Source organism: Serratia sp. HNCC26DJ206, assembly GCF_057180605.1.
Window position 1 is genome coordinate 1 of sequence record NZ_JBXUGP010000031.1, and the last position, 57,174, is coordinate 57,174.

A 57,174-nucleotide genomic window follows, 5' to 3' on the forward strand; every position below is an offset into this window, starting at 1 on the left:
GGGAAATTACCAGGATACGGTTATTGTAACACTATCATTTTAAAGTGGATGCAGCGCGCAGGTCACGAACAGAGAGGTTACCGCACAATCGTTGTGCTTAGCCCTTTTTCTTATAATAATCCCGTTGGCCTGCTGCTTTGTGTTCCCTGTACCACAAAGGTTACCCTTTTGAGGTGGAATTATCGGGCAACCGTGAAAACGTAGCCCTTGCCGACCAAGTGACCGGTGTTGACTGGAGAGCGAGAAAGATAACCAAAAAAGGTGTGGTGACACCTGCTGAACTGGCAGAGATTAGAGCGAAAGCTAAGACGCTAATCGGCTAAGAGATACTCGTTGAGGGTAAGTTGTCTGAACGCCAGAATGGGTATCCCTGTAAAATCATGTCGATAAATGCTTTGCACGGCATTTTTCTGGAGTTCGGAGAAACCCTGAGTAAAGTAAGAAACGCACTGGGTAAAACATTGCCGTTGGCAATTGAGCGTCTTACCTGTTATACATCAATACGCTGACGGTTGGAAAACCACCCAACCATCAGCAGCGCCAAATGCAGCTCAGTTAAACGTCACCAGCATTTCCGTTGAAGCCGTGACCGCACCGGTTGGCACGCTGTTGCCTCCCGAACACAGTCGCCAGGTGAGCTGGTTGGTCAAGGTTTTGCTGCTTTCCGCACTGGTGATACTGCCCAGTTTTATGGGGGAATTATCAAAGCGTAAGCCGGTTGTGGCCTTGCAGTCGCCACTGCCGGTCACCCCGTTATTAATTTCCCCGGTGATATAGCCTCCCCCCAGGTTTAATGCCAGCCTTGTAGCGGCATTGCCGTACAGACCACTGATGGCACGGAACTGCAGATTGATATTGGCATTTATCTGGTCGGTAGGCTGCCCGCAGGTGACAGCCAGTTGCACGGGCTTCAACGCCAGTTCCGCATTGGCCTGGGTATTACGATTGACCGATCCGAAGTCAATGGCTGTCGGGGTATTCACGCTACATTCCAGCGTGGAGATGCGCAGGGAAATATTGGAGGGCAGTATAGAGGTAATTCTATCACCCTGGATATCTTGCGAAAAGCTGCCCAAATACATGGGTGGAACATTAACCTCTCCAGCTCGCTGGGTACCGTCAGCCACCAGCACCCAGGTACCTGATATATTCGCCGTACGAGCTCCTAATGCCGAGTAAAATGTAGTATTCGAAGACGACATAGGGGACAAGCACCAAGGCCGACCTGATGGTGAGTTAATACTCCCTTGTGACGTTGAGGAGCCTCTGGTTTGCGGCAGCCCAATGGTGGCGGTCAATTGCCCCGGTGAATCGTCATATCGGGTATAGGTGACAATACCCGAGGCCCGAGGTATCAATCCAACTCCAGGAACCCCGGGCAGCGGGTAGACAAGATAACCACCAATGTTTTTCAAATCCCTTGAGAACATACATTCGTAAGTAGACTTAGAGATTGACAAGAGTCCGTATATGGGATTAAGTGCCGAATTATTAAGAGGACCACTCAATGTCTCGTTAAACGGCAGCCCCTCCCAGAGGATCCCCGTCCCCTTGCCGATGGTGATGGTTTCCGCCAAAACGGGAGTCGCAAGGGTCACCATTAATGCCATGCTGGTGATACCGCATGATGCTGTCTTTATTAAACGTTGTTTAATCACTGTCCTTCCTCACATTGCACATTCAGCATGCGCACCGGATTGTTTGCTGATACTGCTGCCTTGTTCAGGTTTAAGTGGGCCAGGCACTGCTGTGCAGCCCCACGGCCCCACACCGCGCGCAATTTTCCCTGTTCCGGCAACCCGCTCAGATACACCTGGCCTGCATCACCCACGATGCCGCTGTTGATCTCCGCGCCTTCATCGGTCAGTGTCACCAGCGTACCGAAGGGTACTGGTATGCCAGCCTGGGTCAGGGTTATCAGCGCCTGATAGCCAGTACGTGGAGTAAACGTGGCCGCTACCACAGCCCCTTTGGTGGGGTAGACATTGGTGCTGCTCTGAGGCAGATCGACATCTTCAGGCAGCGTCGACGGGTTCAGGCTCACTGTGTTGTTCTGGTAAGGCGACAGGTACGGCACCACCGCATACCCGCGGCTGTCTGTGCGGATCCCGCCGTTCATCACGCTCACCCCAGCAGCGCCCGGTGCGCGGACCACTGCCACCGAGTTGCCCAGTTGCTGGCTTAGCGTCACCCCGTTAGGGTGGACTACCAGCCCCCCGTTACCACTCACATTCAGTGAATTATAGCGGCTGCTGTGGCTGTACCCGGCGCTGACCATGCCCTGGCTCCCCTGCCACCCCAGATTCAGGTTGCCGGTGCTGCCCCCGTTACCACTTTGGTTGTTGTTACTCCACCCCTGCATCAGGCTGTAGGACAGGCGATCTTCCGCCGCCGAGCCGCTCACTCCCACTTGTTGCCGCATGCGGCCTTCACTGTCGTGCGTCATCTGGTAGCTGGCGTAGCTGCGGTTGAGGGCGGGCTGCGCGCTGAACAGGCTGAACGGTACCTGCATATTGAACGCCAACTGGCGGTTCTGCGGCCAATCTCCGCCGGATTTTATCCGGTCAACGCTGTAGGCCAGGCCATAGCTCACACCGTGCCAACTGCCGTTGTAACCCGCCGATAGGGTATTGTTCACCAGCTCATCGCCCCAGTAATCACTGCGTGCACCCGACAGGTACAGCGATCCAAAATCCCCCAGTTGCTGGGTTATCCGCACCTGGAAATCCGAACGTTGTCGGGCCAGTGCCCAGGGCACCTGGCCTTCACTGAGTTGATAACCGCTGTTATTGAAGTCGGCAAAGTTGTAATAGTGTCGGGTGGAGTAACGATAAGCGGTCAGATCCACCGAGGTGCCCGTGCTGAGCAGGCTTTTGGCATAACGTACCCGGTATGACTGGCCGCTCTGTCTTTCGTCATACATGCGGGCCGATGAGAGAGTCATGTCCGCCGATATGGCGCCAAAATCCCCCAGCGAAATCCCGCTGCCCGCCACCGCCGAGGCGTATTTCTCCGCTATCAACCCGCCGCCGTACAGCGTGATGTCATGGGGCAGCCCGTAAATTAGGGTGCCCAATGCAAAATGGGCCTCTCTGGAGCCGGTGGTGATGCCGCCATTATAGCGCCCAGCGGTCAGTTCGTACTTCCCCCCCCCCGGACGTTGCATCACCGGCAGCGCCGAGAAAGCCTGGGTCCAGGTACGTACGTTGCCATCCGCTTCGGTCACAGTGACCGTCAAGTCTCCCCCTTGTCCGGTCTGGTACAAGTCATTAATCCGAAACGGTCCCGGAGCAACATACGCCTGGTACACCACGTTACCGTTCTGGCTGACGGTAACCCGTGCGTTGCTCTGCGCAATGCCGCTGATCACCGGAGCAAATCCACGCAGGCTGAGCGGCAGCATGTCTTCGCTGGAGCTCAATTGGACCCCGCGAAACGGAATACTGTCGAAAACGTCATTGCCGGTGTTGTTCTCTCCAACTAGCACATCCGAACGCCAGGCCTGGATATCGCGTTGCAGATAGGTATTTGAGAAACGGGTTTGCTGATTGTGTTGCGTGTCGCCATAGCCACTGCGGCTGTTATTGTATGTGTAGGTCATGTCACTGCGCAGGCGCCACGCCTGCCAGTTCAATCCGTTGTGCAGCCCCAGAAACAGGTTGGTCTGCTCGCTGGTGGCTTGGCCCCTCTGCCCGTCCTGGCGGCTGTGTCCGCCATTGAGGCTGTAGTTGAAAAGGAGGGCCGGTACACCGTAGTCCCACAGTGCTGGATCCACTGTGCTGCCGGCATCCGGCTTCATCGCCACCTGGGGAATGCTGAGTTCCAGACGCTGTTGCTGAAAATCAAAGTGCACCCGTGCATCAGGGATCAGCGTGGCCAGGTCACTGACAGGCTTGTCGACCGGCAACCCGCCAAAAGCGGGCAATGCGGGGGTATTGATCCCCATCTCCGCCAGGAAGGCCGGGGTCAATTCCGGGCTGACCAGGCCCTTGTCACCCGGCGTGAACACGACGCGGTATTGACCACGCTCGCTGCGGTTGACCAGCACCGTCACCAGATAAGTCCCCGGTGGGGTCTGTCCGGCGCTTTCAAACGCACTCAGGTCGGTGACGGCTTCCAAGCCACCACCCAGCGACAACAGCGCCGGGTCAAAGTAGTCGCGGCCCCAGGCTGGAGACGTGCCTGCAATCAATGCGCTGCCCACCAGGAGTGGGGAAAGAGCAAGGGCAAGAGGGTGAATTTTCATGGTTATCCTATCCGTCTGAAAGAACGTGGCTCCCCGTAGCGAGCGAGCCAGGAAGGGAGAAATCGTCAATCCTGTTGGGCAACCGGGGTATCCCAGCCATCTTCATCAATCAACTGCCAGTTGACTTTCCCGCTCGCGGTGGCGGGCAGGGTGTAAGACTGCTTGCCGAAAGGCGGTACCATCAGGCGCAGAGCTGGTTTGTCCAACGCCACATTCCCCACCGCAAGGCGGGAGAAGGTGAGCCAGTAGGGGGTCGGGTTGGTCGCTGTCAATTGATTGCCTGCCCGACTGAAGGTCAGCTTCGGGGCCATATCTGCCACGGCGCGTTTCACCAATCCAGCCGGGCGGTAAAACAGTTTGATATTGCTCACGACCGTCATCACCATTTGCTCACCGGCGGGCTGCTGGGTGGGCAGCGCCTTCATGGAGATGAAAAACACCGACTCGCGGTCATTAGGCAGCGGCATATCGTTGCGCCGGATACGCAGCGCCAGTTCACCTTTCGCTTCTAGGCGAGCCAGCGGCGGCGTGACAATAAACGGCATCACTGGGGTGCCATGCCAGCTCAGGTCTACGTCCCCAGTGGCCGGATCGACGGGGCGGATCCATGATTGCATCAGGTACGGTGCCGGACTTTTGTTGTAAGCGGTCAACGTTACGCCCTGCTTTTCGCCCTCCGGGTAAATCACCCGCAGCACGTAAAAAGAAATCCCCTGTGACACGTTGTCCTGAGCCTGTGCCAGGGCCATTTTGTTGACCAACAGGCATAGGGCCATCAGAAGATAAATCAGGTATTTCATGGTGTGGTCTCCGTGGTGGCTGAGCTTGTCTGCTGGCAGGACTTGGAGAGCCCGCCATAGTCGGTGAGCGTCTGCCAAGCCACCTTATTCACCGCCCCATCAACGGCCAGGGTGATAGTGCTGTGCGGAGGCACCATAGCTGGTTGTTGGTCTAGCGCCACGGTATGCCCGTCAACGGCCAGCATCCCCAGGGTCTGAAAATAGCCGGTGGGATTGATGACCCGCATGCCGTGCGCTTCACGCTTGAACGTCAACAGGCAAGGGGTGTTGTCACCGGGCAACGCCAACCCTTGCGGGCGATAAAACAGCTTGATCACGAAACGTACCCCTACCGACAGCCGATCGGCCGCCGTTACGGGTTCAGCCTGTGCAGGAATGGCCGAGATAGAGAGATAAAACAGCGATTCCTGATCGGAGGGCAGCGTGGCACCCTGCGGCAACAGCCGTAGCAGTTGGCGGCTATCACCTTGTAGCGAGAACAGCGGGGGTGTAACGATAAACGGCGCGGGAGTCGTATCATCCGGGCCGCTTTGGACTCGGGCCTGGACCAGATAAGCCTGTTGCCCGCTATTGCTGACGGTGAGCATTTGCGCTTTATCCGCTGAAGAAAAAATAACGCGTGTCTGTCCCAGGCTGATACCGCCGCTTCCGGCCTGTGCAGACAGGCTGAACGTGAGCAGCATGCTTGATAGCACCTGATGAAATCGCTGTGTCATCGGGTCCTCACTGATAGGCAAACGTAAACATCAGCGTGGCCGTCACGTCACCGGTCGTGACCGTGGCACACCCGGTGCTGCCGCCACAACTGGCACCGGCATAAAAGGTAAACGTCTGGTTGACCGGTATCTGTCCGGGGTTCGCCAGTGAAATCACGCTGTTGTTTTTGACTTCGGGCTGGCTGTAATCCGGCAAGGTGGCACTCTGGATCACCAAGATCCCAGTATTCGCCGCCGATCCGGCATTGCGAAACAGCCATTTACTGTCTTGGGTTGTGCCGGTGCCGGCGATAGTCACGACAGGCTTAAGGCTGCCGACCGCAGAACCGGTACAGTCCTGCACGGACAGGGTAAAGGGCTGTGGAGCAACCAACTGGTACGGGCGCAACCGGGATTTAGCGATTGCACCCAAAGGCAGTGTGCTTTTATCCAGGCTAAGCGTGCAGGTGCCATTGGTCAGCACGGCGGTGAAATCCAACGTCACGGCCTGCACCGGGGCGGATACGACTACACCACCTGCCACCACTACAGCAAGCACGGTCTCAAGGTAACGTTGCGCTGAACGCATCGGTGCCCCCGGTATCATTAATGGTCTGCCACTGTACCCGCTTGCCGGTTGCCAACTGGGTTTTAACCGGCCAGATATGGTTGCCGAAAGGGGGGAGCATGAGTGCAGCAGGTGTGTCCAGAGCCAGTTGTTGCCCATTCACCGTCAAGTCGGCCAGGCTGACAAAATAGGGAGAGGGATTGCTCACCTTCAGCCCCCCAGCTACACGGGAGAACTGCAACCCTTTTTGTGCAGCGGCAGAGGATCCACTCAGGCTCGCAGGCCGATAGAACAGCTTGATGATGCTGCCCACGCCGAAACGCAGTTGGGCCTGAATGTCATTGCGCTGCTGAGCCGGGTCCCTTTGCGTACTGGTCGGAATAGCGGTGGCATGCAAATAAAACACCGACTCCCGATCGCCAGGCAGCGGCTGGCCGGTAAAAGCGATACGTAACTGATTGGTGCTTTGAGGCTCCAGACGGAACAGCGGCGGTGTCACGGTGAACGGGGCAGGGGTCTCTGCATCCTGTTGACCGCTGACAGCCGTTTTTACCAGGTACGGTTCGTGGTTAAGGGTGTTACGTACCGCGACATTGATACTGCTGGCCCCTTCAGGGTAAATCAGGCGAGTGGCATTAATGCCAAACCCGGCGGACGAGCCTGTCAGCGGCGCACCCAGCAGGACTACTAGCAGAGAAAACAGGGAGATAAAGCGCGTCATATTGCGGATCCTGAAAAGGCGGGCCATCGGCCCGCTTGAACACATCAGTTGTAGGCGAAGCTGAACAGGATCGGCGCGCTAACCATACCGATATTGGGTGTGGTTGACGTGGAGGCAAGACCTGCCTGCAGAGTCAAAGTTTTCGCGTCGAAATCGCCTGCAGCGGGGGTTGCAGCTGCGGTCGCCACCTCCAATTTCTGGCCATTGGTGATGTAGTTTGTTGGCGTGGCTGCTTCACTGAGCATGACGCCAGTATTGGTGCCTGTGCTGTTAAAGATGTTCGGGTTGCCCGCGAGTGTCTGACCAGTGACGATCAAGTTTGCCTTGTCGCCCGCGGCCAATGGCGCTTCACAGTTGCTCAGGCCCACAGTGAAGGTTTTTACACTGCCGGCAACCGGGGTAGCCACAGCGCTGAAAGCAGACTTGGAATAGTTACCCAGGTCCAGGTTGCTATTGGAGAGAGAAACGTCACAGGTCGCCGCTACAACGTTGGCGGTAATGGTCATCTGAGAGTTAGATGCGGCCTGAGCTACGCCAGCTCCTGCTAACAGAGCAGCAACAACCGGAGCCAGAGTAAAAATAGACTTACGCATAATCAATTCCTTGGTTATATATTAAAGTTAATAAAATCATTTCGTAGCTGATTATTAGCCACGAGTATTTGAACAGATGAAGCACCTTCTTAAATCCTGACTTCTTATGGTTCATTCTTTCGTTGCGTGTTAACGCAATTCTAATGGACTACAAAACAAGACAAAAAAAAGACAACCTCACTTACGACTTATTTTTTACAAGTCGTATATTAGGCTGGGCACATACATCTTGGGTTCGAGAAATATAGTAAGACAAACATCCCACACTAGATACATATATCGAAAAGCAAGCTTAAATTAGATTTAAATTCTAAAAAATAATAAATTATTAGATTTAAATTACAAAAAAATGATTGAAATGGGGTTTTACACCAAAATAAAAGCCAGCAGAAAATTAAAACAGCTTTGCATATTACCGTTCAACTTTAGCCAACCCGTGTTGGTTAGGCGAGGCTGCATTCATAAACTGTTTTACCTGCTCCAGTAACTGCCACATGTATTGCACTGATGGTTCCGCGTTATGGTTTTGTGTAGCGATAGCCACAACAACTCTATTCGATTCAGCCATGGCGAGTAGGTTAGTAAGAACAACAACCGGAACTTCTTGTTTTTCTCCAACCAGTATTCCGCTTTACGGCTTTTGCGGATGATGTGGTTATCAACGATGAGTGTGACAGTTTTCGCTCGCCGATATGGGCAACGTAATATAGCTAAATGGCACTGGTGCTCGACCTTTACTCCCGTCGGATAGTGGGCAGTGCAATATCGTCACCCCCGGATGCAGATCTGGTGTGTCGAGCCATGCGTAATGCACTGGAGACGCGACAAAGGAAAAGGCGGTTGCTGTTTCATTCGGATCAGGGAGGGCAGTACAGGAGTAAAAAATACAGGCAGTTACTGTGGAGGAACGGAGTGATGCAGAGCATGAGCCGCAGGGGAAATTGTCTGGATAATTCACCAATGGAAAGAGTGTTCCGAAGCCTGAAAAGTGAATGACTCTCCGTAGGATCCATCATGCGGTACGAGATGTCAGTGAATGGATACAAGGTTATTAGTAAGCGTAAAACCAGCGCCGTATGTAGCCATTAAGCCAATACTGGTAACTTAGACGTCCACCTGTACAGACGGACATCTCAGTATGGAACCCCAATCCTGGCGAAAAGAACCCCGTAAAAATTATCCCAATGACTTCAAGCTTCATATGGTCGAACTGGCTTCCCGTCCCGGTGCCTGCGTTGCTCAGATCGCTCGTGAAAACGGCGTCAACGACAACATTATCTTCAAATGGTTACGACTTTGCCAGGATGAAGGCCGTATATCACGACGCCTTCCGGCAACAGTCGAATCTTCATCATCACCGACTATGCTGCCTCTCGAGGTGATACCTGATCCAGCACCAATAGGTGAGACGGACACTGATCTGGGTCAGTTCTCAGCGTTGAAGGCTACCTCCTGTTGTGTTGAGTTCCGCCATGTCAAAATGACACTTGAGAACCCGTCACCAGAGTTGCTGGCCGTGCTGCTCCGCGAACTGACCGGGAGAAGCCAATGATATCCCTCCCGTCAGGCACCCGTATCTGGCTGGTTGCTGGCGTCACCGATATGCGTAAATCGTTCAATGGTCTGGGCGAACGGGTACAGCATGCATTTGATGAAAATCCGTTCTCCGGCCACCTGTTTATCTTCCGTGGCCGCAAAGGTGACACCGTGAAATCCTCTGGGCTGATGCTGACGGCCTGTGCCTGTTTACCAAGCGGCTGGAAGAAGGCCTGTTCATCTGGCCTGCTGTACGCGATGGTAAAATCGCTATCACCCGCTCACAACTCGCCATGCTCATCGATAAGCTGGACTGGCGCCAACCCAAAACAGCTCGCCTTAACTCACTGACAATGTTCTAAAAAGAGCATGGCCGCATTATAAATGGGGTCATGAATCAGGACTATCTTGCCCGTATCGCCGCGCTGGAAGACGCACTTCGCCAGAAAGACAGCCAACTTAGCCTCGTTGCAGAGACTGAGTCGTTCCTGCGCTCGGCGCTGGCCCGCGCTGAAGAGAAAATAGAGAACGAAGAGCGCGAAATAGAGCATCTGCGGGCACAGATAGAAAAACTGCGTCGGATGCTGTTCGGTACCCGTTCAGAAAAGCTGCGCCGACAGGTTGAAGACGCAGAAGCCCTACTGAAACAGCAGGAGCAGCAAAGCGATCGTTACAACGGTCGGGATAACGATCCGCAGGTTCCGCGCCAGCTTCGCCAGTCCCGCCACCGCCGTCCTCTCCCGGAACATCTTCCCCGCGAAATAAACAGACTGGAGCCAGTCGAAACCTGCTGTCCTGGTTGCGGTAGTGATATGGCCTACCTCAGTGAAGTCAGCGCTCTGAAAGTGATCCGCACGGTCAGGGTGAAAAAGGCCTGCACCCGATGCGACTGCATCGTTGAAGCGCCTGCGCCATCACGCCCCATCGATCGGGGTATCGCCGGGCCGGGTCTGCTGGCCCGCGTGTTAACGGCCAAATACTGCGAACACTTGCCGCTCTATCAGCAATGCGAAATCTTTGCCCGCCAGGGCGTGGATCTGAGCCGGGCTCTGCTCTCCAACTGGGTGAATGCCTGTTGTCGGTTAATGGCCCCGCTGCATGAAGCCATTTACCACTACGTGATGGACTGCCACAAACTGCATACGGATGACACCCCGGTGCCAGTACTGGCACCGGGCAGGAAGAAGACGAAAACCGGACGCATCTGGACATATGTACGTGATGACAGAAGCGCAGGTTCATCAGATCCGCCAGCGGCATGGTTCGCCTTCTCGCCAGACCGGCAGGGGAAACATCCTCAGCAACATCTTCGGCACTATAATGGTGTGCTGCAGGCGGATGCCTTCGCAGGCTACGATCGGTTGTTCAGCGCAGAACGTAAAGGTAGTCCGTTAATCGAAGCTGCTTGCTGGGCCCATGCGCGCAGAAAAATCCACGACGTCTATATAAGTACTCAAACGGCGACAGCAGAGGAAGCCCTGAAACGTATCGGTGAGCTGTACGCAATCGAAGAAGCCATACGCGGCGTCCCTGCAACTGAGCGGCTGGTAGCCAGGCAGTCCCAGAGTAAGCCGCTGCTGATATCCTTGCATGACTGGTTGGTGGAGAAAAGCGCCACGCTGTCGAAAAGGCGTTCGCTCATGTCCTGAACCATTGGGATGCCCTATGCTACTACTGCGATGACGGTCTTGCAGAAGCTGATAACAATGCTGCAGAACGCGCGGTGCACTGCTGTACGGTCTGATCGGTACGTGCAGGCTTAATAGCATCGATCCGGAGGCTTACCTTCGCCATATCCTAAGCATACTGCTGGAGTGGCTTTCCAATAAAGTGGCTGAGCTACTGCCCTGGAATGTTGACCTCACCAATAAATAGCCGTCAATACGGCACTCACTGATCCCTTACGGTTATTACAACACATTACACCCCCATCGGCACAATGGTGGGTTACCGCCCTGTGAATACGAAGAGCAGTGGAAAAAGGCTACGAGGATGTCCTGATTTTGTGATCCACTACACTTTGCCGGATCGATTCCGATAATTTGTTCCATTGGACACCTCTTTCATTTTGCTGTTGGCACACACTGATAGCATGGCTCATTGAAGCCGATTATGGAGAGGTGTCCATTTCATTAGTGTCTATACCCTTCATACTTCAAGTTGCTTGGGTGTTGGCTGCGTCCGTTCGCACCAGTCACATAGTTATCTATGCTCCTGGCGACTCTCGGACTGGACTGGCCGCCTACAAGCAACTCGAATTATTTTGGGTATAGTGCCGTCCCGCCAGGCTTGAGGTCGTGTTAAAACACACATTCAAGGATACAAAAAGGTCACACCCACCACAGCCTTGACGTTACCCGCCACTACCTGACCGGTCGTGCGTGCATAGTTGGCGGTCAAACCTAAACTGACTGCAGAACTGCCGACGGTACCCAGCGCGACGTTCCTGTTGGTGGCAATAACACCATTGCGGTTGGCAACCTGAATACCAATTCCCTGAGCCACCGGCGCTGAGGCGGTGTTGGCAAAAATCGTGGATGCGGCATCCATGGTTGGCCCGGTCAGGTAATAGGCCAGGTTTTGGCTCTGGGCACAGCGTACCGTCAACGGAATCGACACCGTTCCCGGGTATTCTGGTAGATTCACGGTGACATCGCGGGAAGAGACATCACAGCCACCAGTTGGGATCACCACGCTATTGCTGGCATAGATATTCCAAATATACGAATGCGACTCCCCCACGTTATTGGTTTGATGCATATTTAATACCGCAATCAAAGAACCACTGGTTATCGCCACTCCACCTGCGGTACTGATAGGCGTGAGATAAAGCACGGCGGGCCATGGCGTCATCCTCGTAGTGTCTTCATAGGTAACGGTCTTGGTTTCAGAAGTCGTCGGGAATGGGTAAGAGGTACCGTCATACACAAAGCTACCGGTGAAACTTGCCAGTACGCCACCATAGGCCGAACCTCTTTGCAGAGAAACGTAGTCTATTCGAGTATCTGGATAATCATTTCGGCAGGATATCTGACGGGACAAATCAACGATCAGGTTTTGGCCAACCCCGATCTGCGGAGTCAAATCAACAAACGCGTTGGCGCTGCCGCCACCGATAGGGATAAACCCACCGGCCGGAGTTTGGCAAGCGAAGGCATAGGCACTGGATGAATAGCCAATCAAGAGCGCAGCTGCACCCAGATATTTCAGAAATACGCAGATTAAGTCTTTCATATGTTTTTCATCATCAGGAATAGGTGTAAGTCACGTTGATCAGGGATTGAATCGAACCCTGCGTCACATTGCCGCTGGGCGTGATGGCCCTTACCTGCAAAACCAGGCTGGCGGCCAGCGATGCGTCATTCACCGCCACGACTTTGGTACTGCCGTTGGGCAGATTTACCCCGCCGCTATCGGCCAGCTGCAACGCAATACTGCGGGCCGCGCCCTGATTGGCGTAATAGTTCCGGGTGCTATCGGCCGTACCGGAAAAGGTCGCGGTCACCTTTGAGGTCCCTACTGGGCAGTTGGTGAGGTTCAATGTCACCGAGTGCCATGGCGAAGTGTCGCCTGCCGCCAGCAGGTTGAAGGTATACAAATCACCCAGCTCTACCGTGGTAGACACGGTGGATACCGTGCAGGGCTTTGCCACCACCTTGCCATTGATGGTGATGTTGACATCTGCCGCATGCGCCAGAGGGAGTACCACCATCAGTAACCACCCTGCGATCGGAACCAGCTTGCTCATGTTCATAGCTCTTTTCTCCGGTTACTGAAATTCCAGGGTGAAGTTTGCCGTCGCTCTAACCTGCCCGGCAGTCACCGGGGCACGGGTCGCCATCAGGCGCGCATAGAAATACAGCGTATTGGATTGCCCGGCGGTAATGTTTGACCAGTTCAACCCACTCGAGATCTCATTGAGAGCAATGGCATTGCCGTTGTTATCGAGGATCTGTATGCCCATGCCGGCTGCAGCACCGGCCCCACCGTCGATTTTCAGCAACGTCAGATTGTCGCTGTCTGCCCCGCCAGTGAAACCCGTTTTCACCGCGATGGCTGAACCACCGCATTTATCGAGCACGATGCTGAACGGCACCATTGGCGTCGTCGCTCCTACCCGATGCAGCTGCTTAGCCGCATTACTCATCAGATCCACCACAAAACTTTGTGACCCCGGAGCTATTGAGCAGGCATTGTCCTTAACGTAACCGTTAATGGCGATGGTGCTGTCCGCGGCCTGCGTTACCCTGGTGCTAAACAGCGCCAGCAGACACAGGCTATAAAGTTGTATTCTCATTGCTCGCCTCTCCCGCCCGGCATCATCGGCATACTGCCGTTAGATAGCTAAGTGCCCGTTGCTGACTTTCCGGCGGCAGTTGGTAACTCGTCACGCATTGCTCGCCTGCACCCTCGCCCCATTTGGCTTTCACCTCGCCACTTGGTGGCAGCCCGGTCAGATAGACCTGCCCACCGTCGGCAACAATGCTGCCAGAGCGACCATTATCGAAGGACACCACTGACCCGAATGGCAACGGTTGTCCGTTATAGGTCAGCGTCATCAGTACCTTCAGCCCGACATGGGTTTTAAAATCGGCCAGCACCACCGCACCGTGATTCGGCACTACGCTGACCACCGCGTCATCCAGCTCGACGTTGTTTGCTAACGTATTAGGGTTCAACGCCACGCGGTTTTCCCGGTAATCCATGGCAAACGGCAGTACGGCATACCCCCGCGAGTCGGTACGTATCCCGCTCTGGTTTTCCACCGACACGTTACCCGCCCCCGGTGCTTTGACCAGGATTAGGGTGTCGTTCAGCGGTTGACTCAGGGTGATGCCATTTTCATGCGCCAACACGCCGCCGCTCAGCCCGTAATACAGTTGGCTGGTACCGCTGCTGCGGCTGTAACCCACGTTGGCGTTGCCAGAAGCCCCTCGATAATTCAGCGAGGTGTTACCCGTCCCGCCTGAAGTGCCCGTTCCGCCTCCGGCGTAACCGGCCTGCACGTTGTAACTCAGGTTGTTATCCTCCAGTAACGTGCCGTACACCCCAGCCTGATTGATCATCCTGCCGCTCAGATCGTCAGAGATGCTGTAGCTGACGCTGGAGCGGTTGAAAGCAGACTGGCTGTCAGAACGCAGCCAATGGCTGAACGGGATGCTGATGTTGAAGGCCAGCATATTGTCGCGTCCGTCCTGCCAGGCATTTTTGGTCAGGCTATAGCTGAGGGTATAAGTGATATCCTCCAGCGTACCGCTGTAACCAGCCTGCAGTTGTTCATCCGCCTTACCAACCCCCCAATAAGTCTGGTGGCTACCGGTCAGATAAAAGGTGCCGTTGTCTCCAACCTGCTGAGTCACCGTCATCTGCAACCGCCCACGCTTGTTGTAGGCCAGATTGTAGTAATCGGTAAGTTTCGGCATAAGTTCGACAATCCCTTCATCGGTTGCCGCCTTGTAACCGCTCATCTGGCGCCAGGTCGTGTCACCCAGCGCGTAATAGCCGCTGGTGGAATAGCGATAACCGAGCAGTTGCAGGTTGGTGCCCCACTCGTTTAATGCCTTGTTATAAAGGAAACGCAGCGACTGTCCCTGATGAGTACTGTCATCCGGCAAGGTGGCGCGAGCCTGGGTGATGTCAAACGACACGGCGCCGAAAATGCCCAGGTTTTTAGCCACCCCAAGGTTGAACGCACGATAGCGATCGGCAAGCTGAGTACCGCCAGACAGCGTCCAGCCGTCGGCCAGTCCCCACATCAGGGTACCCTGGCCAAAGGTAGGTTTTTCTTGCTGATCGTTGCCACTGCGATACTGCCCTACCATCACCGTATATCTCACCTGCCCTTGGCGCAGCAGCCCGGGAACCGACGTATAGGGCACGGTAAAGACCTGAGCCGTGCCGTCGGCTTCCTGAATGCTGACCTGCAAGTCACCCCCGCTGCCCGATCCAGACAGATCGTCGATGGTAAATGGGCCTGGTGGCACCGTGGTTTGGTACACCTCGAATCCATTCTGCTTGACCGTGACCCTGGCGGTGCCACGGGCAATTCCACGGATCACGGGAGCATACCCTCGCTGGCTGTCTGGCAACATATTGTCATCCGTCGCCACCTGTACACCGCGGAAGTTCGCACCGTCGAAAACGTCCCCTGAGGTATAACCGTCACCCAGCGTCAGGCGACTGCGCAGCAGCGCAATGTCCCGCTGCAAATAGGTATTGACGTGCTGCCAGCGGTTTTGATTAGAACTTGAACCACCGCCGCTGGTGTAGCTCCAGGTCGTATTATCCCGCAGCCGCCAGGCTCCCAGATTCACGCCGCTTTGTAGGTTAAGGAAGGCGTAATTGCTGTTGCTCGACTGGCTGTTACGGACATTACTGCCGGTGAAGCTGTAATTGAGCAACCCGGCAGTGATGCCGTTTTGCCACTGGTCAGGCGGGATATAACCACGGGCAGAGTTGCCCATGTAAGCCTGGGGAACACTGATAGACAGGCGCTGCCGCCCGACGTCAAAATCAGTGGAGGCTTCCTTGATCAGCGAGGTTAAGGGTACGCAGGCTTCCGATGCCAAGATGACCATTCCCGGGACCGCCAGGGTATTAACCCCCATGGTGGCCAATTGGCTGCGAGTCAGGCAAGGCACCAAGGCCTTGTTGTCGGCATCGGGCCGGAAAGAGACGTCCCGGGTCGACATAAACCCGTCATTCATATAAATGTCGACACGGTAGATACCCGGAGGCGCCTCAAGTCCCTTTTCGAACCCAGACAAATCGGCCACCTTCGCCGGATCGTCAGCCAGAAAACGAGGGTTGAAGTAATTTTCCGCTCGAGCCGATGCATCGCTACATAGCGCCCACAGCATCAAGGCTAAAGGCGTTAAAGTCAGCTTTAAGATGGGGGCACCCTGGTGGTTATCGTTTATCAATCTGCGACTTTCCGTGCCGTTTTTCAGGTATAGCATGATCCCTCCGGTTCGATACAGGTCGCCCGGCTGCCTGATTTATCTGGTTATAGCTTGATGAAGTAGATGACGGCTCCAGGCCTTACTGCATCACACCCTTGAATACCGGCGTTTGGGCACCGTAATCGTTGATCGTCCGATAGGAAATCGTGCCGCCTGCATCGGCGGGGAGCGCCACATTGGTCGATCCCATCGGCGACACCATGGTGTTTGCCAACTGCCGCGTGCCGTTGTTCAACTCGCTCAGCGTGATGAAATAGGGAGTAGGATTGACGATCGTCAACTCTTTGCCGCTACGTTTAAAACGCAGTTGCTCCGGAGCCTTGTCTGGCGCAATACTCAGCCCATTGGGGCGATAAAACAGTTTGATACGGCTGGTAATAGCCAATTGCAGGGTGTTCTCATCCTGGCGTGATTTATCCAGTGAGGGGATCGCTTTGACGTTAACCCAGAACAGGCTCTCCCGATCCTTCGGCAAGCTTTGATTGGTCGCGTCAATAATGCGCAGCGTGTTCTCTTTTTTTCCCTGCATCAAATATAGCGGTGGCGTAATAATCAGCCGACCGTCTTTTTGGCCATCGGCGTTTTCTACCCAGGATTGGATCAGATAGGTACTTTTCTCATCGTTATTGCTGACTCCCAAAGTCACCTGCTTCTGATCGGCAGGATAGATCACCCGAGTCGCACCCAGGCCGACTCCGGCGTTTGCCATACCCACATGCCCCGCCGCCAACAACAGCACGGACATTGCCTTTCCAACCTTAGAAATTGTTCTCACATTTACCTCGTCCATCAGGATCTGACTTCCATAACACTGCCCGGCCAAGGGCCAACCATTCGCAGCGCTATTACTTTTCATCTTGCGGCCAAGGTCTACTGATAAGTCAGTGCGAACCAGGCCTGAGCGTTAGCCAAACCATTTTTCACCGGCTGTCCGGTGGCGCGGTATTTCGCTACGAAATGCAGGATCACCGGCCCTTCTTGCAACGGCACCCAGTACCGCGGCGCAGTATTGAGTGGAATAAATCGGCCTCTGTCGTCGAACAACGCCACAGCCACACCAGAGGCGACACCTGGCCCGTCACCAACAGAAAGCACCTGCGGATTATTGCTGTCTGCCATGCCATGGAACATCACTCCCACGTTACGGCTAACCGCGGTAGTACAGTTCTGCAGATGTAAATCAAAGGGGACTGGATCGGCCTCATCGCCAGGCATACGAAACCGATCGGTGGTGATATTCCCCATCAATACCGTCAAGTTGCGATCTCCGGTTTCCACCGAACAGGTCTCAGCGATCACTTCACCCTGAAAACGCATCAGGCCACCAAGAGGTTGTTCCTCCCAACGATCGTCAGCAACGCACTTCCCCACCAACAGCAGGGTTAGCAGGAGTCCCGCTCCCATTCTCCACATTGCACGCTCCTTGCCTCCGGTAGCTGAAAATCAGGCCTCCCTGGCCTGTCATCATCATCCTTGATAAGCTAATTCAGCTTACTGATACTGCACCTTGAAGGTCGCATCAGCATTGGCAATACCGGCAGTGGCTAAGCCGGTCGCGATGTAACGAGCCTGGAATGGAACAATAACGGTGCCGTCAGAGAGCGTAGTAGCCGCACTGAAGGTAGCGCCATCAACCGCTAACGCAGTACCGGTGCGATCAAGGATCTGAACGCCGACGTTGGTTGCGTTACCCGCCGAAGAGCTTTGCAGGGCCAACGCGGTAGGATAGGCAGCGTTAACCGCTGTGCCGGTGAATGCTACAGATGCCTTGCTAGAAACGGTAGAATCACAATCATTCAGTTGGATGTTGAACCCGGTAGCGGAGCTAACATCACCAGCGGTAGCCAGTGAAGTTGTTTTAACCTGCCCCAATTGCACTGTCTGGCCAATAGAACCTGCATCGATTGCACAGGCTGCGTTGACGACTTCCCCTTTAAAATGGATAGGGCCTCCGTTGACGATAGTAGTAGCGGCATTAGCCATACCAGACACAGAAACAACAGCAAAGATCCCTGCTACCAATGACTTGATTTCCATAATCTTTATCCTTTCAAATTCCAGAATTAACTTTATGTACTTTAACGCAATGTTTAGTTGAGCTAAAAAATCACAAAAGAATGACACAACCTAGAATGTAGCTTTAAAGAAGCCATACACAGGTTACAGGCATATCCCTTGCGTAATACATACAATAAGACGAGTCTCGCGATAGTGTATTCATATATCGTTCGGGTAATGATAAATGAATTTTACCCCCTAAAAATTTGACACGTTAGATTTAAAATCTTTTTAATTTAATTAATTAGAATTATATCTCAGTTGATACCCCCAGCGTGATTTACCTGAACGCTATAGGTCATGGAAAACCGTCTATAGGGGCTGCCGATAAGCTTTTGCTTGAGCGGTAGGCAAGCTCATGAGAGTCAATATACTAAAACCTTGCTAAACCGAGTTGGGATTATCAGAAAAAGTGGACACCTCAAGTCCCGTCCTAACGCCGTGCTAGCCGATAAGGGCTATTCGAACCAGAATCTTCGTAATTATTTGAAAATAAAAGGTATAAAAGCAGTTATACATTTTAAATCGAATGAAAAAGCCAGTCGAGATGGACGCAGAAAACTGGATACCCAGCAGTATAAAAAAACGCAATGTCGTTGAGCAGTGCTTTGGGATGTTAAAAGAACATCGTCGCATTGCCACACACTCGGAGAAAACAGCCAGAAATTACCTTTGCATACTTAAATTAGGCTATGTTCGGTTGTTTTTAAAGCGACTATTGGGTTAAGGGACATCCCCTAAGGCGTTGTTGAATAAATCACTTTTGTTTGTATGTGTGGTCAAAAAAAGCAATCGCAAACTATAAATCAATCAGTTACAAGAGAATGATTGCTTCCCAAGTGCCTCAAAATCGCGGAAATTCGATTTATTCATAGATGGTTACCTCCTGTTTGCAAAGCTAAATATGTTGTGGTGGCTTTACTGGTCATCGATTGCAGCCATAGATCCGGACTTTACCGAGGTGATGTGAAACACCTCTGTCCCTGATGGAGGCCTCTATCAACAAAGCGCTCTTTCAGGAGCCTTGAATAAACCGGGTTTTCCCCATCGCGGTCTGACCTGTTTTGCCATCACTTCATGCTTGCCTGAGCAATCGGTGGTGTTGTTTCTGTCATACTGACTAAGACGCTTAAGCGCTTATTATTGGTGCACAATACTCCCGCTGCTTTGCCAAGAGCACCCACACCGTCCGCGCATTCTTGTTAGCCAATGCTACCGAGGCAATTTTGTTATTCAAGCGCGCCATTAGCCGGTTAGCCCAGTTCGATAAGGCATCCTGTTTACGTTTGGCCGACTGCAACACCACCCTGGCACCATGGATAAACAAGGTCCTCAAATAGGTATCGCCCCGCTTGCTTATCCCGAGTAGGACTTGCTTACCCCCACTGGAGTGCTGACGTGGAACCAATCCAAGCCATGCAGCCAGTTGTCGGCCATTCTCGAAATTGTTGGCTTTACCAATGGTCGCAATCAGCGCGCTGGCAGTAACAGGGCCAATACCAGGGATCTTGCCGATACGCTGGCAGAAAGCATTTTGCCAATAGCACTGCTCAATCTGCTTGTCGAGTGTAGCGATGACATCGAACAGGTACGCCATGTGGTGCTGTAGTAGACTCAACTGTGTACGAAATACGGCGGGTAATGAGTTATCCACATCTTCCATAAGCTCAGGTACCCCATCTGCCTTGGCGATACGTACCTTAAGTCGTTTCAAACCAGCCTCAATGTGTGACCAGTTTGCCTGTTCCCACATCCATGCCGGGTACGGGGTGCACCAGTTGTGTACGTTTGCACGTCGCTCGCCGTCATCTGCTTTCCCCATTTAACGATTAGTCAAGATTCTCTCGCCATAAATGACCTTGCGGAAGTCTGCCCACTTTCGTGTCAAGCCATGTTGCAGCCCGTATCCCGGCCATTACAGCTGGGCGTTCGCTTTCTCATTCCTTTACCCACCACGCCAACAGGGAACGGTTCATGGAACAACCGGTTTCATCAGGCTGTACGCTCTCCTGTGAAACAGAAATTCAGACGACCTGCAGGTCGCACGAAAACTTCTTTTGCCAAATCGATGCCAATAGTTTTAAAGTTCATGATGGCCGATCCGTTCAATTAGTGACGATTTATCGTCCCACTGTGGCACAAGAGATGGGAGGCGACCATTCCATTAACAAAGCCACACCCTAATACAAATAAATCCCTACGGTAACGTAATCGAAAGTCCTTCAAGATTAAAAACTGAAAAATATCGCACGCGCAATACTTCCCAGCGGCTTCAAAACACTCAAAATCCGACTCATAGCAAGTGTAAGTGAGACAATGTTCTGGCACCAATTTTCTTTAACGCATTTTCCTGATGTGCATAAATTGTTTTTATATTCAGTGTAAGTAAACGGCTCACGCTATGCACATCGAAACCGAGAAGTCGATACCCCAACACTATCGTCTCTTTGCGAGTCAACTGCCACAACTTGGGGTGGGTGGGTATGGCCTCACCATTTACTATACTTTTAATATATTTACTATCCGTCTTGGTCGATGATAAAGATAAAAAGCCGTCAAATCTCATTGCCCTATCGCTATACGATAGTAAAAAGGTATTGCTTGTCAAGTAATCTAACATCACCAATGAAAAAAACATTTTACTAAAACTGTCCATTGCCACCAAGAATATATCGTCCTTATCAACCGAACCGTACATATGATTACTTATCATAAGATTTGCAGTGACGAGCTCAACTGAAATGCCATGATCCTTTTCAACAAGTGCATTTAAACCAGCATGAAAAAAAATGTTATCTGAAAGCAAATAAATACTCATTACCATACCCATATTGTAATATATTAATTTAACTCTAATTTCAAAGTGATTTTTTAGTGTTTTCTATATACACAGTTAACTTGAAGGTACAATTTCCAGGTTCTGGAAATCATCATTAATACGACGAGCCAACGCACCTGTAATTGCAGGCAATGCATGGTCAAAAAATTCATTTATCGCTGCCCTGTAGGCTTTTGCAGTGGCGAAGTAACGGTTATTTAGTACCTCTTCGTTCATCACCTTCCATAACCGTTCTATCGGGTTCAGATTGGAGCTATAAGGGGGCAGATAATGCAATTCAATATTCATCACATACGCCCACTCTTTCACCAGTTCCGACCGCTGATAACCTGCGCCGTCGAGGATCACTTTCTGACTCACCGGATAAATCTCTCGGATGGCGATGAAGAACCGGCCGATATTCAGGCTGTTAATACTGTCGTATTCTCGGATCACCGTACTGCCAATATCGTTCAGATTCAGTGCGCCCATGATGTTCAGTCTGGTGCGGCTACCTGTTGTTTGCACGACGGTTCTTGGCCTTTGGGTATCCATCCATAAGCCAATTTTGTTCCCTGTGTTGGATAGACAACATCAATGAACAGCATGGGGTCATCGCACGCCTCCTGCTTCAGCACAGTATTTGTGACGAACACCGGTGGGCTTTTTGTAGCTGAAACCATTGTGGTGCAGCTACTTGTGGATGTCGGGGACGGTGTAACGGATACCCCACCACTCATCAACCAACTCAATGATAGCGTGCTAGCGAGAAGATTATCCATCAGATGAGTGATAAGTTCTTCTGTCTGCACTTCACTGAGATGGCTGTCAGAGCCCCAATTTTGGGGCTCTAGTTTTTCGTCATTCAGCCAGTCATGCAAATCGTTGTTTCATCAATAAGCAGGGATTTGGCGATCATGGCGATAGCACAGTCATCAGCGGCGAGAAGTGCACATCGAATTCTGTCACGCATACGACAATCCCTACTGCTTTGTGCAGCATTTCCAGCGCCATCCGTTGCTCATGAGGTCAGATGTATTTTCATATCGACCAGTTTGATCCTCATCGTGAACAAAACCAAGCATCTTCATTGATCACAGGTATAACGTACATACATTAATAGATAAGAATAAATTAGAATCAGCATGCAAAAAAACACACCTGTAAATTCAAGCTATTTATCTATGCATATCATAACCGGAGAATTTAAGTTACTTATAACATGTCCATTCTCAAATATGCGCCTGATTTTTATAATGCGCGGAGGTAGATTCGGGTCTCCGATAAAGTATTTTTCAATAATACCAACAGGTGCCTTGTCATGCTCAAGAGAAAGGCTACTGACAACCTGAGTAGTCACCAGGTGGCTCATACTCAAACGATTAAAATCATGTTTGACATTAATTCTTCTTGATACAGGATACGACACGCCCTGCAATTTAACAACGCCTGATAACTCTAACAACCCAGTGCCATCACTCTTTAAATTAATATACAGCACACCATTAATAACAGGGCCGAGCGAAATACCATCCGATAAGCCAAGACTAATATTCGACGCACAGGAAAGAAGGCTTTCTTCTCCCGTTTTTTCCCATCCATAAAAATAGTTGAGAAACACTCCGGTAACAAAAAGAATAGTCACAGTGAATGCACTTAAAAAAAAACTACTCGTTCTCATTCCGCCCCCCCAAATAGTAATAACTGTCGCATGAATATAGATAATTTTTTCTCTCATCACACACGGCAAAAAACTCCCTACTCCCTCTAAGGTATTTCCGTCCTTTATCTTGAGAACTGGCAATTATAACCTTAGCCTGTGTGCATCTCACTGAATTTTCATCAAGAAATTTATTAACTGATGCCATTAGTAGTTCTGACTCTGTATCAGAGAGTTTCTCGAGAGAAAAAACCTTACAATCTTTGATATGCCCAATATTGCTTATTGTTTCTGATGGGCTATAGCGTAAGAATAAAAACAGTAACACACTGAGCAGCACTAGCCCAATAAAGATAAACGATACCCACTTGGTTTTTCCTGAAGTGATGGTACTTAATGTGCTCTCATCAGGCACCACCACTTCTGGGGAGACTTCGGGTACGATTTCACGAGGGAAAGGTTCTATCTGTATACCTTGGCAGACACTAATACCGATCTTGGGTGTTGTCACAATGAAGTCATTCAAACCCAATGTTTTAAAAAACCTTCGTAAATGACTGATATTGTTATTGATACTGGCCCCGGAGACATCAAGAGCACATTCCTTCCATAAATAATCATGTATTTCCTGTCTTGAAACAACTTCCCCATTCAGGGTAACCAGCAAAAATAGTATTCTGTCCGCAACCAATGACAGCTTAAAATCCACCGTTTCTGATGTAACAAGATAAAGTCCATCACCTGGACTAAAAACAATTACACCATCAATGAGATATTTCACCTTGCTTTCCCCAGTACAATCTCTTCCACACCATCGCAGTACCATCATAATTGATAAGCAGGGCTGTCGAGTTGCTATAAACTCCCGCCAGCCCCCACCGCTGATAACTTTTAAGATAGCATATGCATTGTATTTCCGGCAGCGATGTGCATACATGTACCCAACAGATTGCCGTCAATCGACAATGCTGCCGTCAGGCCGGAACCCAGCGTCAAGTTCTTCAAAGTCAAGTTACAAACTATACCTACCGCTAGAGAATTGTAGTCCCCGCCCGCAACACACAGCAGTATAACAACCAGCCATCTTTTACTACCTCACCAAGAAAACTCCCCAGTTATGAAAGGGGATCCGTTGGACTGATGCCGCTAATTTTTAGGCTACCCGCAGCAATCTCGTTAATGAACTATAAATGACAAAACATAATCTCGCTTGCGGCTTCTTCATGCATAGGATCATGCATAGGATAAATCGCACATTGTCTTGGGGCATACCTTTTCGCTTGAGAAAGATATTAAGATAAATCTCGCATCTTAGGTTGCATATATCATGATTTGAATTAAAAATAGAATTTAATTCTAAATAATTAAAATTATTAGATTTTAATTATATTTAATTAATTTATTAAGTGTTTAATATTTTTAACAAAAGCAAGAATTCACCTCTTGAATAGGTGAATTTCAGATTGATTACAAAGTCTTGGCCGTGAGGCCAAGACTTTGATCTAGGCTTTGTCCCTTAACTGTCCGTGGTGCCGTCGTAGACACAAAAGCCCTTTATCAAGGCTCAGAGCAGAGTGGCCCGCTGTTCAAGCCTAATAAGGTCCGTGCAAAAATGGACTGACGGCCATGCTCAAAAGCCCCTATCCTCAGCAATATCGTTTTGAAACCATCACTCTGGATGAATTGGTCCCTGAAGACCATCTGGTTCGCCAAATCGATGGAGACATCGATTTTGAATTTATTCGCGATGCCGTTGCTCATCTCTACTGTCATGATATCCGAGCTAATTTGTTGGCCTGTGCACAACACACCACGCAGGAGTGTTTTCTGCCAATTGTGCCCAGAACCATGACTGATAATCTATTTTCTGGATAAAGCCCCTGGCACTGGACAAGTGTCAACGCCAAGATTTATAGCCGTTTTGTCTTATATCATTGGCGCTAACACAAGCAACCGTTACAGATTTTTATATTCGCGTATACTTGCCCCTAAAAGCGTATTTTTACCGTCGGTGCTGCACTGGTGTGGTACGAGGCTGGTTGAGGCAGCAAAGCTGGCTACAGCCATATTGCTTACCATCTCCCAACTGCGACGAAAAAACGCTGGCGGTTGGGCATCCAGTCTGCGCCGATTTTAGGAGGCGTGTCGATATGGGCTTCATCTTGATAAAACACGGGGTGCTCTGTTTGTTCCTGAGCTAGTGCCCGCTCAATAGCGTGTCGCTTTTCCTCATAATGCGGATCTTTAATTTTTCAACATCGGCGTGGTGTTAGCGCCAGACAAAATCTGCCCGAATCAGGTATCGGTATAAGGTGGCAGGATGGAGTTTTACATTAAAAAGCCGGTTGACGATAAGTACCAACAACTCGGTGCTTAACGCCCCCTGTAACACCAGTTCAAGGGAGCAATGCTTTAGCTGCCCCCCATATGAAAGAGCAAAGTGTCACTCAGCCATTACTGCAACCAAACGAACGATAATCGTCTTCAAAGACTTTCGTTCTGACCTTCGTGAGGTAATCAATTCGGTTCAGTAAGTCACCTGGGTAGATACCTACCCGGATATCTCTGGCCAGCAAGTCGTACTTCCCGTTGTCAGGGTACTCCACCAATCTCGATGCCGTGTCAGGTACTAACCCTAGGGCACTGTACCAAGCTGTGGTGATCATCGTCCTTAGGGTGTTTCTGCCGAGATCGTAATCCCCTAAGTGGTAATACGCTTTTTTATACAGGAATAGGAAAGTGTGGTAATGGACTTTCCCTTCCTGAGTAAACTCTCTCACCCAGGCATAACGGAGAGAGGATTTATCAGCATAGCCACCCACTTTTAGTTTTCTTTGGTAATCTGCATCCAGTTTAGCTTTTAAGGAATTCGTAAATCTAGCCATCACATTAGGGTCGGTATTAGGGAAACAGGATACTGTGTCACCGTTATCGTAAATAGCAGGGTAATGGAGATCCACTCTTAATGCTGTTACGCTGGAGTATTGATTCGTTGCTTTATGGATCACGTCAATGATCCTATCTCGGTAACGAGTGATATGTTCACCGTATTGAGTAACGTATGTTTCCATAATAATACCTTTTAGCTAGCTATTACGTATAACGGTACTACTACTGTTATACGAGTAAGTAATACCTTTAGAGTAAGGTTATAGGGTAGGTGTATATCGATACGGACATACACCTTGTTTAATACAGGTATCTTTCTAGATATAGATACAATGCATGTACATTACATTACAGTATATAATACCTATCCACCATTAAAGGTGTTGTGAAATATAGGTATGGGAAGCTCTGAGCCATTAAATATAACTCTATAGTTAGATTTAATTTGGAAGGCATTACCTTGTTAAAAATGAGTGTTATAACTTTAATTAACTTCCTCCTCCCCAAATGGATTAATGATAATGGTGTCACTATTTTTCTTCGCTGAATCTGGTGCGTTATCCTGATGAATAACCGGTATCATCACCGTTTTGTTGTTTATATGATATATAGGTATCCAACAAACGTATGGATGTTGAGGATAGATATTATTTCTTTTTAGTACTTCATCAATATCAAAAAAATTAAGTTCGTCAGATGGCAAGGTCACAATTGCACTGAAGTCATAGATGAAGCCACCAAATGTTGTTTCCCTAATCAAGATAGTATTAGCCTCCCCCCAAGGAGCATGATATGAATGGTTTACACGTCTGTCTTTATAGACATACATAGCTTTCTTGAGGTTATATTTATCAATGTATCCCTGGAGGTCTGAACGTATTTCCTCCCTTTCAGACGCCCCCATACTGGATGTGTCAGCTTTGTATTTACTAAATCCTAGCTCTATAACAGTTGAAGGATATAGTATGTATGCTCTCCAGATTTTAGTGTAATGATCTTCTTTACTCATTTCAGGTTTTAAGCGAATAGCCTGTGTACTCACCAATTGACACGCTGCTAATAAAGTACTTTTAATTTCATCTGCTGCATGATAATGGCTTACCATTTCGTTCAGTAACGGTGCCGTAGAATCTAATAATAAAGCTATAACAGCAGAACGTGAAATGCCGTTTATCTGTGCATATTCATCGATACGTTTTAACGTTGATTCATGTGTAAAGCTGAACGTTATTTCCTTTGCCATTGTAGGCCTCCATAGAACATTTAAGTTAATGAGATCACTATTTTCTTATCGTTGACTAATCCAATAAAGCAGATCGCTTAATAACCAACCACACGATTTCTGCCCGATTTGTTTGCGCGAGGGAAATTCCCCCTTTCGTTCCAGCTTCCACGCGGTTGAGCGGGAGATTGAAGTAATGTATTGGCGCTCCTTTTCACGCACTAACCGATCACCTTTCTCACCATAGTCTTGCAAGATATGTAATCTTTGCTCAGGGCTCGGGGGGGTAAATGTTGTTCTCATACTGCCTCCTATGTATCAGTGAAAACAGTATGTACGATTCAAATTAATTTTTAAAGGAATGAGGTGCCCACTAAATTCTCACATGATGAGCACCTTATTGGACATCTTATTGAGCAGAAAGTGATGCTATATCTTTTAGGTATTTCATTAATTGTGATGAGGTGATTTTTTTCTGTAACGTAAATTTCTCGCACTCTTCAAGCAGTGCATTAACCAATGAATCAAATGTTACATTTTTATTATCCGCCCAATAATACGCTTTAGCTATTATATATATGACATTATCTTTTTCAGGAGTGCGTCGCCCATTTTTCATTGGTATAGTTAAACTATTACCTTGTTTAAAAACATCTTTAAGCCATCGAGCAAGGCTGGAGCGACTGACAGCCTTAATATTTTCACATTCCGCCCCCTTCCTATCTGCATTTAAACTTTCTGACGCAGATAATATCTTTAGCTCTTTGTTAGCTTTCCGATAATGCCTACTAATTAACAGAGCAACTATTAAGTTTTGTAAGTAATAGTTTTCAATTTCAATAGATTCGTCACAATCAGGTAATAACGCTTGAATGAGATTTTGATAACTGTAATTATCAACAAGCAGCTCGGCATGAGGGATGGCGATATTCTTATTGAAAAGTAGATAATCATTTCCATCCCGACCATAAACTTTAACCTCACCTGGAATAGCCGTCCAATCGTCCTTGGAATTTTTAAGGTTGTAATGCTCTCTTACTAAATGAGTTATATTTGTGGGGTGTAGTCGCCAATAACCACTTGCATAACCATTGTAAATATATTTATAATAACACCCCGCCTTAAAATCCATATGCTCTTTAATTTCAGATTGCCCGCAAGGTGTGAAAATTCTTACTGAAGGGCTATGAATATTTTCACCTTGATAAAAATCCCTGCTAGTACCAATGTCGCTTACTTTGTAGCGAAATTCTTTTTTGTTAGTATAACGATTAATCCTGCAGTATTCAGCACGAAGATTAATGTACAAATTTATTTTATTCTCTAACCATGTAGCAAGTATATCTTCAAATTTGATATTGAATTTTTTAGAGAAAGAACCCACACTATGAAACTCCTTCGAATCATCAAGAGTTTCTATCTCTTCACAAGAAAAAAGATAATCAAGCAAACTAATGGGATCATAATCACCTTTCATATATCACCACCAACACATTAACATTATAAGTAATAAATAATTATATCACGATAATCGAGGCTATAAAGCCTTTTAGGGAAGCTAAATAGCTTCCTAATTGCGCTACACCTTGTTGCGTAAGGAATTGCTCATTATCGGCAAAAAAATTCCGTCACCACAGGGCTTCCTTGATTACCACCGTCGCTTAGGCTAAAACTACTCAAAATCGCCAACTAGAGCGGTATTCAGAAGCTACTTAGGAACTACTTGTCGATGGCTCAACAAGGCTATGCCCGGCTGTTTTTACGGCGAATATCTAATTTATTGCACAGCACAATACAGTTTCTCTTTTATTCCTGTGCTCCTGTTCTGTTAAGAGCATTCCTTACTTATTAACCCATTAGGAATGCCATTCTACGTCAGCTAACTACCGTCAGGACAACTGACCTTTGTTGTTTATGTGCAGCAAAGCTATTCAAGTTAGAACAGTACTGACACCAATCTTTTTCACAACTAAGGTCATGTTTTTACATACATTTACCTCCGCCCAAACAAGTTCACAACGTTGTTTTCCTGCTGCCGTTGATAGTTGTTGACCCTATCCTCCCAGGTCTCAAGCGCCCTACGTTTTTCTGCCAAGTAGTCGTACCGATCATAGTGCTTCGAGCTGACATCGTTCAAAGCGTGATTCTGAATACGATCGCGGATCTCTTTGCTGATACCAGCCTCCCCCATCAGCGTCTTGCAGGTACGGCGTAAATCTCGCGCCGTGAAAACTTTAAACTCAGGATTAAAGGTACGGAAATACATGATGGAACGCGCCAAGCTATCGGTACGTACCGGGCGCTCGCCATTGGTTGATAGAGGGAAAATATAGGGACTACCACTTTCCTTGGTCAGCTCTTTTACAGAGGCTAATTCCCGTAATGCTGATTCGGTAAGCGGGATCAGGTGCTCACGCTTGTTTTTCGATACATCGGCTATGACCAGTAACGTCTTTTGCTGCCAATCAATCGCACTCCACTGGCTGGCAATCATTTCAAACGGACGCTGCCCGCCAGAATAAATACAAAAGCGGATAAGATGCTGCATCAGCGGCCCAACATTGGTTGCCTGCGCAAACTGCTCCATGACAAAACGCAACTCTTCCAAGGTTAACCATGTATCGCCGACTTTTTCAGCCGAGGATTGCTTTGGTATGGCCGACACCGGGTTAACCTCGAGGCCAAAAGAAACACCAACGCTGGTATTCATCGGATCGTTATCGGCTTTCAGGCCGTAGTTAAATGCAGCCATCAGATAGGAACGAATTCGGTTCGCATGGACCACCGCATCACGCTGGATAATTCCTGAGAGGATGGTTTTGATCTGCAGAGGCGTCACATCCTTCGCTTTGGTTTCGCGAGGAATAACCGAGTAGCACTCTTTTTCAAGACGTTTCAGGACATCGGCCCAGGTTCGCTTATTGTCGAGCTTCATCTTGTTAACGTAGCCATGCACCAGTTCTTCAAACGATCCCTGAGAACGATGGAGCTGCATAACGTGCTGTTCTGCCAAGCGCTGTTGTTCAAGCTCTTGCTGAGGGTCTTTCCCTTCAACAAGCCAGGCACCATACTTCTTCGCCAGTTCATTGGCGGTCACCAGTTTCATCTCAGGCCAGATGCCTAACTGAATGAATTTCTCTTTCTTTCCTTTATCTACGTAATAACGGAAGTAAAAAACCTTACTGCCAGAAGGCTGCACTTTTACACCAAGTCGCCCTGTTCCACGCTGCGCACTGTTGCTCCACACGTAGAAGGCAGTGCTCTTTGTCTTTAATCCACGAATGGCTGTTTCTGTGAGATTCGCTGCCATAAATCCACCTATAAAGGATTGAGCGTTACCTGACCCTATGCTAATTTCGGGTCAGGTAATGGGTCAGGTAACGATAGTACAATGGGGAAACGAGACAACCAAATGGAAACAAAAATCACTTCATAACCATCTGATTATATAGAATATAAAAAACATTTCGCGACAATGGCGAACAATTACGAACACATCAATTCTATGACTCATAATCGCTTGGTCGCTGGTTCAAACCCAGCAGGGGCCACCAAATCGATAACCGGCAAGTACCAGATACGGCCAGTTAAAAACAGTAAACCCGCATTCCTCCTAGGTTTGCGGGTTTTTTATTGTCCAGTTACGGCCAGTTTGATAGTGTAAGAGCCAGATTAATTAGGTATACGATTGGGTATAAGCACCTTAAAACCCATTTTTACCGTATACCTTTCTTACAAAACCGGGGTGTAACCAATGGCGAAAACTCACAAGTCCTTAACTCCCGCAACCATCAAAAGCCTACAAAGAGATGCACTTGCCTCTGATAAAGATTTGTTTGTTACGGACGGTGACGGCCTGCAATTGGTTATCAAGGCTGGCAACGCCTCCACCCTTTGGCGCTTTCGCTACTACAAACCGCACAGCAAACAGCGTGCAATGGTAAGCCTTGGCGCATATCCAGAAATCAGCATTGCTGACGCACGCAAAACCAAAGATGAATATCGCGCTTTGGTGGCAAAAGGCATTGACCCGGTAGAATACCGCAAAGAGCAAAGGCGAACTGAGGAGGCGCAACGAGCAAACACGTTTGAGCATGTAGCCGCAGCATGGTTCGAACTAAAGCGCGGTCAGCAGTTGGCAGAAGGAACTCTGAAAGATATTTGGCGCTCACTGGAAAGGGATGTTTTTCCCGCAATTGGTGGGCATCCGATTACATCACTAACAGCCAGGGATTTTATAGACGCATTAACGCCGGTATCAGCACAAGGCAAGGCTGATACGGTGCGTCGTCTGGCACAACGCATAAACGAGGTGATGTACTACGCCGTTAACTCTGGCCTGATTGGGGCAAACCCAGCCGCCAAAATCAGCAAAGCCTTTAATGCCCCTATCGTCCGGCATATGCCAGCCATACGCCCGGAGGAACTACCTGATTTTATGCAAGCGCTTGCCGTTGCCCGTGTAGAGCGGCAAACCCGATTAGTGATTGAGTGGCAGTTACTGACCATCTGCCGCCCTGTGGAAGCTGCCGGGGCGCGGTGGGATGAAATCAACTTTCAGGCCAATGAGTGGCGGATACCGGAAGACCGACTAAAGCAACGCCGGGAACACATCATTCCCCTGAGCAAGCAAGCGTTAGCCATTCTGGAAACCATGCACCCCACCAGCGGCCACCGTGATTTTATTTTCCCTCATTACAGCGACCCCAAGCGGCCAATGAGTGAGCAAACCGCCAATGCTGCTATTAAGCGTATGGGCTATGGTGGGCGGCTAGTGGCTCACGGTCTGCGCTCTGTGGCAAGTACCGCTCTAAACGAGCAGGGTTTCCCCTCTGATGTGATAGAGGCGGCGTTATCACATCTGGATAAGGATGAGGTGCGCCGCGTCTATAACCGCTCCACCTATTTGGAACAGCGCCGCACGCTTATGGCGTGGTGGGGTGATTTCGTTGAGCAGGCCGCAACCGGAAGCCTTAGCGCCGCTGGTGGTATTCGTGGGCTTAAAATCGTCAATCAATAACTGAAAACAATATACTCAGCGCAATATAAAGGATAATTCACATGATTTATTCTTATTGCACTATGCGTAATAGTTTTTCAATAAACGACAATAGAATAAAAAACCAAATAAAAACATAGAAATACAAAGCAGCAAGTGAAATGATGTTACACATACTGAAACAAAAAAATAAAATATCTCACACTATTTCTTCCCGCATATCTGACAGTCAAGTCGTTCATTTCTTTATGGAAAATTAATAGTTATTATTAATCAAAGAGTAATCAACACGGCTGTTTTTAAAGAAACTGCTTAGTATACACGTTTTTCAAAATGCTAATAAGAGAAGCGCCGTCACCTAGTCGCTTTTTTTACCTCTGAAATGATGTGTGTACGGCCAGTAAGGGCCAGATACAACCGGGAACACTGACATGACTACTTCCACCGAAAAAATACTGACCAAGAAAGAGGTTGCCGCATTGCTCCGCCTTAGCTCCACCACCAGCATTGACGACATGATACGCGCCGGGGAATTCATTCCGGGTTTTCGTCGTGGCCTGCGCCGTGTGGGTTGGTTTGAATCGGAAGTTAATGCTTGGCTACAAGCCCGTATTGATGAACGCAATAAGGTTTTGGAAGCAATTTTATCTAAAAATAAAAGCCGTCAATCGGCGTAATGTGGAGAAATAACCAATGAAACAGCCAGTTATCAACCACAAAGATCTATATGAATTCTTACCGGAAACAGGTAAGCGCTTGATTACTATTATCGGTCAGGAATCGGCATTTACACTCATGCAGGAAATAGGCGGGAAAACTTACGGTAATTGCTATCGAAAACACAGCATCTTCTTTAAATACTGTACTGATGCACTTGGGGATTTAGAAGCAAGACGGGTTGTTGATTTGCTTTCATCCAGTGGTGATGATTTTATTTACATCCCCTCTTTGAAACCTGCAATTTCAGCACAAGAAAAAGCTGCCATGCGTCAAGCTGTAATGGTTCAATACACTGATAATGTTTCCAAGGGAATGAAGGTAATGGCAGCAAGAAACGCCGTAGCGCTTCAATTTGATATATCCGAAAGAACAGTAAGAACGATATTAAAAGGGGGTTGTGATGCGTGACAATAAAGATTATCTGCGTTTTCTTTCTGATAACATGCTGCAAATGGTTGGCGTTATTGGTCTTGATAATACACTGTTAATCATGAAGCGGTATGGCGGACTAAACCTTGATGTGGTTGTGGGAGATAGAGACTCATCCACTAAACGAGAAATTATTGACCTGATAGGCAAGGAATCGGCAACCTTGCTTACTCGTGACTTCTCACGTGACCGTATTTATATACAGATGCTTTCCGCTGTGAAAACCAAGTTAATGCGCCACGAAAGGAATAAAGAAATCAACAGCAGGTTTAACGAATTAGTCAAACAAAACCCAAGTTATCGCCATGCATTAAAAATACTTTCCAGTGAGTTTAATATCACTGACAGGCAAATATATAAAATCATTAACCGTATTTAATGCCGCTATACAGATCTATTACTGAGGCTTAATTTATGAACCGTTTATTTTATCCTGCGCTGGTGGGGTTGCGTTGCTGCGCTCAAATGCTGGAAAGGCTGCATATCGGCGCTACCACCGTGACGGCCACCAGCAACCGCCACACGGTCAAAACCGGCCAGCCAAAGGGAAGCCCCTCCTTGGTTGGCAAAAGCCCACTGGCTGGCCTGTGGTTAGCCCTGTCGATGCCCCCGATATATGCGCCGCTTGTCGCCTGCCGCCATGTGATTTCGTACTGGTGTTCTCTGGCGCTGTACAGGCTTTGGGGCGTGATACACGTTGATTACTCCACTCATGGCGGTGCTGGCTTTGTGCTAGTGCGTTACTCCTTTCTGACTGCTCACCGGGTTAATCGGGTGCTTGATGCCCTGCCGCTCTATGCGCCGGTACACATCAAGCGCGGCGGCTCGGTCTGGTGTGCGGCCACGCTGATTGCTGCCCCACTGGACGCCCTAAGGGCATCTGAGCGCCTACGCCATGAAACCCATAGCGCAGCACCAACGCCGCCTAATACCCCTCCCTGCGCTACTGTGGGCGTGTTCCTGCTGGTGCTGGTTGCGCTGCTGGTGTGTGCCTCAATCGCCGTGGGGGTGCTCCATGCGTAAAAATACCTTGCCTGCCGCCGCTGGTGGCTGCTATGGTTTCCTTGCTGGTGTAAATCCACTGGCCGGGTTTGACAGCCTGATTCAAAGCGCGGGTAAATACCGCTTAATCAATATGCGGTTTTTTTATGCCTGCAAGAAACTAGTTACGCCCCAATTATGGTGGGACGTAGCGGGGGAGCCTTTGCGCTCGCCGGGTTCCGCTTTGACCGGTCTGTCAACCCTGTTACGTCTCACCACCCCGTTTGACAGCGGTCTGGTGAGGTTTGCAAAACTCAAAGCAGAGGCCACCGCTATGGTTGCTACCCCTACCCGTTTACACCCTGAATTCACCTTTCACTTTCTTGCCGTTCGCCGCGCTGACCTGCGCGATACCCCGCACCGGGAATCTGTCACTGCACCGGATGAACTGACCGCACGCCGTTTACTGGCGCGTGATTTCGTGTTGCTGTTTGCTGGCCGGGTTCCCTCTCAGGGGGTGCGCCATGTTTAAAATCCTCATTACCACTACAGAGTATTTCAACGGCAAACCGACCCGCACGGAATCCTCTCAGTATTATCGCCAGTACAAAACCAGCAAAGCCGCACGGAACAAGGCCGCACAGCTTAATGAAACAGTGCAGGCGGCTGGTAGTCCGCTTAAATACGTGACAACCACGGAAGTCTTAGGGGGTGCAGCATGACTAACCCGGCACCGCTCAATCATCATTGTGTTTATGACGTGCTGAATCACGCAATGGACGCCATTACCACCGATGCGGCCCGTTGGAGTCTGCGCAGTGATGCGGAGGTTTCCCGTAACGCACTACTTGATGGGTTGGAATTTATCGGTTCAGCCATACAGGCCAGCACGGTGACGGGGCATCAGCCGCACCATTTCACCCCATCCGATGTAGCCCGCCTGAGTAGCTTCCTGATGTGCGCCCCGGATTTAATTCGGGCTATGAATGCTGTTATTGAGTCTTACAAAGAACCTGCAACCTGCGAGGGAGCCAGCCATGTCTGATATGTATAACACCACCATTCCCGAACTGATGCTTAACACCATGCGCAACGCTGACGCAAAGCAAGCTGAACGCCTGTTTGATGATGCCGAATTTTGTGGACGCAAACTGATGGAAGGAATCATGACCACCGGGCGTTTACTCTCCGGTATGGGTGACAGCCTCGACCCGCAGATATGGGAGTTACAAAGCATGGGTGACTCACTGGCCGTTATGGCTGAACTCGCAACAGGGTTTTATGACGTGGTGGATTTGTACCGTTGCCGTCAGCTTGCGGGTGAATTGCCACCGTTGCGGGGCGCAATCCGCTGATGTACTACACACTATCGCCGTGGTGATTGTTCACCACGGCCAGCAATCACCGTAACACCCGCCAGAAATCAGCACCGTGATGCATTGCATTGAGCGCCGCTACTGCTCAGGGCGGCGGCTTGCCTGATTTCCGGCTACAGATAATCAGTAAGGGTACAAATATGACCGGTAAATCCTCCCGCTTTGGCGTTTCCGCCGTGGTGGCCGCAGCATCCGGGCGCTGGCCTGAAATCTTCCGCTCGTTGAATATCGAGGTTCCCGCCAATGGTGCGCACGGTGCCTGTCCGGTGTGTGGCGGGAAAGACCGCTTCCGCTGTGACAAACACGACGATAAGGGGCGTTGGTGGTGTAACCAGTGCGGCTCTCATGACGGGCTTGATTTGGTTGCACGGGTAAATCGCTGTAGTTTGGTGGAGGCTGCAAAACAGGTAGAAAGCGTTATCGGCACGGTGGCCGGTAACGTTGCTGACCGGCAACAATCCGCACACGGCACACCAGCGGCGACGGTGCAGAAACACGACGATGCGCCCTCTAATCTGGCCGCACTGGAAAAGATTAACCGCATGTTATCCGCAGCGGCCAAAAGCCCCGGCGAAAGCGCCTATTTACAGGCCAAGGGGTTGACCGGTTATCACCTATCATTACTGGCTGATGGTTCGTTAATTCTGGCAATGGTGACGCTCTCCGGGGAAGTGACCGGCGCACAAACTATCAAGCCGGACGGCACCAAAAGATTACTGTCCGGGAGCCGGAAACGTGGCGCGTTTATCTGCACCCGTGCAGCACCACCGAACAGCCCGGAAGTGGTCATTATTGCGGAGGGATACGCTACCGCCCTCACCGCTTCCCTGTTCGATAGTAATGCTTTCACCGTGGCCGCGCTGGATGCGCAGAATTTAATGCCAGTCTGCAAGGCGTTTCGTGAGGCATACCCGCACGCCAAAATCATTATTGCGGCGGATAACGATGCTGGCGCGGACGGTGCAGAAAATACCGGTGTGTTGTGGGCGGAGAAATCTGCACGCAGCGCCAATGCATGGGTAACGCTGCCACCCACCGACGATAAAGCGGATTGGGATGATTACCGCCAACGTGCAGGAATTACCGCCGCTACCGCTGCGTTTTATGCCGGGCTTTACCAGCCAGAAACCGCCAGTGCGCAGACACGCACCGCACCGCGCACCGATGCGCTAAAACCCTATATTGATTACCGCAGTGACGGCCTTTTCTGGATTGAGCCAAAACTTGACCGGGAATCAGGGGAAATCACCGACAAGGAAGGGTGGTTGTGTGACCCGCTGGCCGTGATTGGCGTGGGTGACAGCGGAGAGGAGCAGTATTTACTGATTGAGTGGACGCCGGAGGGCCACAAAGCGCCACACACAGAAATTCTCCCCAAGCGGGAAGTGGGTGAGCGTGAGGGGTGGGCGCGGTTGCGCCGCAAGGGATTGGCCGTAACCAATAACACCGCTTTGCGCACCATTCTGGCTAACCACCTGCAACGCGCCGGTAAGCGGGAATACTGGCGGATAGCACTGTCTACCGGTTGGCAAAATGGCGCTTACCTTATGCCGGATGGCTCAGTTATTGGTGAGCCGGAAACGCCGGTAAAATTCAGTGGCCGCAGCGCGGCGGCGGGCGCTTACCGTGTGCGGGGTACGGTAGAAAGCTGGCGTAATTCGGTGGGCGCACTGGTGAACGGTAACGCCTGCATGATGCTGGGTGTGGCGTGTTCGCTGGCTGCACCGCTGTTACACATTGCGGAAATGGACAGTTTCGGCGTGCATCTTTTTGGCGATTCCGGGCGCGGTAAATCCACCATTGCCTATATTGCTAACAGCGTGTGGGGCCACCCTACGGAATTGCTGTTGAGTTGGTTTGCAACAGAGTACGGGCTGACCAATGAGGCGGTAGCGCACAATGATGGCCTGTTGTCACTGGATGAGATAGGGCAAAGCACCAGGGCGAAATCAGTAGCCAGCGCGGCGTATGCTCTGTTTAACGGTACGGGTAAGATTCAGGGGGCGAAAGACGGCGGCAACCGGGAAACACTGAGTTGGCGCGTACTGGCCCTGAGTACCGGCGAAAAGGATTTGGAAACCTACCTGAGCGCTGCCGGAGAGACTACACACGCCGGGCAACTGGTGCGCTTGCTCAATGTGCCGATTTTGGCCGTAGAACGCACACACGGCCACCCTGACACCCGTAGCCATGCTGACGCCTTGCAGACGGCCACAAAAGCCCATTACGGGGCGCTGGGGCGCGAATGGGTGTCTTACCTCTCCACCTGCAAGCCATTGGCCGTTGAAACCGTCCTGCGCACCGTAGAGGCGTGGCAATCGCGCATTCCTACGCAAGCCAGTGACCAAGTGCGCCGGGTGGCTAGCCGATTCGCGTTACTTGAGGCCGCGCTGATAATGGCAACGCACCTTACCGGATGGACGCAAGAACAATGTCGGCAGGCCATACAGCGCTGTTTTAACGATTGGCTGTTCCTGTTCGGATTGGAAAACCGGGAGGACTCCGCCATCGTGAGGCAGGCAATAGCTTTCTTGAGTGCTTACGGCATGAGCCGCTACGCCCCGGTAAAGTATGACCCACGTGATTTACCCATTCGTGACTTGGCCGGATACCGTCAAGGGCGGAAAGAAGCGCCGGATAGTGATGAGATAGACATGCGCTATTACACGTTCCCGCATGTGTTTGAGGAGGAGATAGCGAAAGGTTACAACCGCCTTAAGGCCGCGCAGGCCCTGTTTGAGTCGGGGATGCTGGAAAAGCCGGATAGCCCCAAGGCGCGGGGGTATGTGAAGAAATCACCCCGCATCAACGGCAAGCAACACACCGTATACGTGCTGATGCTGCCAGACGATGACGATACAGAGGGCGCATAACTTTTCTCATGTGTGCGCGTAAATAATTGTCGGTTCAGTCGGTTCAAATGGTTAAATGTCGGTTCAGTGCACCAAAATGGCATGGTAGGAGGGCTGATTTTTTTCAGCCTTTTTTCTGGCTGGCCGCTTGAATACTTAATTTTTTCTAATCAATAAATCACAAAACATGAAAGTTACTCCTTTTGTATGATTTATTAAATTTGAATAAAAAACCAAAAAAAATAGATATTCTCTCCTCCGCGCCATACGATGAACCGACATTTACCCCCTTTGAACCGACACGTTTTCAAAATGTCGGTTCAGCACAAACCCAGACACAGAAAGGCTCTCAGGGCAGTGAACCGACAAACCGACTGAACCGACACCTTCACGTCTATATAGGGAATTATTTCAGCAAAACTTTTTCTTCATTCATGCACAAGATTAAACATTAATGAATCATGCCGCCGTAATCCGGTGGCCGTTGCTGACCGGGAATCATTACCCGCAGAATTTTGCGGACTCAGTCAACCATGTACCACCCTTCGTAATATGTTCCCTTGGTGCCAGACTCTTTTAGTTCGCAAGCAAAGGTTTTCCCATTCGACAGGTTGCCAGTAACAATATCGGGCTTGTCTCTGATAATGGTGAGGGTGGAACCCGTATTTCTCTCAATCGATGCCAAGCACTCCGCCAAAGTTCTAAATTCCGCTTTCATTACGTCACCAGCAAAACACCCTGTAGCAATGAGTGCCGGGGTAAATGCCAGTATCTTTATCAGGGGTAGTAGTTTCATACTCACTTCTCTCCATGTTGTGCAAGCTGCTATATCTGCCCCGCAAAGGGGCCAAATAGTGAGCATAAACGATAGCATAGCAACCCAAAACAGCTTGAGAGCCCGGTTACAAAGCCGAATGTTTGCAGCATCCCATTAGAAGTAAACCGGGATTATCCGGGAAGATGTGGGATTTTTCGGGATGAATGACGTTAGGATGTAACAGTATCCATTTTTTCAAAAACCATATATAGCGCACACCTCTCCGGCAAGGCCACCGTCACAAAAACGCGCTGTAAGCCATTTTGAGGCGTTTTAACCATTACTCTCCCTTTGATAAGCCTGTAGCGGTTTTAACGCCATAGCGCCCCGTGCGAGTAAAATAGCTGCCCTTTGCGGCTGGTAGGTGGGGTGGTGCTCATTTTTCAAGGCTATTTAAACAAGGTAAGGCAAGGATAATTCATTGATATGGATCACTTTTCTTAACAGAAAATCACCGTAACCCACTGTATTAAAATGATAAAAAATGGTTTTTTATGGTGTTTTTTTGATAAAAAATGAATAGGAAACTGAACAAAAATGATAGGTTTTTAAACACACGGTGTTTAAACCCCTTTTAAAGCACGTTTAAGGATTTTTAGAGCCGCCGCAATTCAGGGTGAAAAATTCAAATAGGTATACATTTGGGTATACGAAATCAAAAATGAATTTATTAATTCATTTAAAAACAATAGATTAATGAACAAGAACAGACCCAGCAGGGCCAAATTATCAAGGGGTTACGTTAAAAACGTAGCCCCTTTAATTTTTCTGGGATACTTATGGGATACCTCAGAGCGGTAATATGCGGTAAGTATCTATCATGCAGAAGTGAATATTGACGAATATTTAAGCCATAAGAGGTCATACTCTTCCCAATCTGTCGCACCACTAGATTCCCGAAACCGAAGAATTTTGCTATCCGTTGGCGGTGGAGAAATGGGGGTCGTGAGTACATCACCTGCAAGCGTCCAGTATCTCTTCAAGTCATCATCTCCACACCACTTAGGAATAGGGAGTGGATACTTTCCAGTCCATAGGATAGATTCTTCATAAAATCTCAACAACTTAGCTTCATGAGGTGTTTTTTTAATGCCTAAGTCTGAAACTAATTGATTTAGATAATGATTTTTGGGTGGCTCAGTCCCTTTTTTAACAATCACTGCCTTAAGTATTAGCTCAAGCGATAAACCACACAGCATGTGGTAAACAGGCTTACATGCAACCCCCATAGAAAAACCTGAGCTTAGACCTAGAGATTCCACAACTTCCGTGTCTTTCAACTTCATGACATACCAAAGTGCACCAGCAGACGCATGTAAGTCCGACGCTCGATTATACCAATGGTTTGGATGGTTCCTTTCTTCCGCTAACGCTGGCCTATCATTTAGCCACTCCTCAGTATCACTATATCCGTCCATTAAAAAACCTCCATTCGTTAAGGCGTTCAGTATCCAACATGCACCGTGTTGACCGATTGTATCGGAAAAATGAACACCGTCGGTGTCATAAAAACCTTGCTATTTAATGTTCACCTGTACGGAGGTTTGTCTTCATAATCTGCTGCGGTAACACTCTGTGGTTACATTTTATCCTCGAACATACGGACATTAACCTGACAATGAGCTATGCTCGCTTCCCCTAAATATCTTCAATAAAACCATTACGTTTAGTCCCTGAAAAATATTGAATAGTGAGTTAAGAATGGAATCCAATACTTACAACTACACCCTAACGGACCTCCTTTGCCTAATGCAGATTGATCGGCCAATAGAGCATATCAAAGCTATTACTGAATGGGCTGAGCGTGAAGTCATGTCTGGCAACGGTTCCGAAACATTGTTGATTATTGCTGCACTGAGTCTTGATAAAACACCGGATGAATATGAGGTCATGCTTTACCTTGATCGTTACCTTATCGAGGTAGGGATAAGCTATCCAAGCAGAGAATTGAGCGCTCTGATATGGCTTAGGATCCAGCTTTGGCAACTCACCCATTCAGAAGACGCAAATACGGCTGAGTCTCTTTTATATTTATTTGTAAAAACATACTTCTGGTTCGGCCCGCGTTTTTTCTCTAAAACGTGTGGCTATCTCAGTTGGCTTTATTACAGTATCTTTGATGATTGTAGCGATCTTTACCCTTCCGAGGCCTCTAAAATGACCGATGCTGACATTCTTTCTTATATCAGAAAACATGTCACCCCATTTGAACGCATATTATTTAATGACGACTGGCTAAACTTTCTGTCAAAAAAATAGTTCTTAGGGTAACTAATGACCACAGTCTCCATCCGCCGCATTCAGGACTCTCTATGAGAAACACGTTAAAAACCAAAATCATCCAGGTTTGCGATGAGAAAATCCGTACGAAGGGAGATAACGTTGGGCTCTCATTTTATGCCTTTTTTGCCAACAGAAATGACGATCCTGAACTGCTGATGGAGGCCGCCAGTTGGTGGATCAAAGATATGAAGCTGGATCACTTTGAGAAGGCGGTGAAAATAAAGGCAATGGTCGAATCGATGGGGGAATAACGCCAGGAAAGATAAGCCGCCCTACCCCGCGGCTTATCGTTTATTGAGCCATCACATCAGCCCCAGATCGCGCGCGGTACGATCCACTGCACGTTTGGTTTTCTCCAGCAGTTCGTCGATCTCACTGTGACTCGCCACCAGCGCTGGCGCCATGATCATCCGCCCTGCGGTGGAACGGATAATCACCCCCTCTTCAAAACCATAAGTTCGGCAACGCCAGGTAATATCACTTTCGTTGCTAAAACGCTGGCGGCGGGTTTTATCTTCGGCAAACTGTAACGCGGCCACCATGCCGGTGCCTTGGATCTCGCCGATCAGCGGGTGAGCGGTAAATATCTCGCGCAACCCTTTTTGCAGGTATGGTCCGACATCCTTTTTCACTCTGCTGACAATCCCTTCGTCACGCAACGCCTTAAGGTTCGCCAGCGCGACCGCGGCCGCAACCGGGTGGCCGGAGTAGGTCAACCCATGCGCAAACACCCCGCCTTTTTCCACCAGCGCTTCGGCAATAGTGTGGGAAAGCACCAGCCCGCCCATCGGGATATACCCCGAGGTCAATCCTTTGGCGATCGACAGCGTGTCGGGTTCAAAGCCGAAGTGCTGATGGGCAAACCATTCTCCGGTGCGGCCAAAACCGCCGATCACCTCATCGGCACAAAGGAGCACATGATATTGGCGGCAGATGCGCTGAATCTCCGGCCAATAGCTCTCTGGCGGGAAGATCATCCCGCCCGCCCCCTGGAAAGGCTCGGCGATAAACCCGGCCACATTCTCGGCCCCCAGTTCGAGGATTTTCTCCTCCAACTGTAAGGCACAGCGGCGGCCAAACTCCTCGGGGGTCATAGTACCGCCATGGGCATACCAATAAGGCTCGTCAATATGAGCGATCTCCGGCAGCATGCCGCCCATTTCATGCATAAACTTCATCCCGCCCATCGCAGAGCTGGCCAGCGTAGAGCCGTGATAACCGTTCCAGCGGCCAATCATGACGCGCTTTTTCGGCTGCCCGACCACCTGCCAGTAACGGCGTACCGTGCGGATCAGCACTTCGTTGGCTTCAGAGCCTGAGTTGGTATAGATCGCGTGGCTGTAATGGCCCGGCAACAGGCTGAACAGCATTTCTGATAACTCCACCACCGCCGGATGCGTGGTGTGGAAAAACATATTGTAGTACGGCAACTGTTGCATCTGCTGAGTCGCCGCAGCCACCAAATCCTCACGCCCATAGCCGAGATTGGTGCACCACAGGCCCGACATGCCATCCAGGTAGCGGTTGCCATCGTTGTCCCAAAGGTAGAGCCCCTCACCTTTCACGATCACCCGCGGGCCTTCCGCATTCAGTACTTTTTGATCCAGAAACGCGTGGATATGATGGCTCGCATCCAGTTCCTGATAGTCACGGGTTGCGCGCTGACGATGATTTTGCATATTCATTGGCGGTTATCCTTTCACATAGTATGAGTATCGACGTTAGGCTGCGGCGTATGTACCAGCGGCTCTGGCTTGAACAAGGGTTTACGCATCACAAATTTGATCCATACCACCGCGATCAGTGAAACCAGTCCCAGAACCACTCCTGCCACCTTGTAGATCTGTATCGCTTGCTCGGTTGAAGGCGAAATATTCGCGATGGCATACAGCATGCCGACGATGCCGATCACCTGCGGCAGCGGGTAAAAAGGGGTACGGAAAGGCCGGTGCTGATTGGGGTAACGCCTGCGCAGCACCAGCACATTGATATGGGTGATGATATAAGCCAGCAGCCAGGCCAGTGCGGCGGCGCTTAGGAGCAGGTTGATCGAATCGTTTTCCATCAACAGCAGCGGCAGCCCGGTGATGCTGGCAACAAACAGAACCGAAACCCAAGGAGAACCCGTTTTGGCGCTATGCCGTTTGAAACAGGGGAACGCCTGGCCGTTTTGCGCCATCCCGCTCAGCATGCGGGGAATGGTGGCCAACGAGGAATTCAAGGTGCTACAGGTGGCGGTGACCGCAGCAGTCACCAGGAATATCTGCCCCGTTTCGCCAAACACCGCCGTGGCAAACAGGTAATGTGGCAAGCCGTTAGTGGCTAACTCCTCGGGCGGGATCATCAACAGTGCGCCGAGGCAATAAATCACAATGGTGCAGAAAATCACGCTCAAGCCGATGATCATCGAACGCGGGATATCGCGCTCAGGGCGCTGAGCCTCTTCCACCAGCGGGCAGACAAACTCCGCGCCGACAAATCCCCAAATTGCCATGGCAACCAGCGTCAGCACGCCCCAACCGAGTGGGTTTACCGGGCTATTGGCCAGCAGATTGGTCAAGGGCTGTGCCTGCTCATGACTGATAGCACTCAGGCCTAACAGCAGTAGCACGACCAACATCACCACCGCCAACAGGGATTGTAGACGGGCAAAAATATCGATGTTCATCAGGTTGAGTACGGTGAACAGGCCCAAGATGCCGAAGGCAATCGTCAGCGGTGGTAATGACAACCAAGGGAAGACTTTGCCGATGATCATATCGAGCAGCAGCAGTTCGGCAGAAAGCGCAAACATCGCCACCACGATATAGCCGGAGAACGTCGCCAGGATCGCCGGGAACTGGCCGATAGCCACCTCGGTGTAACTGCTCAGGCTGCCCGCGCGCGGGATCATCAGCGACAGCTCAGAAAATGAAAATGCATAACTGAGCGCCAGCAGATAAGCCAGCCCCAGCGGGATGATAAAACCGAATCCTGCAATGCCGACGGCCTGCAACATCAACACCATCACGCCTTGTGACACCACTAAACCGATCGAGACCGACAGTAACGCCACCAGGCCCAGCGTTTTATGCCGTGCCCCGGCGATCTGACGGGCTTTGGGGATAGCGTCTAATAATAGATTGGCTTTTTGAGTCATCGTTTTACCCTCGTCATTGTCAGGGAGCTAGCGCAGTTGAATCCAGGTCGTTTTCAATTGGGTATATTTGTCGAAAGAGTGCAAAGAGAGATCACGCCCAAAACCCGACTGCTTGCCGCCGCCAAAGGGCACGGTGACATCCAGCGCATCGACCGTATTGATCGATACCGTTCCCACATTCAGGCGCTGTGCCACCCGGTGAGCACGATTGAGATCATCACTCCATACCGAAGCCGCCAGCCCGTAGACACTGCCGTTTGCCATCGCGATCGCCTCGTCTTCCGTATCAAAGGCGGTAATCGCCAACACCGGGCCGAAAACCTCCTCCTGAAACAGGTGCATATCGGCATCAACCTGGGTGAACAGCGTGGGCTGCACAAAGTTGCTGGAGCCATTGCAGCTCAGACGGTTACCGCCATAAACCAGGCGAGCGCCGTCGCGCTTGGCTTGTTCAATAAAGCTCACCACGCGTTGGGTATGGCGGGCATCCACCAAGGCACCGGCATGGCTCTGCGGATCGAGAGGATCGCCGGGCTGCCAGTAAGCTGCCTGAGCGATCAGGCGTTCGACAAATTCGTCATGAATGGAGCGTTGCACCAGCAAACGGGAGTTGGCCGAGCAGACTTCGCCCTGATTGTAGAAAATGGCAAAAGCGGTTTTTTCTGCCGCCAGATGCAGATCCTGGCAATCATCAAAGATCAGGCTCGGGCTTTTACCGCCGCATTCCAGCCACACCTGTTTGAGGTTTGACTGTGCCGAATACTGCATGAAGTGCTTGCCAACCTGGGTTGAACCGGTAAACACCAGGCAGTCGACATCCTTGTGCAGCCCCAGCGCTTTACCCACTCGCTCGCCCAAGCCGGGCACCACGTTCAGCACCCCGGCGGGCAACCCCGCTTCCAGCGCCAGCTCCGCCAGGCGCAAGGCGGAAAACGGCGACTGTTCGGCAGGCTTCAGCACCACGCTGTTGCCAGCTGCCAGCGCCGGGGCCAGTTTCCAGGCCGCCATATCCAGCGGGAAATTCCACGGCACCACGGCGGCAATCACCCCCAATGGCACCCGAGTCACGGTCGCCAGTACGTTCTGCGCCGTCGGCGCAACCTGGCCATACAGTTTATCCAGGCTTTCGGCATACCAAGAGAACACCTGGGCAGCGCCGGGAACATCCACATTCCAGGCGTCCATCACCGGTTTGCCCATACTCAGTGAATCAAGCAAGGCAAGTTCTTCACGATGTGCCAGCATCAGCTCAGCCAAGCGCAGCAGGACCTTTTTACGCTCGGCGGGGGGCCGATGCGCCCATACGCCTTGCTCGAAACTGCGGCGCGCAGCACCTACCGCCTGATCGACCTCCGGCTCATCGCAAGCGGCGACTTTTGCCAAGAGCTGGTTGGTGGCCGGATTGATCACATCAAGCGTCATGCCCGATCTTGCGGCAACCTGTTGGCCATCAATAATGGCCTTATCGATGAAGCCCTGGCGAACTGCTCGCTCCTGCCAGTCGCAGAGATTAAACATACCTGCCCCTCAACATGTGAATAATATGTTTATTTAATGTTAAATAAGACGATTGATGCTATCTGGCTTCCAGGCTGAGGAAAAGCAGTAAAAATATGGTGGGTAGTGATAAAAAAACTTAGCAGGGGAATTACGCTAAAAATAGCGGTATGAGCCATGATGAATAAATGCATCGAGCGACGCCGATATATTTTTCCGCCGGAATCGCACTGAATTCTTTGAACTGCCTCACTGTTAAATAGCCTGAGTTACTCTATGCTTTAGGTCTATTTTTACATTTAAATAACAATTAATTAAAATATTAAGCTTAACTGTTAAACATTTATACCCTAAATAATTCGAGTTGCAGGAAGGCGGCAAGTGAGTGAGTCCCCAGGAGCATAGACAACTATGTGACTGGGGTGAACAAACGCAGCCAACGCACATGCAACTTGAAGTATGACGGGTATATTGCAAAAAAACCGGGAACGGGTTAACCGTCAGTAACGTTTATCCCTACAGGAAATCAAGGAGTCAACGATGGCTAACTACACCTTACGCCAGCTTAAATACTTCGTTACCACTGCCAAATGCAGGAGCGTGGCAGAAGCCTCTCGTAAGTTGTATATCGCACAACCTTCTATCTCCACCGCAATAAAAGGCCTTGAAGACAGTTTTGGGGTGCAGCTCTTTATTCGTCACCATGCTCAGGGCGTTTCACTCACTCCTTCGGGCGCGCGTTTTTACAGCAAAGCGCAAAAATTATTAAGAATGGCGCATATGTTTGAGCAAAATGCGTTAGCCGATAATGATATGGTTTCTGGGCAAATCAACATTGGCTGCTTTGAAACGGTCGCCCCATTAATTTTACCGAAACTGATTAGAGGGTTTAAAACGCTTTATCCCGGCGTAGAAACCATTATTCGCGATGGCGAGCAGCATGAATTAGTGCAAAGCCTAACTGCGGGGAATCTTGACGTTGCCCTGTTATATCACCATGAACTGAACAGCCATATTTCAACGGACATTCTGGCTGAGCCAAGAAAACCTTATGTTTTATTACCCGCCAACCATCGCTTCGCGCAGCAAACCCAGGTGTCTCTGGCAGAGTTAGCCGCTGAACCGATGATCCTGCTGGACGTGTTACCCAGCCGCAATTACTTCGTCAATTTGTTCACGCAGATTGGCATTACACCCAATATCGTCTTTAGCTCACCCTCCATCGAAATGGTACGTGGCATGGTCGGCCAAGGGTTGGGCTTTGCCATTCTAGTCACGCGGCCTTATGGTCAATACAGTTACGATGGTCAGCCACTGGTGACCATCGAGCTGCAAGATGAAGTCGAAGGTTCCGGGCTGGTGGTGGCCTGGCTGACCCGCAACCAACTGACCAAACCGGCGCAGTTATTCGTTGAATTTTGCAAGACCGAACTGGCGGAGATGCTCTAAGCCCGCATCCAAGCGCGCAGGTTAGCCAGCATTTTCATGCAGCGCTCCAACTGTTCAGCGCTAACGTATTCATCAGGTTTGTGGCCCTGCTCCATGCTCCCCGGCCCGCAAATCAGCGTAGCCACACCGGCTTCATCAAACAGGCCACCTTCGGTGCCAAAGGCTACCGTGGTGAACTCATCACTGCTGCACCACTGCGCCAACCAGCGGGCAAAGTCCGATTGCCGATCGGTGAATAACCCTGGGTACTGGCTAAGTGGCTGGAAGCGGATATCACTGCTTGCCGCAACCCGCCGCATAGCGGGCAACAACTCCTCTTCAGCATACTGCTCCAGTTCGCTCATCACGGCATCAACCGATACGCCGGGCAGATGGCGAATTTCAAAATCGAACTGACAGTCCTGCGGCACAATATTGAGCGCAGTGCCTCCGTGGATGGTACCCACCTGCAATGTACTGTAGGGAGGATCAAAACAGCGATTTTGCGTGGCGGTAAGTTGGCTGCCAAGCAGGGTTAATTTATTAATCAGTTTGGCTGCGTACTCAATGGCATTCACCCCCTGCGGCGTATAGGCCGAGTGGCAGGCATGGCCCTGTACCTGGCAGCGCATCGCCAATTTGCCTTTATGGCCGTAAACCGGCCTCATTTCCGTCGGTTCACCCACAATGCACATCGCGGGTTTCTCCTTCGAGGCTTTAAGATGGGCCACCAGGCTGCGAACTCCCAGGCAACCGACCTCTTCATCATAGGAAAAAGCCAGATGCAACGGCATGCGCAGCGGCTGAGCAACAAAATCAGGCACAGAGGCTAACACGCACGCCAGAAAGCCCTTCATGTCGGCGCTGCCACGGCCATAGTAACGGCCATGTTGCTGCGTCAGCGCAAACGGAGGTACGGTCCATTGCTGCCCATCGACAGGTACAACGTCGGTATGGCCAGACAGCATCACCCCACCATTGCCAACCGGGCCAGTGCGCGCGTATAAGTTGGCTTTTCTTGCGCTGGCATCGAGGAACAGTTGAGTTTCCACACCTAAGTCAGCCAGATAATTTTGAATAAAATCAATCAGCTCAAGATTGGATCCGCGGCTGGTAGTATCAAAAGCCAACAACTTGGCTAACAGGTTACGCACCGCATCACTCATCGCCCGGCACTCCATAGCTTGGTGCCTCACGGGGGTCTATCGCACGCGTAAGGTAGGCTTGCATCTGTGGTTTATAGGCTTGCCAAAGCGCATCCAGTTGCGCAATCGGGTCTTTATCTGCCCAATCAACCCGCAAATCAACGATGGGCCAAGAGTAGTTCCCCACCACCTTAACCGCCGCAGAATGTACCGGCCCCGCCTCACCGCCATGATCCCTTGCCGCTTGCAGCGCCGCCAGCAAGCGATCGGTCAGTTGGCCGCTGGCCTGTTCAAATGCGTTCACCATGGCATTAATCACCTCGATGTCTGCCAGCAGGTTACCCGCCGCCACGCAATTTGCCCCCTGCGCCGTATGGTAGAGGCCTAATGATTTTGCTCCGCTGAACACCACCGTTGCACCAACACTGTCGATCACGATGACTTGGCGATATTCACTAAACGCGTTATCCGCCAGCACGTTTTCCAACGCATGTTCAGGTTTCAACCCCTGTTCCAGCTGTTGCAAAACCTGTTGGCCGAGCATCGGCAGCGTAATGTTCTGGCTGGAGACCGCGCCAACGCCCGCCTGCAACCAAGGGCAGCGAGCGCCGACCGCAATGCTGGAAGAACTCAGCGCAATACCGAGTTGCCCGGTCTCTGCACAGCGCGCAGCAATAGAAAAGGTCATAACGCCTCCTGCGCTTCCCAGCCTTCGGGGATCACGGCGATAATATCGATTTCCATTAACCACTGCGGCTGGGCCAGCGCGGCCACCACAATCCCGGTCGAGATCGGAAATACCCCTTTGAGCCATTTACCCACTTCCTGATAAACCGGCTCACGATATCTGGGGTCAATAAGATAAGTGGTGGTTTTGACAATATGTGACAGATCGCTACCCGCTTCCGCCAGCAACTGTTTCACGTTTTTCATCGCCTGCTCGGTTTGAGCGCGCGGATCGCCCAACCCCACCAGATTACCGGCAAAGTCGGTTCCCACCTGGCCACGGACATAGACGGTATTTCCCGCCCGCACCGCTTGGCACAGATCGTTATCCAATGACTGATTAGGGTAGGTTTCTTTGGTATTAAACATGCGAATTCGAGTATGAGTAACGTTGCTCATTAACAACTCCTGTTAACGAAAAATATGAAATAAATGACCTTTGATAAAATAGAAAGCCGCCAAACCACTCATTCATCATCCAAGAAAAGCATTGCTGCTGAAACGATATTTTCACTCAGGCTTAGCAAGGTAAAAACTAATCTGACAGCACTTGGCGGCGATAGCGGCTATCGCGGCTTGCCATCCAGTAATACAGCGGTGACGTCACCACTAACCCCACCAGCCAGGAAAGATCGGCCCCATTAATATGGGCTGAAACTGGCCCTACGTATAACGGCGTGTTCATAAATGGGATCTGTACCAGAATACCAATGGCATAGGCTAATAATGCCTGCGGATTAAAGTAACCGTAAATACCGCCATTAGCTTGAAAAATAGAGTTAATATTGTATTGGCCTTTATGAATGGCGTAAAAGTCGATTAAATTGATGGCGGTCCAGGGCACCAATACCACCAGCAGGGCCAGCACCAAATCAACGAAATGGCCGATAAAATCTGCCGAGGAATAAATAGCGGCAATACAGCAGCACAACAGAACAATAACGGATAACACCGCCCGGCTCTTGGCAGTAGGGATCCAACGCCAGGAAAAGGTTTGCACCAGCGTGATCAACGATATCACCGCGCCATACAGATTCAGCGCATTGTGGCTAATCACGCTCAGCAGGAACAGCACCAGCATGAGGGGGCCAAGAGTACCAGTAGCCAGCTTCACCGCATCCATGGTGTCCATGCCGATGGGCGTGGCCACCACCGCGACCGCACCGAAGATAAACGACAGGCTCGAACCCAATACCGAGCCCAGATAGGTGGTCCAGAAGGTGGCCGACACGGAAACGTCTGCTGGCAGGTAACGTGAGTAATCAGAAACATAAGGCGCAAAAGCAATTTGCCATAACGCCGCCAGCGACACCGTGGCCAGCCAGCCGGAAATAGTAAAGCTGCCGCGCGTCAGAAAGTCGGCGGTGTGTATATGGGTAAAAATATAGCCAAACCCCAGCACAATGCCGATCCCCAATACCCAGGTCCCGATCCGGTTAAGCACATGAATAAAGCGATAACCAATAATGCCGATCACGCAGGAACCGACCGCACCGACGATAATCCCCACCGGAACCGATATGCTGCTCACCACGCCATGCAGGGATTTTCCCGCCAGAACAATATTGGAGGTAAAGAAGCCGACATACATCACCCCGGCGATCGCCACCACCAGCAAAGAGCCTAACGAACCGAATTGAGCACGGCTCTGGATCATTTGCGGAATGCCCATTTGCGGCCCCTGGGCCGAATGCAGGGCCATAAAAACCCCACCGATAAAGTGCCCCACCAGAATGGCGATCACCCCCCACAGCAGATTTAAATGAAATAGCTGTATGCCCAGTGCCCCGGTCACAATGGGTAAAGGGGCAATATTACCGCCGAACCACAGCGTGAATAAATCCCGTACTTTCCCATGGCGCTCTTCAGGGGGAATATAACCTATCGTGTGTTTTTCAATCAGCGGTGGCGATGATTCAGCGATGGACATGGTGAACTCCAGTTAAGAAAATTATTATTGGTATAGTGAAGTGGCCGTTATTATCGGCAGTATTTTCTTATTGGCGTGATAATGGGCACTGATGGAAGGATAGATAAAATATTAATTTTGTTATCTGAGAGAATAAAAAAACTGCCTTATCAGTGAGTCTGCAAAAACAATGCTCCCGCTTGCATCATTAATTTATACTCAATCCTTAGTTTAATAATATTTTACCCATTCATATCCATTCCATAGTCTTGCCCATCTATGCCCAAGCTATCACCAAGTTACTTCAAGATACAGGTAGGCGGCAATCGAACGAAATCCCGATGAGCTTACATTAGTAAGTGATTCGGGTGAGTGAGAGCAGCCAACACCCCTGTATCTTGAAGGGCGACGGGGATATTTCTCATAACCGAATAACCAGGCTAAGGATGCAGATATGACATCAGACAACATCAACATTGATACGCTAGTGGTAGGGGCAGGTCAGGCTGGGGTCGCGATCAGTGAACACCTGACTAAACTTGGCATCCCTCATTTAGTGTTGGAGAAAAATCGGATAGCCGAAGCCTGGCGTACTGGGCGCTGGGATTCTCTGGTGGCTAACGGCCCCGCTTGGCACGATCGCTTTCCGGGGATGGAGTTTACCAATATCGATCCCGATGGCTTTGTGCCCAAAGAGCAGATTGCCGATTATTTTGCTGCCTATGCGGATAAATTCAATGCGCCAATTCGCACTGGCGTAGAGGTAAAGCGGGTGCAACGCAACCTTGGCCGCCCCGGTTTTAGCATTGAAACCAGCGAAGGCATCATTGAGGCAAACCATGTGGTGGCCGCCACCGGCCCGTTTCAACGCCCGGTGATCCCAGCCGTCGCTCCCCAAGATGAGAGGCTCACTCAAATTCACTCGGCGCATTATCGCAACCCGCAGCAATTACCCGCAGGGGCGGTGTTGATTGTCGGCGCGGGCTCATCTGGAGTACAGATTGCCGATGAACTGAGGCGTGCCGGAAAACGGGTGTACCTCTCCGTTGGCGCGCACGATCGCCCACCCCGCTCTTATCGTGGCCGAGACTTCTGCTGGTGGTTAGGCGTGTTAGGCTTGTGGGATGCCGCGGTGAGCCAACCGGGTAAAGAGCACGTCACGATTGCCGTCACGGGGGCTCACGGGGGCTATACGGTAGATTTCCGCGAACTGGCGCATGAAGGGGTGACGCTGGTTGGCCTGACCCGCTCTTTCCAGGATGGCGGCGTCACTTTTGCCGCCGATCTCAAAGAAAATATTGCCCGTGGCGATGAAAATTACCTGGAACTCTTGGATGCGGCAGATGCTTATATCGCCCGCAATGGGTTGGATCTGCCCGAAGAACCGACGGCCCGCCATATTCTCCCCGACCCGGAATGCATCACTGACCCGATTTTGCAGCTTAATTTATCTGAGGCGGGCATTACCTCGATTGTCTGGGCCACGGGATACACGGTTGATTATGGCTGGCTTGAGGTCAACGCCTTCGATGATAAAGGCAAGCCACAGCATCAACGCGGGGTTTCCAGCGAACCTGGCGTCTATTTCTTAGGGTTACCTTGGCTATCGCGGCGCGGCTCAACCTTTATTTGGGGCGTCTGGCATGACGCTAAATACGTTGCCGACCATATCGCTACGCAACGCACCTATCTGCAATATCGGGATGCCAGGCGGCGTTAAGCGTATTTGTGAGGGGGTGTCCCTGTGGCTGTTTCTTATACACAACGCATTGGTCTATATAAGCCAGATGTAATGGGAGTTGCTGTAAACAGGGTAAAGCTTCAAGCAATAAAATAGGTCAGGTGAGCGCTGGTGTTGAAGCCATTGAAGGCGCCGAACGGAGAAACGACGCATAGGCGAAACCGCCATGGATAATGAGATGGACGCTCCTACCACGGCATCGCAATGTGCCACAATTTGAGTGTCTAATCTCAACAGCAGGAGCGTCCAAATGAAAGTATCTACCCTCGGTATTGACTTGGCAAAAAACGTTTTCCAACTTCATGGCGTTGATCACAATGGTAATACGGTCCTGAAGAAAAAGCTGACTCGCGATAAATTCGTGCCTTTCGTCATGCAACTGGAGCCCTGTCTTATTGGGATGGAGGCCTGTTCCTCCAGCCATCATTTCGCGCGGGTACTGGCTCAGTTCGGTCATCAGGTCAAACTGATACCGCCGCAGTACGTCAAGCCTTACGTCAAAACCAACAAGACCGATGCGGCCGATGCCGAAGCCATCTGTGAAGCCGTTACCCGCCCCAGCATGCGCTTTGTACAAGTGAAAACCGCCGAGCAGCAGGCCGTATTAACTCTTCACACCGAGCGTGACATCCTCATCCGGGAACGCATCGCCTGTGTGAACAGCTTACGTGCCATGCTGGCCGAGTTTGGCCTGGTGATGCCGACCGGGCAACGGGCTTTTCACCAAGGTGTTCCTGACCTACTGGAGAATGGCGATATCGCGTTGTCCCCGTTTGTCCGCCGCAGTGCGGCGCGTCAGTTTGAACATATCCTGGCGCTCGAAGACCAGGTCACCCTGATTGAGCAAGAGCTCAATCAGTGGGCGCAGACCCAGCCAGCCTGTCAGCGGGTGATGAAAGTGCCGGGTGTCGGGTTGATGACCTCGACCTATCTGGTGGCGTCAGTAGGTAACGGGCAGCAATTTCACAGTGCGAAGCAATTTGCTGCCTGGCTGGGCCTGACACCGCGTGAACACTCCAGCGGTGGCAAACAGCGATTGGGCAGTATCAGTAAACGGGGGGACGGTTACTTTCGGTATTTGCTGGTGCACGGAGCCAGAGCGGTGGCGGCAGTAATTGAACGCCACAAAGAAGGGATGCCGTGGTTGTTCGCGTTGTTGCAAAAGAAAAACTACAACGTGGCGGTGGTGGCACAGGCGAGTAAAACGGCGCGCATCCTGTGGTCAATGCTGGTGAAGGGCACAGAATATCGACCTGGAGCCGCTCATTGAGACGAGCTCAAAGGGCGGCTCCAGGTCAGCAAAGGTAAAACGCAGTCCGGTAGTTGCACGTGTAATCAAGAAGATGGCGAAACAGGTAAGACCGCAGGTGAGACAGGCCGTAAGCTGCCAGGGCATTTTAGCCCGTAGGGATGGTAGGCACTCACCTGGCGGATTTCATCATGGTTCGGGCCACAGAAAGGCCCAGAAAGAAACCGGATATATGGCTGCAATACCTGTTCACTTTATTCAAGAAAAACACTGGCATCATCGGGAGCGTCCATATACGGTGGTTTCAGGCGAGACAGGCAGGGACGCCTGTCGTAGCCGGCCGTAATGCGACGTGTCGTAGTGAGGGAAGTCGCGCAGCGACCGCCAGATATGGCGAAGGCGCGGATTGCCAAGGGCCCCGCCTTGGGCCCTTGGCTCGGTCGCGTTCACCCTGTTGTCGAATGAACACAAAATGTTTAGCGACCGAAATAAATACCCGTCCAACATGTGAACAAACGACGGCTCTATTCTCCCCCACCTATCCCCGGCTCGAGTAGCTGAATTTTTTTACCAACGTCAGTTCACCAGGATTACGCATCGGCACAATCACGGTCTCTTGTTTCTCGTTGGTGGTGCCTTCCTCGGTCACAATAGTGAGCTGTGCCGTCGTCAGGATCTCCTCCCCTCTGCCGCCATAATAGTTGACATACACCAGATATTGGCCGCTTTCAGGTGCCGGTGAAGAGAAGATCTCAGGGCCGTAGCCGGTAGTGACATCCACATCCAGTGCCCCGCCGTTGGCTAACTGCCGGCCACCATACCAGGCGTGCTCACCGTCGGGGGTTACCACATGCAGATCGAGGTCGGTATTATCCGTATCCCATGAGAGCACTAAACGTAAACGCGCCGGGATCGCTCCGTTACCTCTTTGCGCATAAAACTGGGTACGGTGCTTGGCTGCCCGATCGGGGCTACGGACTTCAACGCCGTTGCTGCCCTGCGGGAAGATGTAGGGGCGGTTAAAACGGCCATCTTCCTGAATTTTCAGCGGCATACTGACGCCATTGACAATCAGCCGCCCCGGTTCCTGTTTAGCCTTGCTGTCTGGCTTGGGGAAGTCTTTAATCTGCCCCTTGATCAGCGCCTGTGCTGACTGGCTCGCCGATGAATTCACCGACGATGCCGGATAGTTAACCTGCTGGGAAAACTCGGCTCCCTCACCCGACGTGTCATGCCACCCGGCGAGCGGCGTATCAATATCAACGCGCTGTTCGGCTAACGCCGAGGGGGCCACTACCATTAACAGTAACGAGCCTATGCCACATAACCGACGAATAATCATAACGTTATCCTAAATCCTTTAGTGAAGCCCTATTCCAGCAAGAGATGGCGGGCAAGCTGCTCGACAAACTCTTCATCCTGACCACTAGGGTGGGCCGCAAAGGCCAAGTGTAAATATTCATGAGCCAAATCCAGCCGGTCTTGCAGTGAGTAGAGATCCCGAACATAGATGCGGCTATACATGCGATCAACATGGGGCTTGCCGGAGAGCAAACGGCATACGGTGAACTGCCCCACGGGTGCGTAACCCGGCTGAGCGTACAGAGCTTCACGCCAGCGTTGTTGTTGGGTTGCTAACCAGGCTTCAGCTTCCGGCATCGCCTGACATAACGCCTCTGGCTTATCCCAGCGCCCCAAATTAGCGCGCGGATAAGCATGGGCCAAAATCGCATCATAACGCATCCCCTGCTGGGCCTGAGACACCGCCTGCTGCCACGACAAACGGTTATTACCGGCCTGATCGAGATGGTAAGTGACCGACGCACCGGCCAGCACCAAATCGGCGCTCCAGGCGGCAATTTCGCGTGCTGCCGCGGTAGCAGGCTCCGGGGCCACTCGCTGGCTGGCGCTGCTGTCAGCGATCAGCAGGCAGTCCCCCGCACGCGCGGCGTTTTGCAGCAGATAAGTGCGAATTGCCACCGCCAAGGCCTTTGCCGCTTCGGCGGGTTGGGCTGCTGCTTCACGCTGCAGTACCCGAGCCACATATTCTTCCCGATCAACACGGGCCGTTAGGGTCAAGCGGCCAGGATCCGCACGCAGGAAAAGCTCGCCCTGGCTCTCGATCGCCTGATAATTGCCATTGCTGAACTCAACCTGATAGCGCCCGCGTAATGCCCCCGGTTTGACCGGCTTTGGCTCACCGCTGCGGCGTACGGCAACGATCGGGTAACGATCAAACATGTTCACTACTACGCAACCCAGAGGATCAATGGGTTGTGCCTGCGGCAGCACGCTGTTCAGCACATTGGCATAATTTTGCAGGACCGTTTTGCTGGTCCCCGGGCCTTGCCCCCAAAGCGGCGTACCGTCCATCAGCCAGCCCGCAAATCCGCCCTGGCGCTGTTCGGGATCCTGCTCATCGTGCCAGCTCCAGGTTTTTATCCGTAACCGGCTGCCTAATGCGCCCACCAGCTTGCCATCAGCGGGCAGCAGAACGTCGAGCAACACATTACGCGCCTGTTGTTGACCGGGCAGCGTAGCCAAAACCCCCAGCAGTTCGGCGACCGATACCCGTTTCGCAGGCTGTAACTGGGCCAGATCCTGCAACCAGCCGGGGCTTTGCTGCCGTTGCCAATAGCTGGCCCACTGCTGCGGATCCAGTTGCAGCCGCTGGGGACTGAAGTAGAGACTGCACGATTGCACCAAGGCCCGATCGCGCCCAATCTTTTGCCCCACCTCACAGCAGTAAACCTCTTCCTGCGGCTGGCTGCCGTTGCAGGTGTAATCCGGTTCATGCTGTTGGGTATCCACCAGGTAGGCATACACCAGCAGCTTCCAGATACTGCCCAACGGCGTAGTCAGCGTGGCTGGCAGCGGTTGCTGAGCAAGCTGCTGGTTCTGGCTCAGAATGAGCAGCTGATTTTCCTGTCCCTGCTGCAACGCCAGTTGCAACCGCGGTTCCGCACCCAGCGCAACCGCAGGCAGCATCAGCAACCACCACCAGCGCCACATTTATTTCACCGTCACGGTCTTCAGGCCGCGGCTGTTTTCCGTTGCGGCTTCCTGCGGCGCATACATCCGCGAATAACGGATCGGCGGCAGCAGGAACTCCCCT

At 50.9% G+C, this 57,174-nt stretch carries 52 protein-coding genes and 10 pseudogenes (1 of these 62 only partly in view); 24 read left to right on the forward strand and 38 right to left on the reverse strand.

Translation table 11 applies throughout. From position 1 onward, the window contains the following. Positions 1-36 precede the first annotated feature (36 nt). Positions 37-323 (forward strand): annotated as a pseudogene (gene mazF, locus AC2A1E_RS19220) (endoribonuclease MazF). Between the two features lie 228 nt (positions 324-551). On the opposite strand, the gene AC2A1E_RS19225 reads toward mazF, so the two are convergent. The 8 genes and pseudogenes from AC2A1E_RS19225 to AC2A1E_RS19260 all read right to left on the reverse strand — a co-directional run. Next, the gene (locus AC2A1E_RS19225; RefSeq protein ID WP_484385080.1) at positions 552-983 is read right to left on the reverse strand and encodes a hypothetical protein; all 432 of its coding nucleotides are present in this window, start codon (positions 981-983) and stop codon (positions 552-554) included. Positions 984-1,654: 671 nt separating this feature from the next. Continuing rightward, positions 1,655-4,246: a fimbria/pilus outer membrane usher protein gene (locus AC2A1E_RS19230; protein WP_484385081.1), complete on the reverse strand. Its 2,592-nt coding sequence runs from the start codon at positions 4,244-4,246 to the stop codon at positions 1,655-1,657. Between the two features lie 65 nt (positions 4,247-4,311). After that, positions 4,312-5,046, reverse strand: coding sequence for a fimbrial biogenesis chaperone (locus AC2A1E_RS19235; protein ID WP_484385082.1), 735 nt, complete (start codon positions 5,044-5,046; stop codon positions 4,312-4,314). Next, positions 5,043-5,762 (reverse strand): fimbrial biogenesis chaperone, encoded by a 720-nt coding sequence (locus tag AC2A1E_RS19240; protein WP_484385083.1) that lies wholly within the window; start codon positions 5,760-5,762, stop codon positions 5,043-5,045. The genes AC2A1E_RS19235 and AC2A1E_RS19240 overlap by 4 nt, the downstream gene beginning before the upstream one ends. A gap of 7 nt (positions 5,763-5,769) precedes the next feature. Next, positions 5,770-6,330 (reverse strand): fimbrial protein, encoded by a 561-nt coding sequence (locus AC2A1E_RS19245; protein WP_484385084.1) that lies wholly within the window; start codon positions 6,328-6,330, stop codon positions 5,770-5,772. Further along, positions 6,305-7,030, reverse strand: a complete 726-nt coding sequence (locus tag AC2A1E_RS19250) for a fimbrial biogenesis chaperone (protein WP_484385085.1) — start codon at positions 7,028-7,030, stop codon at positions 6,305-6,307. Before AC2A1E_RS19250 ends, AC2A1E_RS19245 begins: the two co-directional genes overlap by 26 nt. Positions 7,031-7,074: 44 nt before the next feature. Next, a complete protein-coding gene (locus AC2A1E_RS19255) occupies positions 7,075-7,623 on the reverse strand; it encodes a fimbrial protein (RefSeq protein WP_484385086.1) in 549 nt (182 codons plus the stop codon). A gap of 412 nt (positions 7,624-8,035) precedes the next feature. After that, a pseudogene (locus AC2A1E_RS19260) lies at positions 8,036-8,328 on the reverse strand (transposase); the annotation flags it as partial. Between the two features lie 9 nt (positions 8,329-8,337). Here AC2A1E_RS19260 and AC2A1E_RS19265 point away from each other — a divergent pair. The 5 genes and pseudogenes from AC2A1E_RS19265 to AC2A1E_RS19285 all read left to right on the forward strand — a co-directional run. Next, a pseudogene (locus tag AC2A1E_RS19265) lies at positions 8,338-8,616 on the forward strand (DDE-type integrase/transposase/recombinase); the annotation flags it as partial. A gap of 145 nt (positions 8,617-8,761) precedes the next feature. Beyond that, on the forward strand, positions 8,762-9,175 hold the full coding sequence (locus AC2A1E_RS19270) for a transposase (protein ID WP_484385087.1): 414 nt from the start codon (positions 8,762-8,764) through the stop codon (positions 9,173-9,175). After that, positions 9,172-9,521: pseudogene (gene tnpB, locus AC2A1E_RS19275) on the forward strand (IS66 family insertion sequence element accessory protein TnpB). Before AC2A1E_RS19270 ends, tnpB begins: the two are co-directional and overlap by 4 nt. A 219-nt stretch (positions 9,522-9,740) precedes the next feature. Next, positions 9,741-10,903 (forward strand): annotated as a pseudogene (gene tnpC / locus AC2A1E_RS19280) (IS66 family transposase). A 23-nt stretch (positions 10,904-10,926) separates the two neighbouring features. Then, complete coding sequence (locus AC2A1E_RS19285; RefSeq protein ID WP_484385132.1) at positions 10,927-11,034, forward strand: hypothetical protein; 108 nt, start codon at positions 10,927-10,929, stop codon at positions 11,032-11,034. A gap of 438 nt (positions 11,035-11,472) precedes the next feature. Here AC2A1E_RS19285 and AC2A1E_RS19290 read toward each other — a convergent pair whose 3' ends face one another. The 7 genes from AC2A1E_RS19290 to fimA form a co-directional block, all read right to left on the reverse strand. Then, a complete protein-coding gene (locus AC2A1E_RS19290; RefSeq protein WP_484385088.1) occupies positions 11,473-12,393 on the reverse strand; it encodes a fimbrial protein in 921 nt (306 codons plus the stop codon). A gap of 13 nt (positions 12,394-12,406) precedes the next feature. Further along, the gene (fimG, locus tag AC2A1E_RS19295) at positions 12,407-12,907 is read right to left on the reverse strand and encodes a type 1 fimbrial minor subunit FimG (RefSeq protein WP_484385089.1); all 501 of its coding nucleotides are present in this window, start codon (positions 12,905-12,907) and stop codon (positions 12,407-12,409) included. A gap of 21 nt (positions 12,908-12,928) precedes the next feature. Further along, entirely contained in the window at positions 12,929-13,456 is a 528-nt protein-coding gene (fimF, locus tag AC2A1E_RS19300) for a type 1 fimbrial adaptor subunit FimF (RefSeq protein ID WP_071682395.1), read from the reverse strand. 22 nt (positions 13,457-13,478) lie between these two features. Then, positions 13,479-16,118 carry a fimbrial biogenesis usher protein gene (locus AC2A1E_RS19305; RefSeq protein ID WP_484385090.1) on the reverse strand — a complete coding sequence of 880 codons (2,640 nt, stop codon included), beginning with the start codon at positions 16,116-16,118 and terminating at the stop codon, positions 13,479-13,481. A gap of 82 nt (positions 16,119-16,200) precedes the next feature. Beyond that, on the reverse strand, positions 16,201-16,866 hold the full coding sequence (locus tag AC2A1E_RS19310) for a fimbria/pilus periplasmic chaperone (RefSeq protein ID WP_484385091.1): 666 nt from the start codon (positions 16,864-16,866) through the stop codon (positions 16,201-16,203). Positions 16,867-16,991: 125 nt separating this feature from the next. After that, positions 16,992-17,534: a fimbrial protein gene (locus AC2A1E_RS19315; RefSeq protein ID WP_484385092.1), complete on the reverse strand. Its 543-nt coding sequence runs from the start codon at positions 17,532-17,534 to the stop codon at positions 16,992-16,994. A 78-nt stretch (positions 17,535-17,612) separates the two neighbouring features. Further along, positions 17,613-18,158: a type 1 fimbrial major subunit FimA gene (fimA, locus tag AC2A1E_RS19320; RefSeq protein ID WP_484385093.1), complete on the reverse strand. Its 546-nt coding sequence runs from the start codon at positions 18,156-18,158 to the stop codon at positions 17,613-17,615. A gap of 339 nt (positions 18,159-18,497) precedes the next feature. Between fimA and AC2A1E_RS19325 the strand changes: the two are divergent. Further along, positions 18,498-18,906: pseudogene (locus AC2A1E_RS19325) on the forward strand (transposase); the annotation flags it as partial. Between the two features lie 402 nt (positions 18,907-19,308). Here AC2A1E_RS19325 and AC2A1E_RS19330 read toward each other — a convergent pair. Beyond that, positions 19,309-19,851 (reverse strand): annotated as a pseudogene (locus AC2A1E_RS19330) (IS110 family RNA-guided transposase); the annotation flags it as partial. A 302-nt stretch (positions 19,852-20,153) separates the two neighbouring features. Between AC2A1E_RS19330 and AC2A1E_RS19335 the strand changes: the two are divergent. Further along, the gene (locus AC2A1E_RS19335) at positions 20,154-20,363 is read left to right on the forward strand and encodes a hypothetical protein (RefSeq protein ID WP_484385094.1); all 210 of its coding nucleotides are present in this window, start codon (positions 20,154-20,156) and stop codon (positions 20,361-20,363) included. Positions 20,364-20,472: 109 nt separating this feature from the next. On the opposite strand, the gene AC2A1E_RS19340 is transcribed toward AC2A1E_RS19335, so the two are convergent. The 4 genes and pseudogenes from AC2A1E_RS19340 to AC2A1E_RS19355 all read right to left on the reverse strand — a co-directional run bounded on the left by AC2A1E_RS19340 (position 20,473) and on the right by AC2A1E_RS19355 (position 23,438). Then, positions 20,473-20,997: a helix-turn-helix transcriptional regulator gene (locus AC2A1E_RS19340; RefSeq protein WP_484385095.1), complete on the reverse strand. Its 525-nt coding sequence runs from the start codon at positions 20,995-20,997 to the stop codon at positions 20,473-20,475. 75 nt (positions 20,998-21,072) lie between these two features. Beyond that, positions 21,073-22,042, reverse strand: a pseudogene (locus AC2A1E_RS19345) (IS630 family transposase). A 129-nt stretch (positions 22,043-22,171) separates the two neighbouring features. After that, positions 22,172-22,678 (reverse strand): hypothetical protein, encoded by a 507-nt coding sequence (locus AC2A1E_RS19350; RefSeq protein WP_484385096.1) that lies wholly within the window; start codon positions 22,676-22,678, stop codon positions 22,172-22,174. Continuing rightward, positions 22,665-23,438 carry a winged helix-turn-helix domain-containing protein gene (locus AC2A1E_RS19355; protein ID WP_484385097.1) on the reverse strand — a complete coding sequence of 258 codons (774 nt, stop codon included), beginning with the start codon at positions 23,436-23,438 and terminating at the stop codon, positions 22,665-22,667. The genes AC2A1E_RS19350 and AC2A1E_RS19355 overlap by 14 nt, the downstream gene beginning before the upstream one ends. Before the next feature lie 845 nt (positions 23,439-24,283). On the opposite strand from AC2A1E_RS19355, the pseudogene AC2A1E_RS19360 reads away from it, so the two are divergent. Next, positions 24,284-24,433: pseudogene (locus AC2A1E_RS19360) on the forward strand (IS5/IS1182 family transposase); the annotation flags it as partial. A 311-nt stretch (positions 24,434-24,744) separates the two neighbouring features. On the opposite strand, the pseudogene AC2A1E_RS19365 reads toward AC2A1E_RS19360, so the two are convergent. The 6 genes and pseudogenes from AC2A1E_RS19365 to AC2A1E_RS19390 all read right to left on the reverse strand — a co-directional run. Continuing rightward, positions 24,745-25,046 (reverse strand): annotated as a pseudogene (locus tag AC2A1E_RS19365) (IS630 family transposase); the annotation flags it as partial. 58 nt (positions 25,047-25,104) lie between these two features. After that, positions 25,105-25,728, reverse strand: coding sequence for an inovirus Gp2 family protein (locus AC2A1E_RS19370; protein ID WP_484385098.1), 624 nt, complete (start codon positions 25,726-25,728; stop codon positions 25,105-25,107). Between the two features lie 302 nt (positions 25,729-26,030). Next, entirely contained in the window at positions 26,031-26,789 is a 759-nt protein-coding gene (locus AC2A1E_RS19375) for a hypothetical protein (RefSeq protein ID WP_484385099.1), read from the reverse strand. Between the two features lie 45 nt (positions 26,790-26,834). After that, positions 26,835-27,071 carry a helix-turn-helix transcriptional regulator gene (locus tag AC2A1E_RS19380; RefSeq protein ID WP_484385100.1) on the reverse strand — a complete coding sequence of 79 codons (237 nt, stop codon included), beginning with the start codon at positions 27,069-27,071 and terminating at the stop codon, positions 26,835-26,837. A 106-nt stretch (positions 27,072-27,177) separates the two neighbouring features. Beyond that, entirely contained in the window at positions 27,178-28,245 is a 1,068-nt protein-coding gene (locus tag AC2A1E_RS19385) for a hypothetical protein (protein WP_484385101.1), read from the reverse strand. 516 nt (positions 28,246-28,761) lie between these two features. Beyond that, positions 28,762-30,078: a tyrosine-type recombinase/integrase gene (locus AC2A1E_RS19390; RefSeq protein ID WP_484385102.1), complete on the reverse strand. Its 1,317-nt coding sequence runs from the start codon at positions 30,076-30,078 to the stop codon at positions 28,762-28,764. Between the two features lie 444 nt (positions 30,079-30,522). Between AC2A1E_RS19390 and AC2A1E_RS19395 the strand changes: the two genes are divergently transcribed. The 10 genes from AC2A1E_RS19395 (at position 30,523) to AC2A1E_RS19440 (ending at position 38,146) form a co-directional block, all read left to right on the forward strand. Continuing rightward, positions 30,523-31,788: an integrase domain-containing protein gene (locus AC2A1E_RS19395; RefSeq protein ID WP_484385103.1), complete on the forward strand. Its 1,266-nt coding sequence runs from the start codon at positions 30,523-30,525 to the stop codon at positions 31,786-31,788. A gap of 410 nt (positions 31,789-32,198) precedes the next feature. Next, positions 32,199-32,444, forward strand: a complete 246-nt coding sequence (locus AC2A1E_RS19400; protein ID WP_337262624.1) for a helix-turn-helix transcriptional regulator — start codon at positions 32,199-32,201, stop codon at positions 32,442-32,444. Between the two features lie 16 nt (positions 32,445-32,460). Next, a complete protein-coding gene (locus AC2A1E_RS19405) occupies positions 32,461-32,895 on the forward strand; it encodes a hypothetical protein (protein ID WP_484385104.1) in 435 nt (144 codons plus the stop codon). Then, entirely contained in the window at positions 32,888-33,295 is a 408-nt protein-coding gene (locus AC2A1E_RS19410) for a hypothetical protein (RefSeq protein WP_484385105.1), read from the forward strand. Before AC2A1E_RS19405 ends, AC2A1E_RS19410 begins: the two co-directional genes overlap by 8 nt. A gap of 35 nt (positions 33,296-33,330) precedes the next feature. Continuing rightward, positions 33,331-33,939 (forward strand): hypothetical protein, encoded by a 609-nt coding sequence (locus AC2A1E_RS19415; protein ID WP_484385106.1) that lies wholly within the window; start codon positions 33,331-33,333, stop codon positions 33,937-33,939. Next, the gene (locus AC2A1E_RS19420) at positions 33,932-34,429 is read left to right on the forward strand and encodes a host cell division inhibitor Icd-like protein (protein WP_484385107.1); all 498 of its coding nucleotides are present in this window, start codon (positions 33,932-33,934) and stop codon (positions 34,427-34,429) included. The genes AC2A1E_RS19415 and AC2A1E_RS19420 overlap by 8 nt, the downstream gene beginning before the upstream one ends. Then, positions 34,422-34,619, forward strand: a complete 198-nt coding sequence (locus AC2A1E_RS19425) for a hypothetical protein (protein ID WP_484385108.1) — start codon at positions 34,422-34,424, stop codon at positions 34,617-34,619. The genes AC2A1E_RS19420 and AC2A1E_RS19425 overlap by 8 nt, the downstream gene beginning before the upstream one ends. Further along, positions 34,616-34,942 carry a hypothetical protein gene (locus AC2A1E_RS19430; protein ID WP_484385109.1) on the forward strand — a complete coding sequence of 109 codons (327 nt, stop codon included), beginning with the start codon at positions 34,616-34,618 and terminating at the stop codon, positions 34,940-34,942. The genes AC2A1E_RS19425 and AC2A1E_RS19430 overlap by 4 nt, the downstream gene beginning before the upstream one ends. After that, positions 34,935-35,252, forward strand: a complete 318-nt coding sequence (locus tag AC2A1E_RS19435) for a hypothetical protein (RefSeq protein ID WP_484385110.1) — start codon at positions 34,935-34,937, stop codon at positions 35,250-35,252. Before AC2A1E_RS19430 ends, AC2A1E_RS19435 begins: the two co-directional genes overlap by 8 nt. 161 nt (positions 35,253-35,413) lie before the next feature. Continuing rightward, positions 35,414-38,146, forward strand: coding sequence for a DUF927 domain-containing protein (locus AC2A1E_RS19440; RefSeq protein ID WP_484385111.1), 2,733 nt, complete (start codon positions 35,414-35,416; stop codon positions 38,144-38,146). A gap of 502 nt (positions 38,147-38,648) precedes the next feature. Here AC2A1E_RS19440 and AC2A1E_RS19445 read toward each other — a convergent pair. Beyond that, positions 38,649-38,921 (reverse strand): hypothetical protein, encoded by a 273-nt coding sequence (locus AC2A1E_RS19445; protein WP_484385112.1) that lies wholly within the window; start codon positions 38,919-38,921, stop codon positions 38,649-38,651. An 839-nt stretch (positions 38,922-39,760) separates the two neighbouring features. Then, a complete protein-coding gene (locus tag AC2A1E_RS19450; protein WP_484385113.1) occupies positions 39,761-40,360 on the reverse strand; it encodes a HEPN domain-containing protein in 600 nt (199 codons plus the stop codon). A 283-nt stretch (positions 40,361-40,643) separates the two neighbouring features. On the opposite strand from AC2A1E_RS19450, the gene AC2A1E_RS19455 reads away from it, so the two are divergent. Beyond that, positions 40,644-41,201: a hypothetical protein gene (locus AC2A1E_RS19455; protein ID WP_484385114.1), complete on the forward strand. Its 558-nt coding sequence runs from the start codon at positions 40,644-40,646 to the stop codon at positions 41,199-41,201. Between the two features lie 53 nt (positions 41,202-41,254). Beyond that, positions 41,255-41,476: a DUF6500 family protein gene (locus tag AC2A1E_RS19460; RefSeq protein ID WP_484385115.1), complete on the forward strand. Its 222-nt coding sequence runs from the start codon at positions 41,255-41,257 to the stop codon at positions 41,474-41,476. 51 nt (positions 41,477-41,527) lie between these two features. Here AC2A1E_RS19460 and AC2A1E_RS19465 read toward each other — a convergent pair whose 3' ends face one another. Genes AC2A1E_RS19465 through AC2A1E_RS19475 form a run of 3 tightly spaced genes read right to left on the reverse strand, consistent with a single transcriptional unit; the run spans position 41,528 to position 45,882 of the window. Further along, positions 41,528-42,910, reverse strand: a complete 1,383-nt coding sequence (locus AC2A1E_RS19465; protein WP_484385116.1) for an aspartate aminotransferase family protein — start codon at positions 42,908-42,910, stop codon at positions 41,528-41,530. A 14-nt stretch (positions 42,911-42,924) separates the two neighbouring features. Further along, complete coding sequence (locus tag AC2A1E_RS19470) at positions 42,925-44,364, reverse strand: APC family permease (RefSeq protein WP_484385117.1); 1,440 nt, start codon at positions 44,362-44,364, stop codon at positions 42,925-42,927. A gap of 27 nt (positions 44,365-44,391) precedes the next feature. Continuing rightward, positions 44,392-45,882 carry an aldehyde dehydrogenase gene (locus tag AC2A1E_RS19475; protein WP_484385118.1) on the reverse strand — a complete coding sequence of 497 codons (1,491 nt, stop codon included), beginning with the start codon at positions 45,880-45,882 and terminating at the stop codon, positions 44,392-44,394. A 519-nt stretch (positions 45,883-46,401) separates the two neighbouring features. On the opposite strand from AC2A1E_RS19475, the gene AC2A1E_RS19480 reads away from it, so the two are divergent. Beyond that, positions 46,402-47,310: a LysR family transcriptional regulator gene (locus tag AC2A1E_RS19480; RefSeq protein WP_484385119.1), complete on the forward strand. Its 909-nt coding sequence runs from the start codon at positions 46,402-46,404 to the stop codon at positions 47,308-47,310. Here AC2A1E_RS19480 and argE read toward each other — a convergent pair. From argE to AC2A1E_RS19500, 4 genes are all read right to left on the reverse strand, one after another. Beyond that, positions 47,307-48,455, reverse strand: coding sequence for an acetylornithine deacetylase (argE, locus tag AC2A1E_RS19485; protein WP_484385120.1), 1,149 nt, complete (start codon positions 48,453-48,455; stop codon positions 47,307-47,309). The two genes, AC2A1E_RS19480 and argE, sit on opposite strands and share 4 nt — an antisense overlap. Further along, a complete protein-coding gene (locus tag AC2A1E_RS19490) occupies positions 48,448-49,122 on the reverse strand; it encodes a DUF1028 domain-containing protein (protein ID WP_484385121.1) in 675 nt (224 codons plus the stop codon). The genes argE and AC2A1E_RS19490 overlap by 8 nt, the downstream gene beginning before the upstream one ends. After that, positions 49,119-49,559 (reverse strand): RidA family protein, encoded by a 441-nt coding sequence (locus AC2A1E_RS19495; RefSeq protein ID WP_484385122.1) that lies wholly within the window; start codon positions 49,557-49,559, stop codon positions 49,119-49,121. The genes AC2A1E_RS19490 and AC2A1E_RS19495 overlap by 4 nt, the downstream gene beginning before the upstream one ends. 136 nt (positions 49,560-49,695) lie before the next feature. Beyond that, complete coding sequence (locus AC2A1E_RS19500) at positions 49,696-51,090, reverse strand: purine-cytosine permease family protein (protein ID WP_484385123.1); 1,395 nt, start codon at positions 51,088-51,090, stop codon at positions 49,696-49,698. Positions 51,091-51,523: 433 nt separating this feature from the next. Here AC2A1E_RS19500 and AC2A1E_RS19505 point away from each other — a divergent pair, with 433 nt between their 5' ends. Together AC2A1E_RS19505 and AC2A1E_RS19510 are read left to right on the forward strand one after the other, a co-directional pair. Next, positions 51,524-52,789 carry a flavin-containing monooxygenase gene (locus tag AC2A1E_RS19505; RefSeq protein ID WP_484385124.1) on the forward strand — a complete coding sequence of 422 codons (1,266 nt, stop codon included), beginning with the start codon at positions 51,524-51,526 and terminating at the stop codon, positions 52,787-52,789. 271 nt (positions 52,790-53,060) lie between these two features. Then, positions 53,061-54,080, forward strand: a complete 1,020-nt coding sequence (locus AC2A1E_RS19510) for an IS110 family RNA-guided transposase (RefSeq protein WP_484385125.1) — start codon at positions 53,061-53,063, stop codon at positions 54,078-54,080. Between the two features lie 517 nt (positions 54,081-54,597). Here AC2A1E_RS19510 and AC2A1E_RS19515 read toward each other — a convergent pair. The 3 genes in view from AC2A1E_RS19515 to AC2A1E_RS19525 are tightly spaced (at most 29 nt apart) and all read right to left on the reverse strand, a layout consistent with a single transcriptional unit that may run on beyond the window. Beyond that, positions 54,598-55,401 carry a YfaP family protein gene (locus AC2A1E_RS19515; RefSeq protein ID WP_484385126.1) on the reverse strand — a complete coding sequence of 268 codons (804 nt, stop codon included), beginning with the start codon at positions 55,399-55,401 and terminating at the stop codon, positions 54,598-54,600. 29 nt (positions 55,402-55,430) lie between these two features. Next, entirely contained in the window at positions 55,431-57,071 is a 1,641-nt protein-coding gene (locus AC2A1E_RS19520; RefSeq protein WP_484385127.1) for a DUF2300 domain-containing protein, read from the reverse strand. Further along, on the reverse strand, positions 57,072-57,174 hold the end of the coding sequence (locus tag AC2A1E_RS19525) for an alpha-2-macroglobulin family protein (RefSeq protein ID WP_484385128.1). 4,532 nt of this gene lie beyond the right edge of the window; 103 of the gene's 4,635 nt are visible here — the last part of the coding sequence; its start codon lies beyond the right edge, outside the window; the stop codon is at positions 57,072-57,074.

Excerpts from the sequence above, each read along its gene's own strand:
- AC2A1E_RS19230 (WP_484385081.1), bottom strand. The coding sequence starts at position 4,246 with ATGAAAATTCACCCTCTTGCCCTTGCTCTTTCCCCACTCCTGGTGGGC.
- AC2A1E_RS19235 (WP_484385082.1), bottom strand. The coding sequence starts at position 5,046 with ATGAAATACCTGATTTATCTTCTGATGGCCCTATGCCTGTTGGTCAAC.
- AC2A1E_RS19240 (WP_484385083.1), bottom strand. The coding sequence starts at position 5,762 with ATGACACAGCGATTTCATCAGGTGCTATCAAGCATGCTGCTCACGTTC.
- AC2A1E_RS19245 (WP_484385084.1), bottom strand. The coding sequence starts at position 6,330 with ATGCGTTCAGCGCAACGTTACCTTGAGACCGTGCTTGCTGTAGTGGTG.
- AC2A1E_RS19250 (WP_484385085.1), bottom strand. The coding sequence starts at position 7,030 with ATGACGCGCTTTATCTCCCTGTTTTCTCTGCTAGTAGTCCTGCTGGGT.
- AC2A1E_RS19255 (WP_484385086.1), bottom strand. The coding sequence starts at position 7,623 with ATGCGTAAGTCTATTTTTACTCTGGCTCCGGTTGTTGCTGCTCTGTTA.
- AC2A1E_RS19270 (WP_484385087.1), top strand. The coding sequence starts at position 8,762 with ATGGAACCCCAATCCTGGCGAAAAGAACCCCGTAAAAATTATCCCAAT.
- AC2A1E_RS19290 (WP_484385088.1), bottom strand. The coding sequence starts at position 12,393 with ATGAAAGACTTAATCTGCGTATTTCTGAAATATCTGGGTGCAGCTGCG.
- fimG (WP_484385089.1), bottom strand. The coding sequence starts at position 12,907 with ATGAGCAAGCTGGTTCCGATCGCAGGGTGGTTACTGATGGTGGTACTC.
- fimF (WP_071682395.1), bottom strand. The coding sequence starts at position 13,456 with ATGAGAATACAACTTTATAGCCTGTGTCTGCTGGCGCTGTTTAGCACC.
- AC2A1E_RS19305 (WP_484385090.1), bottom strand. The coding sequence starts at position 16,118 with ATGCTATACCTGAAAAACGGCACGGAAAGTCGCAGATTGATAAACGAT.
- AC2A1E_RS19310 (WP_484385091.1), bottom strand. The coding sequence starts at position 16,866 with ATGTCCGTGCTGTTGTTGGCGGCGGGGCATGTGGGTATGGCAAACGCC.
- AC2A1E_RS19315 (WP_484385092.1), bottom strand. The coding sequence starts at position 17,534 with ATGTGGAGAATGGGAGCGGGACTCCTGCTAACCCTGCTGTTGGTGGGG.
- fimA (WP_484385093.1), bottom strand. The coding sequence starts at position 18,158 with ATGGAAATCAAGTCATTGGTAGCAGGGATCTTTGCTGTTGTTTCTGTG.
- AC2A1E_RS19335 (WP_484385094.1), top strand. The coding sequence starts at position 20,154 with ATGGAACAACCGGTTTCATCAGGCTGTACGCTCTCCTGTGAAACAGAA.
- AC2A1E_RS19340 (WP_484385095.1), bottom strand. The coding sequence starts at position 20,997 with ATGAGTATTTATTTGCTTTCAGATAACATTTTTTTTCATGCTGGTTTA.
- AC2A1E_RS19350 (WP_484385096.1), bottom strand. The coding sequence starts at position 22,678 with ATGAGAACGAGTAGTTTTTTTTTAAGTGCATTCACTGTGACTATTCTT.
- AC2A1E_RS19370 (WP_484385098.1), bottom strand. The coding sequence starts at position 25,728 with ATGGAAACATACGTTACTCAATACGGTGAACATATCACTCGTTACCGA.
- AC2A1E_RS19375 (WP_484385099.1), bottom strand. The coding sequence starts at position 26,789 with ATGGCAAAGGAAATAACGTTCAGCTTTACACATGAATCAACGTTAAAA.
- AC2A1E_RS19380 (WP_484385100.1), bottom strand. The coding sequence starts at position 27,071 with ATGAGAACAACATTTACCCCCCCGAGCCCTGAGCAAAGATTACATATC.
- AC2A1E_RS19385 (WP_484385101.1), bottom strand. The coding sequence starts at position 28,245 with ATGAAAGGTGATTATGATCCCATTAGTTTGCTTGATTATCTTTTTTCT.
- AC2A1E_RS19390 (WP_484385102.1), bottom strand. The coding sequence starts at position 30,078 with ATGGCAGCGAATCTCACAGAAACAGCCATTCGTGGATTAAAGACAAAG.
- AC2A1E_RS19395 (WP_484385103.1), top strand. The coding sequence starts at position 30,523 with ATGGCGAAAACTCACAAGTCCTTAACTCCCGCAACCATCAAAAGCCTA.
- AC2A1E_RS19400 (WP_337262624.1), top strand. The coding sequence starts at position 32,199 with ATGACTACTTCCACCGAAAAAATACTGACCAAGAAAGAGGTTGCCGCA.
- AC2A1E_RS19405 (WP_484385104.1), top strand. The coding sequence starts at position 32,461 with ATGAAACAGCCAGTTATCAACCACAAAGATCTATATGAATTCTTACCG.
- AC2A1E_RS19410 (WP_484385105.1), top strand. The coding sequence starts at position 32,888 with ATGCGTGACAATAAAGATTATCTGCGTTTTCTTTCTGATAACATGCTG.
- AC2A1E_RS19415 (WP_484385106.1), top strand. The coding sequence starts at position 33,331 with ATGAACCGTTTATTTTATCCTGCGCTGGTGGGGTTGCGTTGCTGCGCT.
- AC2A1E_RS19420 (WP_484385107.1), top strand. The coding sequence starts at position 33,932 with ATGCGTAAAAATACCTTGCCTGCCGCCGCTGGTGGCTGCTATGGTTTC.
- AC2A1E_RS19425 (WP_484385108.1), top strand. The coding sequence starts at position 34,422 with ATGTTTAAAATCCTCATTACCACTACAGAGTATTTCAACGGCAAACCG.
- AC2A1E_RS19430 (WP_484385109.1), top strand. The coding sequence starts at position 34,616 with ATGACTAACCCGGCACCGCTCAATCATCATTGTGTTTATGACGTGCTG.
- AC2A1E_RS19435 (WP_484385110.1), top strand. The coding sequence starts at position 34,935 with ATGTCTGATATGTATAACACCACCATTCCCGAACTGATGCTTAACACC.
- AC2A1E_RS19440 (WP_484385111.1), top strand. The coding sequence starts at position 35,414 with ATGACCGGTAAATCCTCCCGCTTTGGCGTTTCCGCCGTGGTGGCCGCA.
- AC2A1E_RS19445 (WP_484385112.1), bottom strand. The coding sequence starts at position 38,921 with ATGAAACTACTACCCCTGATAAAGATACTGGCATTTACCCCGGCACTC.
- AC2A1E_RS19450 (WP_484385113.1), bottom strand. The coding sequence starts at position 40,360 with ATGGACGGATATAGTGATACTGAGGAGTGGCTAAATGATAGGCCAGCG.
- AC2A1E_RS19455 (WP_484385114.1), top strand. The coding sequence starts at position 40,644 with ATGGAATCCAATACTTACAACTACACCCTAACGGACCTCCTTTGCCTA.
- AC2A1E_RS19460 (WP_484385115.1), top strand. The coding sequence starts at position 41,255 with ATGAGAAACACGTTAAAAACCAAAATCATCCAGGTTTGCGATGAGAAA.
- AC2A1E_RS19465 (WP_484385116.1), bottom strand. The coding sequence starts at position 42,910 with ATGAATATGCAAAATCATCGTCAGCGCGCAACCCGTGACTATCAGGAA.
- AC2A1E_RS19470 (WP_484385117.1), bottom strand. The coding sequence starts at position 44,364 with ATGACTCAAAAAGCCAATCTATTATTAGACGCTATCCCCAAAGCCCGT.
- AC2A1E_RS19475 (WP_484385118.1), bottom strand. The coding sequence starts at position 45,882 with ATGTTTAATCTCTGCGACTGGCAGGAGCGAGCAGTTCGCCAGGGCTTC.
- AC2A1E_RS19480 (WP_484385119.1), top strand. The coding sequence starts at position 46,402 with ATGGCTAACTACACCTTACGCCAGCTTAAATACTTCGTTACCACTGCC.
- argE (WP_484385120.1), bottom strand. The coding sequence starts at position 48,455 with ATGAGTGATGCGGTGCGTAACCTGTTAGCCAAGTTGTTGGCTTTTGAT.
- AC2A1E_RS19490 (WP_484385121.1), bottom strand. The coding sequence starts at position 49,122 with ATGACCTTTTCTATTGCTGCGCGCTGTGCAGAGACCGGGCAACTCGGT.
- AC2A1E_RS19495 (WP_484385122.1), bottom strand. The coding sequence starts at position 49,559 with ATGAGCAACGTTACTCATACTCGAATTCGCATGTTTAATACCAAAGAA.
- AC2A1E_RS19500 (WP_484385123.1), bottom strand. The coding sequence starts at position 51,090 with ATGTCCATCGCTGAATCATCGCCACCGCTGATTGAAAAACACACGATA.
- AC2A1E_RS19505 (WP_484385124.1), top strand. The coding sequence starts at position 51,524 with ATGACATCAGACAACATCAACATTGATACGCTAGTGGTAGGGGCAGGT.
- AC2A1E_RS19510 (WP_484385125.1), top strand. The coding sequence starts at position 53,061 with ATGAAAGTATCTACCCTCGGTATTGACTTGGCAAAAAACGTTTTCCAA.
- AC2A1E_RS19515 (WP_484385126.1), bottom strand. The coding sequence starts at position 55,401 with ATGATTATTCGTCGGTTATGTGGCATAGGCTCGTTACTGTTAATGGTA.
- AC2A1E_RS19520 (WP_484385127.1), bottom strand. The coding sequence starts at position 57,071 with ATGTGGCGCTGGTGGTGGTTGCTGATGCTGCCTGCGGTTGCGCTGGGT.